A 56467-nucleotide genomic window follows, 5' to 3' on the forward strand; every position below is an offset into this window, starting at 1 on the left:
TAGAATAACAGGAACGAAATAACCCCATCCGACATTTCGTGCACAACTTTGTAGGTGCATTTTTTACCTTACAAAATTGTAATGTTCCTGTAAGGAGAATGAATGGATGGTATGATATCCCAATGTTATAGTAGCAAAGTACTTTAATTCATTATGTTAACTTTTTGATGTCTTTACTTATGTGCCTTACATAACTGTCATGTTTGTGTAAGAAACATCGATAGTGGCAAGAGTAGAGAGTGTATATAGTTGAAAATAGAGAATAGAAGAAATGAGGGATGTCGAGATGAAAACAGTGTTAGAAGCAAAAAATATCGAAAAAGTGTATGACACGGGTGGTAATAAATTTGCAGCGTTAAAAGGTATTAACTTACAAGTAAAAGAAGGTGAATTCGTTGGAATTATGGGACCTTCTGGTTCTGGTAAGACGACTTTACTAAATGTTCTTTCTACAATTGATAATGCGACGAACGGTGAAATTTTAATTGATGGAAAAGATATTGTGAAGATGAATGATGATAAGTTAGCGTTATTCCGCCGCGATCATTTAGGTTTCATTTTCCAAGATTATAATTTATTAGATACGTTAACAGTGAAAGAGAATATCGCTTTACCACTTGCGTTATCAAAGGTGAAAGCGAGTGAGATTGATCGCCGCGTTCTTGAAATCTCAAAGAAATTCGGTATTGATCATATTTTAAGTCAGTTCCCATATCAAGTGTCGGGTGGACAGAAGCAGCGCTGCGCAGCATCACGTGCAATTGTTACGAATCCAAGTATGATTTTCGGAGACGAGCCAACTGGAGCGCTTGATTCTAAATCTGCAACAGATTTACTTGAAAGTATGAAGTCATTAAATGAATATGATAACTCAACAATTTTAATGGTAACGCATGATGCATTTGCAGCAAGTTATTGTAAACGAGTTATTTTCATTAAAGATGGTGAACTATATAAAGAATTGCACCGCGGTGAATCAACGCGTAAACAGTTCTTCCAAAAAGTCGTGGACGTAATGTCTTCTATTTCTGGAGGTATGGCTGATGACCTTATCTAGCATTGCCCTCCGCAACATACAGCGGAACTTTAAAGACTACTTTGTATATTTCGCATCTATGATTTTTAGTATTGTTATTTATTTTACATTTAAAGCACTGCAATATAATTCACAAATGGAAAAAGCAGCAGAAGCTTCTAAAAAGATTAGTGGTGCATTTCAAGTTTCCAGTGTGATGCTTATCATTTTCGTAGCAGTGTTTATTATATATTCGAACGGATTCTTTACACGTAAACGTAAAAAAGAAGTTGGCTTATATTCGTTATTAGGTATTCGAAAAAGACAAATTGGTAAAATGCTCTTTTATGAAAATATGTTAATGGGATTAATGTCATTAGTAATTGGGATTGCGATCGGTAGTGTCCTTTCGAAATTATTCCTTGAGTTATTAGTAAATATGATGGGATTAAATTTAAACGTTCATTTTGAAGTACCAATGGCAGCAATTATTGATACAGCAATTATTTTCTTTGTGATTATTTTATATACATCACTCCAAGGATATCGTTTAATTTATCGCTTTAAGTTAATTGAACTTTTCCGCGCAGAACGTGAAGGAGAAGCAATGCCAAAAGGATCTGTCATTATGGCGTTAATTTCAGTTTTCTTAATCGGCTCAGGTTATTTCTTAGCGTTAATGTTTATGAAAGCAGTTATGTATGCAAACTTTATGGCAGTCGCACTTTATATATTACTTGCGACAGTATTAGGTACGTATTTACTATTTATGTTCTTTACAGTATTCGTATTGAAACGTGCAAGAAATAATAAATCATCGTTTTATAACGGTATGAATATGGTAACGACGTCACAGTTACTATATCGTATTAAAGGAAATGCAAAGTCACTTGCGACGATTTCTATTTTAAGTGCGGTAACATTAACAGCGGTTGGTACGTCAGTTACGATGTATTACAACACATTTACACAATCAAAAGCAGCTATGCCATACAGTTATTCTTACGAGAAAAAAGATGCAGAGCTTGATAAGAAAGTAAATGCGATTTTTGCAGAAGAGAAGAAAGATCATCCAATCAAAGATCAAGTTGAAATTGAGACAGTTCCTGTAAAAGGGAAGTTTGAAGGAGATAAAGTTGATTTCATTCTTAATATGAATTACACGATTTCAGAGAAATATCAATTTATGTCTCAATCTGAATTTAACAAGCTTGCTAAAAAAATTGATGCGGAAACAGTGAATGTAGCTACTGGCGAAGCATTTATATATGATAGTTCTTATATGGAAGGGTATGAGTTTAGCCCCGAATATAAAGGAAATAAAGCGGTATTCCAAATTGAAAATGAAACGAAGACGTTGAAGATCCAAGGTGCAAATAATAATGCAATTACAAACTTAGGTGAACTAGTTGTTGTCGTTTCAGATGAAATGTATGAACAAGCGAAACAAGCATTTGGAACACGTATTGTAAAAAATATTGATGTAAAAGATGAAAGAAACAGTAAAGTGTTAACGGAAAAATTAGCAAAAGTGATGCCAACTGGTGTATCAGAAATGGCACCACCATTTAGAGACTTCTATACTGGTTTCCATATGGGACTGGAAGCAACTGGACTAATGATGTTCATCGGACTATTCTTAGGTTTAGTCTTCCTATTAGCGACAGGCTCAATCATTTACTTTAAGCAGCTTACAGAAGCAAGTGCTGACCGTGATCGTTACATTGTCCTTCATAAAGTCGGGGTAACGAAACAAGAAATGAAAAAAGCTATTGCAAAACAAGTGAGCTTTATCTTTGCAATTCCACTAGTAATCGGAATTCTGCACAGCTTGTTTGCATTAAAAGGTTTAGGGAACATACTGCCATTTGAAATTATGATTCCGCTTTTAATTAGTATTGGAGTATATAGTGTTATTTATATTGGATATTACTTCATCACAGTTCGTTCTTATTATAAAATCGTGAGTGCGAAGTAATAAAGGGACAGCTATCGTAATAGGGATAGCTGTTTTTTTATTCTTCATAAAATCTTAAGAAACTTCCTCAATTTTTATTAAGAAACGATAGTTATACTTAGAAACAAGTTAAAAACTATTGAACGAATGGGGAGAAGGTTACATGCAACTCATAACATTCTTACATGAATTTATTAAACATCCGAAACATACTGGTGCAATTGCGCCAAGTTCAAAAATATTAGCAAAGAAGATGGTAGATGTAATTGATTTTAATAGAGCGAAATGCATTGTAGAGCTAGGGCCGGGTACAGGAGCTTTTACGAAAGAAATTATGAAGAGAAAGAAGAAGGAGACATTATTTCTTCTTATTGAAATTAATGAAGTATTTTTCAAAGAGTTAAAGAGAAAATTTAAAGATGAGCAGAATGTGATTGTTATACATGGCTCAGCGGAAAATATAAAGAAGTATAGGGAACAATTGAATATAGAATGTATTGATTACATCTTATCAGGATTGCCTTTCACTTCTTTACCAGAAGAGGTTTCAAAGCGCATTTTAAACAGCGTAATGGAAACGATACATGAGAATGGAGAATTTATTACATTTCAATATTCACTTGTGAAAAAAGGATTTATACAGCATTTCTTCCCTGAAATTACACTAGAAAAAGTGTGGTTCAATTTCCCGCCAGCTTACGTCTTTAGCTGTAAAAAAGAGCTAAGGAGAGCATATGCATAATGGAGCTAAATGAATTAATGTCATACATTGAGCAGTATGGTTATTGGGCTTTATTTTTCTGTTTATGGTTAGGTATTATCGGTATGCCGATTCCAGATGAAATGATTGTAATGAGCGGTGGATTAGTATCATCGATGGGTATATTGGATTTGATTCCCGCCTTTTTACTAACGTATTTAGGCGTTGTATCCGGCCTTTCTTTAGGGTATATACTCGGGAAAATTTTTGGCATAAAAATACTTAATAAATTGATGAAAAAGAAAAAGACGAAGTATCTTTTAAAATCGCAAGAGATGATAGCAAAATATGGTCATTATACATTAGTTATAAGTTATTTTATACCTGTTGTGAGGCATATCGTACCGTATTTAGTAGGAATGAATAACATGTCTTTTAAAACGTATGCGATTTATTCATATGTAACAGGATTTGTATGGACGTTAGTTTATTTCTTACTAGGTTCTATATTTGGAAAGCATATAGAAGTAATAGTAACACTTGCGACCGAGTACGGTATATATTTTGGTGGCATTGTTATTGTAGTTTGTAGTATTTCTTATATGTATATGCATAAGAAGAATGCCGTAGTGAGTGAAATAAAGCAACATTCATAGTTTGGTAAATGATGCTGGAGGAGATTTTGTGAGTAAAGGAACGATACTTATCGTGGACGATGAGAAGGAAATTAGAAAACTTATCACTATCTATTTAAAGAATGAAGGTTATGAAGTATTACAAGCTGGAGATGGTGAAGAAGGTTTAGAAATAGTAAAGAAAAGAGACGTGCATCTAATCGTCCTTGATATTATGATGCCGAAAATAGATGGTATTCATATGTGTATGAAAGTGAGAGAAATAGCGGAAATGCCTATTATTATGCTGTCGGCAAAAACGCAAGATATGGATAAGATTTTAGGATTAACAACTGGGGCAGATGATTACGTAGCTAAACCATTTAATCCACTGGAACTCATTGCTCGTATTAAATCACAACTTCGGAGATATATGAAAATGAGTGGGACAAGTGTACAAGATGAAAATGAAATAGAGATTGGAGATATGAAAGTTAATATAGTAACACGGCAGGTCATTATTGCAAATGAAGAGGTGAAATTGACACCGAGAGAGTTTGAGGTATTAGAATTGCTTGTACGAAATCAAGGAATGGTATTAAATGCAGCACAAATTTATGAAAGAGTATGGAAAGAGCAAGCTTTCCAATCTGATAATACTGTGATGGTACATATTCGGAAAATACGTGAAAAGATAGAGGCGATTCCAAGGAAGCCTCGGTACATTAAAACAGTATGGGGAGTTGGCTACAAGATTGAGAAAGATATTTGAACCGATAATATGGATGAATCAAGTTTTAAAAAAAATGACAGGTAAAATAGTGAGTTATTTGGAAAAGAGCATACGGATACAGCTAATGGCTACATTTACTTTTTGTACGTTACTCGGTGTATTAGTAGGATGGTCTTCATCTTCTTTTTTTGAGGATGCGAATAAAATTTCTATCATTGATTATGCATCAGGTATGGAAGCCATTGATGGACAGACACAAAGGCTTGTTGAAAGTATGACCGAGGAAGGTAAGGAAATTAATATACAAGAACTGCTTGATCAATTGAATGAACAAAATCAACTAAAGATTTTAATAATAGACGAGGATGGGAAAGTCGTTTATAAAACAAAGGGAGCGCCGGAAGAACAAATCAATCTTCATGAGACGATGCGTAATGTGATGGATTTTAAAATGGATCAAGTACGATATGTAGAGGCGCAAAATTTAATTCAAGATGGAACTGAACAAAAGCGTAAGGAGTTTACAACTTTTTATCCGGTTAATGTTAATACGAAAAATATGTATATTATTGCAAGTGGTATACCACAAGGAAATGTGAAGTATATAGTGAATGATAGCAGTCCATTTCCATCTTTACTAGGTTTTATCACTTTTATACTATCTTTCTTTTATATAACGAAAAGGAAAATGAATCAGATTGAAGCGATGGCAGAAGGAGTAAGGGAATTTTCGAAAGGTAATTTACAATATAAAATCAAACAGGCAGGTCAAGACGAAATAGGTTTATTAACTTCTAATATTAATCAAATGGCAGAAAAGCTCTTGGCTAATATAGAAAAGGAAAAACAAATAGAGAAGCAAAAAAGTGAATTGATTACAAATGTATCACATGATTTAAGAACACCACTTACTTCTATTATGGGGTATTTACGTTTACTAGGTGATGCGAAATATGAAAATAAAGAACAGCATGATGAGTATATAAAAATTGCCTTTTCAAAATCAGAGCAGTTGAAGATGTTAATAGAAGATTTGTTTGAGTATACAAAACTAACAGATGAAAATATGGCGTTAGATTCGCAAGAAGTGTGTATAAATGAACTACTTGATCAATTAATAGAAGAGCTAGTACCACAAGCGGAGGAGCATAATCTTTTTTTTGTAAAAGAATTTCAGGAAGATCGTATATATGCTGTGGTGGACTCAGAAAAAATGGTGCGTGTGTTTGAAAATCTTTTAATAAATGCAATTAAATACAGTATAGATAAAGCAGAAATTCGGGTTTTACTTCAAAGAGAAGAGCAGCATATCAAAATTTCTATAGCTAATCATAGTGAAGAATTTACAAAAAAAGAATTAGAGAATTTGTTTGAGCGTTTTTATAAAAAAGATCAATCGAGAAGTAGAGCTGTAGAAGGTTCAGGTTTGGGGCTTGCAATTGCAAAAAGCATTGTTGAATTGCACAAAGGAGAAATTCGAGCAAAACATGAAAATGGGGTTATTCAATTTATTATATTATTGCCAATTTAATTAGAAGAGCATTAGGAAATTTGGTTACATTTTAATAAGTAATAGTGCCACAATTGATTTAGAGGAAGTCTTTTAAGTGGAAGTATCTGAGAAGAGGAGAATAGAAAGTTTCATGAAAAAAATAAGCGCGTTTATCGCATTGATTATAGTTGGAGTTACATTACTTATAGTGAAGGGTGGATCTATTGTAGATCAACTCAATCCATTTATTAAAGAAGGTATTTATTATGCTGTTGTTGATAATGATGGTAAATATGGAGCCGAAAACAAAGGTTTTGCTAGATGGGAATATAAATTCAAAGGATATAATGAATCTGGTCAAGAGCAAAAGATTGCGATGACTGCTTCAAAACATTTAAGAATAGGAGCATATTTAAAGATTAGATCTAAAGGAAGTTATGGTATGGAATGGGAAGAAGTGCAAGGTGATGAAATACCAGCTAAAGTGAAAGAAAAAGTAACAATAAAACATATTTAGTTATAGAAATGATAAGTTGAACGATCAAAATTTGAATGCAATGGCAGTATATGATAATTTCTAAATTTTTTATAAAGAAAATAAAGTTTATCTGAACTTTATCTAAACTGCATTTATTCTGTATACAATCACTAGTATCCTATAGTGTGTGGATAAAAATTGATAAGGAGTAGCAGGATAATTATGCAGGTTTCTAAGAAGAAAATATTATTATTTCTTTCAATTATTCTTTTGGCTTTATTGGCGGTGTATGTATGTACAAATAATAAGCATGTCCAAAATATTGTTCATAATATAGAAGACATTTATAAAGTATATAAAGAGAATCAAGCATTGAAAGGGAAAATTGAACATCAAGAATCATTAAAGGGTAAAGTGCAAATGTTAAGTGAGGAGAAAGAAAATCTTACTAAACTTATCAATAAAACGAAAGAATTAAAGGAACAAGGAAAATACAATCTAATTCAAGCTACAGTAGTAAGGCGTGAAGCAGAAGATTGGTATGGAAAAATCTCTCTTGAGAGAGGGGCACAACATGGTGTAAAGGTTGGTATGGCTGTTATTACAGTGAACGGTTTTATTGGAAAGGTAGATAGTGTAGATCAATATACATCTGTTGTGAAATTAATTACGAGTGATGAACGAACGAATCGTTTAGCAATCACCCTTCAAAATAATTCATCCATTTTAGGATTTGTTACAGGGTATGATAAGAAAAAACAGGCCCTTCGAATTGATAATATCCCATCAGATAAAGTGAAAGAAATAAAAATAGGTGATAGCATTATTACCTCTGAATTGAGTCAGAAAATACCACCAGGTCTTGAAGTAGCAGAGGTACTAGAACAAGAACAAGATCAATATGGTCTTACTTATACTATTTATGCAAAACCAAAGGCGAATTTATATGATTTAGAATATGTTATTTTAATACAACCTAAATAATAGTTTTATATAGAGTCCATCAGAGGTGGATTAGAAACGAAGAGAATTAATGTAAAGTAAAGAGTGAGAGGGATAAGGAAAGGTAAAACGGTACTAAATTTAATAACATGTGGGTATATCTTTATCTCGGACAATTATAATGAAGAGGTAAACTGATGATAAGTGCAAAGTTATTAAGTATTACAGAGGGGCTTTTTTTGTCCATTTCTAATGTTAATGATTTATATAACTTTTTAAATAGACTAGAAAACCTATAAAATATCCTTCGAATTTATATTTATAAATATATTATTTAAGTGTGAGAATATTGATGTCATCTTCGTGAGAACAAAGTAAAGGTATATGAATCGGATTATGAAAATAATAATTTTAATATAATGATTTTAAGGTATTGTACATTACAAAAATGTAAGGATAATGTAAGAGGAATCAATATTGCTGTTTGTCGGGAAAAGATAAAATGATAGTTAGTGGCTATGAAAATAGCATGATCGTAGCACTAGCCACATGACAGGAGGCAATATGAAAACTTTAATATTTGAAGAGAACGTTGTACAAAGAGGGGATAGTAAAAAGGTGAATGTAGTATACCACGCTGTAGAGAATCGTGGGTGTAAAGTGTGTTATTAAAACTTTCTATTTCCAGTATGAAAAAAATGATAAAGGATTACATCGTTTTACTAATAGGTCTTGTAATCTCAATTTCTATTTTTTATATGTTTCAAACGCTTGCGTTAAATAAAGAGTTTACAATGAATAACAGTATTATTGGTTCAATTGTATTTGTATTTCAAATAGGCTCTGTTTTGGTAGCGTTTATTACATTCTTTTATATTTTTTATGCAAACTCTTTTCTACTTTCACTCCGGCAGAAAGAGCTTGGTATGTACCTTGTATTAGGGGGGAAAAAGAGTAAAATTAGTCAACTTTTATTTTTTGAGACGTTCATTATGGGAATGATTTCACTAGTGCTAGGTAGTGTATTCGGAGCCATTCTTTCTAATTTCGTTAGCAAATTTCTAACGAAACAATTGGAAATTTCAGCGGAAGGTTATCAAGCATTTTATGGTCCTGCATTCAAAATAACATTTATATTCTTTAGTGTGTTATTTCTACTTACATCCGTTGTGAATGTGATTCGTATAGCACTTAAAACAGAACTAGATTTAATTCGTACAGAGGAGCAAACGGAGCGCATACGAATGAAAGGACCAGCCACAATATTGTTACTTTTATGTAGTTTGCTAGGACTAGGTGTAGGGTATTATTTCGTACTCTTCGTAGGAATAAAGGGCGCTGGAGCCATTATGCTTCCACTATTCACGATTACAATCGGGACATATCTTATATTTATTTCGTTCTTACCTATGATTGTTAACAGGTTAAAGAAAACGCGCTATTTAAATGAGAAGAAATTAAATGCATTTACATTTGCACAATTGCAGTTTCGTGTAAGTAGTTTGGCGAAAATATTAGGCACGGTAACGATGCTAATTGGACTGGGTGTGGGGGCAATGGCTGGTGGCATGTCTTTACAGAAAAACGTAATCCTTACAGCAGAAAGAATGTCAGGTTATGATATTACAATTCATGATCCAGAAGCAGAGGATTATAAAGCTATGGAAAAAATGAAAATTGGTAACTACTCAGCCACCTTTCGGTGTCTTTTTTAAATTTTACTAGTTTCATATGCCTCCCATTTGTAAATACTGAGTATATCAAACAGGGGAGGTGAATCTTATGGTCGATCGAAAAATTATTTTAGATACATATAAAAAAGGACCTGAAGCTGTTATTTCTTTATTTGAAGAAACATTTTCTAAGTTAGAAAAACGTATACAAGAACTAGAAAATGCTTCAAAAAAAAACTCCAAAAATAGTCATAAGCCACCTTCTACAGATGGTTTGGGTAAGCCCGTTACAAAAAGTTTGCGCAAACCGTCTCATCGTCAAACGGGTGGCCAGTTGGGCCACAAGGGACATACTCTTGGTTTGACAGCGACTCCAGATCATACGATTACACATTCTCCTACATATTGTACTTGTTGTCATACTTCCTTGAACCACGAGCCTGTAAAAGGGTATCGCATTCGCCAAGTGTATGACTTACCACCTATTCAGATCGAAGTGACAGAACATAAAGTAGAACAGAAAGAATGCCCACATTGCCATTCTATCCAAGAAGCCCAATTTCCTTCGACAGTATCTCGTCCTGTTCAATATGGTCCAAATATAAAAAGACTGATTCCCTATTTAACGCATTATCAATGCATTTCTTTGAAGCGAACAAAAGAATTCTTTCAGGATTGTTTTGGACATTCTATAAGCGAAGGAACCCTGGTAAATCATACACAGGCTTTCGCTTCTCAATTGCAGCCATTCATAAAAGAAGTAAAGGAAAAGATTCTGCAGTCTCCTGTTGTCCATTTTGATGAAACTGGTATGCGTGTAGAAAACAAAACACAATGGTTACATACTGCCAGTACACCGGAGGTGACATTGCAACATATTCATCAAAAACGTGGAAAAGAAGCAATGGATGCTGGAGAAATCTTGCCATCTTTTTCTGGAATTGCGATGCATGATGGTTGGAAATCGTATGATGCGTATACAGATTGTCGTCACGTTTTATGTAATGCCCATCTCTTACGAGATTTACAAGGAATTATAGATAGTACTGGAGAACAATGGGCACAACAGATGCAGAAATTTCTAACGCAAGCGTTGACGATGAAAAAGCAATCCGAAGGTACCATGCCAAAAGCGACGCAAAAGAATCTGTTTATTATGTATCAATCCATATTGAAAGAACAACAGATTCTTTCCACGAAACAAAAGAAGAAAGGAAAGCAGACGCCTTCTCAAAATTTATGGAATCGCTTCGTCAAGTATTCTGACAGAATTCTAGCGTTTTTAGAACATCCAGCCATTCCATTTGATAACAATCAAGCAGAACGGGATATTCGGATGACGAAAGTAAAACAGAAAGTGTCTGGGACTTTCCGAAGTAAGAAAGGCGCAGAATCTTTTTGTCAGATACGAAGCTTTATGAGTACCATGAAAAAACAAAAACAATCGGTCTTACAAGCGATAAACCAAGTCATAGAAACTAGAACGGTTCCTTGGAATAACACGACTTCATAAGAGAATTTCTCTATTTGGCATAGATTCTTTCTCTGATTGGAGTATTTTCTTTTCATGTTTTCGAATCGGAAACATGTATTTGGCCTGTTTTTTTATTTGAAGAAGCTGAGTAGTTACGAAAATTGTAGATAAAAAACAATATAAATATAAAGTTAATAATGAGGCTGTTTACTATTTAAAAGAAGAATTATTGGAGAATCCTCCACTGTTGTTTGGAAAGAAAGAGACAACACATATTACTGAACAACTTCCATCTTCGAGCTATAGGATGTTTAAGGGGGAGGAAGTTGATCCATCTAGTTCTACGTTACCACTGAATTGGGATAAGAGTATGGATAGTGATTTTAGATCGAATATTTCTGTATATGATCGTAAACCTGTCTATATCGTCGATGAAAAACGTTATGAAGCAATTCAAGGGAATGAGCATACATTTTTTATTGCTAAAGTAGATAATATTTTAAGGTATAAAACAGAGTTAAAAGAGATGGATGATCGTCAAATCGAAAAAATAGCCGCTACTATTAATAAGCCTAAGGAAGATGTATATTTACCGACAAACTATAGTGATTATGAATCTATGCTTGCCTTTTCAAAAGGAACTTCCTTTATGGGATTCTTTTTAGGCCTTACTTTTTTAGCTATGATGGCAAGTTGTTTAATGTTTAAGATCCTTTCTGGAGCTACGAAAGATATAGGGCGTTATGAGATGCTTCGGAAAATTGGGGTACGTAAAGAATTACTTATAAAATCTATGTATAAAGAATTAGGCATTGTATTTCTATTTCCAGCTATATTGGGTCTTATACACGTTTTGGTAGGAATGAATGTATTTACATTTGTTAAATTTTTTGTGAATCCATATGTGAATATTGGACTTCCGATTTGTATATTTTTAATTATTTACGTTGTTTACTATTTGATCACTATTCAATTATATAAGGGGATTGTCCTCCCAAAGAAAAAATAGAATATAGAATTCAAGGGTCTCAAACTTATTATAGTTTGGGACTTTTGAATATTATTAAGGAGAAATCAAGGAATCCCTCTACTATTTTTAAGGAAATACATCTATACATAGAGATTAGTGTAATTAATTACACTAATTGAATTTTTAAGTGAAATATATCGTATCTGCATCTTATATTTATATAGCTTGTTTAGTCTATAAATACCCCCAAGCTGGTATTTAAAAAAGTATACAGGGAGAAAATGAAATGAGAAAGAAAATTTTACCAATTTGTGCGATGGCACTTTTATCAATAGGATATTCATCGTTAGCTAGCGCATCTACTGGAACAACGTCAAAGGGAGAGGTATCAGCACAAGCATTAGAAAAAAAGGAAGCAGAATTTCATGCTTGGCAAAAAGAGGCGTTAGAGAAGAAGAAAGCAGCAATGCAGGAGTAAAAAAAATCATTAGAACGAGCAGAAGCCGTGATTCAGGATCAATAAAAAGAAGTATTAGGGAAAAAGAAAGCAACGATTCAATCACAACAAAAGAATGATATAGAGAAAAAAGAAGTAGCGAAACAATGATGATACCAAGTGCATGTTTTGTGGTATTAGGATCTGTATTTGGATTTATTCGTCGTAAGATTAAAGTATAAAATTTGTATTAGCCTATAAAAAATGGATGAATTAAAAGTGAAACTTGTAAATTTTATTGGATTTCCTTTTATATTAATTTGGTTATTGAGCATATAGGTGAACAGTAATCATTTGGATAGGAACTATGGTTGGAATGAGTTTGAGATATTGAAAAAGCTTTGCGAGGATACGCAAAGCTTTTTGTATAGTTTATTTTCTTTCGATTCACATTGCAAATAAGGAGAAAGAGGATCCTCTATGTTTGAGTTTATAAAAGGTGAAGAGGAAAATTTATTATAACTTTTGTAATAAGCGTTCGCTGCTTTCCATATCTCCTTTACATAAAGGACATTGCGGCTCTTCTTCTAACGAAAAGTTTTTACGCATCCACCCACGGCAGTTTTCTTCTTGGCATTCCCATACAGCAATTGCTTCTGGTTCTTCTACAGGTTTATCATTTTTTCTCCAATACATGTGATCGCTCCCTTAAATTGAAAAGTTTTTCGGAAAAAACAAAAAAGGTTGTTAACGATTTTGTTAACAACCTTTTTATATTAGTTCATTATACTTTATTTTTTGAAAAAATGCGAAGTTTAGTAATTGTTAAAGTATAGCAAAATAAGGATTATAAATCACTGTTGAAAGCTTTGATAATAATTCAATTTGACACGGTGTATGCCCCGTCAACCTTCTCGATATTTTTCTAGCTCTTCTTCATGCTATTGTTTTGTTGACTTTGGAATTTCTATATCATCAATTAGGCGTCGCTGCTGTTGTGTCTTCCAGAATATGCTCGTTGTATGGAAGACTTTTTGTTTTGAAAACACTATGAAGTTTAATAAATTTATCCAGCATAAACGGGTAGTAGGGATCCCAGCTCAAAATTTGGTTGGAGCGAAGAAGTTAGGTGGAAATAAAGGTTTTGAATATACAGTTAAAGCTTATGATGAGAAGGGAGAAGAGAAAGAAGTAACAATTGATGGCGTAGATAAATTACAAAAAGGCTCGTACTGGCATGTCATTACAAGAGGGAAGTTTTTACATGATAAAGTAGAAATAGAGGTAGATAAAATTCCTGATGGTGCGAAGGCGAAGTTAGGATTATAAAGATAAAACCGATTCTCAATGTGGGAATCGGTTTTGTTATTTTATGGTAAAATATAGAAAGGGAGTGAGAGATATGCTACTCGTTGTTAGCCTTATATTAATTGGGGTTATGTGCAGTATGAGAATAGTATCCTTACATATGATAGAACGAGAAAAGATAGAAGAGAGAGATGTATATTGTCCAAAACGTAATGCGAAAATTTGAAGAGGAAATTCTGTTCCTTTTTGTTCGAAATGTAATTTAATATTTTAACTATAGGAAATCCGAAATCATTTTGTATGGTTTCGGATTTTTTATGCTGAAAATAGAAGAAATAAAGAGCGGAAAAAAGTTTGAACAAGGGATTGAGTATATGAATATTATTGAAGGATATCCCATTATTATGAAGTATTTCGTAGAGATGGATCGAGAAGTTTTGAGGGTTTTATTACCTGATGAAAGAGGGATTCTTCCTACGAGGCCAGAGTGTGATGAATGTTATAAGACTCAATTGGATGGTATTGAGGAGAGTTGATAAAAAAAGAGCTTGAAACTATTCAAGCTCTTTTTTATGACTATTTATGTCCTAAAATATGCTCAATCTCATGCAAACTTAATTTACTTGCCTTAGCAATCGTTTCAAGTGGTATACCAAGATCATACATATTTTTAATCATTTGAATTTTTCCCTGTTGGACTCCTTCTTTTCGACCTTTTTCAATGCCCTGTTGAATGCCCTGTTGAATGCCCTGTTGAATGCCTTTTTCAATGCCTTTTTCAAGCCCTTTTTTTATCCCTTGTTCCATCCCTCTTTTTATTCCTTCTGTCTCTGCGTGGGCGAATTTTGCTGCTTCATCCATTAAAACTTTCTCCCTTGCGTCATAGGCTTGTCGGAAAGAAGAATCTTGACTCATAGGTTCCCATTTATTTATCGCTTTTTGTAAAATAGGGTCTTGGTTCATAGCAATATCCTCCAATAGTTTAGTTAAGTGCTCATCCTCATTTGCTGAAAGCAATAAAAGCCAACGAACAAATGGATCTTTCCACGGATTTACTTTTTCTTCATACCATTGTTCAGTTAACTTTGGAATTTCTATAGTGTGGATTTCTATGTCGTCACTTAGGAGTTTTTTTTGTTGTGTATTCCATAATATGCTCGTTGTATGGAAGGCTGGGTGTTCCGAAAACATTACGAAGTTTAGTAAGTTTATGGTGATGGTTTTGTGAAGTGCACTGTAGGGCATCGCTTTTTGTAGTTGAGATGTGTATAGTCTTCCCCAATAATATAAACTGCGTTTAACCATATCGTGATTATTATTGAGTTGTATTTCTACATTGACTTTTGTTCCTGTGTTTAATGTCGCTGAAATGTCTAAAATAGATAACTTATCCTCTTCATATTCCCTGTGTAAATGTGGATCTTCTAGTTGTAGAGAAGCAATGGGCGACTCTAAAGAATCTTGTAACATAGCGTTTAAAAATGCAATTAGAATATCTTCACTACCATTCGTACCAAACAATTGTTTAAATGCAAAATCAATGCGTAAATTAACTAACTGTTGGTTGAACAAAGTTTGTCCTCTCCCTTATATGAAGGTGCTTCTTTCCTTCATTGTACATAAAAAGAACTAGAGTATGCAAACTAGTCATTCTACTATTTTTTAGTAATATTATTAGAAAATGAAAGGTAAGTATGTTTATGGTATACTCTAGTGAAATTGTAAATAAGGATGCTAATACGAACTGGGAAAATTGGGTGGAGTTTGGTTGTGACTGAAAAAGATAGGAGAAAGAATAATAAATGAAAAGAAGAAGAAAATCTGGAGAAAAAGTACAAATGAGTCATTTTACACTTCCTTTATGCTACGGAAGTGAAGCACCATATTATTATTACGAGGTAGCGCCCCATGAAAGAGAGGGACGCTTCCATTTAACATCAGAACTTTGCGTAATGGACGATGAACATTACTTTATTAGAGGTTGTTTAGAGATTCCTATCATTGATTACCACGAAAATTTCATATGGACTGTGTGGGTATCGCTTAGTAAAGAAAGTTATGATGAAGTATTAGAAAAGTGGGATGAGAGAGGCCGAGAAAATAGTGATCCTTATTTTGGGTGGTTATCTGTAGAAATACCAGTTTATCCAGAAACATTAAATTTAAAAACAAATGTACATATAAGAGAAGTTGGAATGGCACCGTATGTTGAATTAGAGCCAACCGACCATCCTTTAGCGATCGAACAAAGAAATGGAATTACTTTAGACAGAGTTAAAGAAATAGAGGAAATTATTCAACGACATAACTAGATTAGAAGAGAAAAAACGAGTGCTAGCACTCGTTTTTTTCTTTACACAACCGCAGGATTATAAATCATCGTAAAGTGTCCTGGTAATAATTCAATGTGACAAGGTGTATGAAGCGAACTTTCTCCATCTGTATCTACTTCTTTTTCTTCCTCTGTTTCGATATGAATGGATTTCGCTTTTACGTGGAAGATGTCATTTTCATTTGAGTCTTCAAATAATTTCTTTCCGATGTAATCTTTAAATGCTTGAATACCTGTTGATTTGACTACGAAAATATCAAGTGTTCCGTCATCACATTTTACGTTCGGAATAAAGGATGGAATACCGCCAAGATATTCACCATTTCCAACCATGACAAGGACAGCTTCGTCTTCATATACTTGTCCGTCATAAGTAATTTTTACCGGGAATGTTTCAGCATTTTTTACAGTTCGAATTGTACTTAAATAGTAACCGATTTTACCAAGCTTTGCTTTTTCTTCTGCATCGATATTGTTTGATACTTCAGATACGAGACCAATCCCCCAGAAGTTTAAGAAATGTTGTCCATTTGCTTTTGCAACGTCAACTGGTTTTATATGTTCTTTTGTAATAAGTTTTGCCGCTTCTGCAATGTTTTGCGGAACACCAAGTGTGCGAGAGAAGTCATTGCAAGTGTAGGTCTAGTTTCGAGAGGTGCTAAGCCATTTGTGCATTCAAATACTGTTCCATCACCACCAAAGACGATAATTAAATCTACTTTACTAGCAAACTCTTGGCAATATTTTGTTGCATCACCTTGTTTTTTCGTATGAAGGATATGTAGATCAGGAAAAGCTGCGGCAAGAGGTGGTACGATTTTTGTTAAATTTGTATGTAAGTCACCTTGACCAGCTTTCGGATTTATGATGAGGAGTACTTTTTCAAATTTTGTCTTTGTCATTTTTATTCTCTCCCTTTGTCTTTTACGAATCGTGATAGAAAATAAACTTCCATCAGTAATTGATGGAAGCTTATTTTATTATATTATTCCGTTACAACTGAAGCAATAAATGGTAAGTTACGATATTTTTCCGCACAGTCGATACCGTATCCAACGATGAATTCATCTGGAATTTGGAAGCCAACATATTCAGCTGTTAAGTCTACTTTACGGCGTTCTGGCTTATCAAGTAATGTACAGAACTTGAGTGCCTTTGGTTTATGCATAAAGAAGTGGTCTTTTAGGAAATGAAGTGTTAAACCAGAATCGATAATATCTTCTACAACAATTACGTTTTTTCCAGTAATGTTTACGTCAATATCTTTTAGTAGTTTCACTTTTCCTGTTGTTTCTGTTTGATTTCCGTAGCTAGATGCAGAAATAAAGTCAATTGTTACATCATTTTTGATGTGACGAATTAAATCAGCAGCAAATACGAATGAACCTTTTAATACTGCGATAACTACGATTTCTTCTCCTTCAAAGTCACGTTCGATTTGAAGTGCTAATTCTTTCACTTTTGCTTGTAATTGTTCTTCAGAAATTAAAGTGTCTTTTATTTCAATATTCATTGTAATCCTCCTACAGTGTAAAACTTGCGAACATTTCGACTGTAAAGGATAGAATAGAAAAAGTCAAAGGAGATAGTAATTTTTTACAAAGATAAAGACAAAATCATCTGATGATATGATATACTAAGTACATTAAGAAAACGCTTCCAAAAAGGGTGAATATGATGAAGAAGAAACAGTACACAAGTGTAACATTTATAAAAGCATTACTTTTAACAATTGTTCTTGGCCTGTTGGCTTACGTAATTGATGTACCTGCGATTCGTATTTCATTAATTGGAATGACTTTAGTGTTAGGAGCAATTTCGCACGGTATGATGTCGCAGCTAAAAGAAGCTGGACTTGATGATATGAGAAATCATATAGATAAAAAGTAAGAAACCTTCATTATATAGAGTGAAGGTTTTTTGTTTCTTACAAAAATGTAAGGTAGTTGTAAGGCAAATCGATAGTTGCATAATAGCATTTTGGATAAACTATGGGTGTAAGGTAAAAGGCAAGCATATTTTAGGTAAATTAAGTTTTAGGCACTCTATATGTGAAAAAGGAGTAGGAGGGCATGGAGAAACGTTGGACGACCTTTTCTTTTTTAGCGACTAGTAATACCGTAATGCTAGATGGAAAAATGGATTTTTTGCACTTGTTTGATCGTGAAGATGATCATTCTTCTTCTAAATTTACAATGAAATGGAATAAATGGAGCGAAAGTTGTAGGTTTGAAGAAGAGGCCCCTAACGAAGAGCAAAAGATTATTTTGATAAACCCTATTAAAGCGTGGGTTGTTCAACGTCGTAAGTGTAACGTCAAAAATCACTTCAAGAAAACTGAGCCGAGACAATTAGTTATCGCTCCGGCCCGTTCTACTTCCAAATCGCGCGAAAGTAACATGTAAATATTGAGACACACACCCGAAAAAAACATCGTATATATTGCGATGTTTTTTTCTTTTTCTACAATGAAATCTTTAAATGAATTATATTTCATCTGCATCTTATATTTATATCTCTTGCTTATTCTAGTAATACATCCGATGCGAGTTGATGTGAATAAAATATAAGGAGAGAATGAAGATGAAAAAGAGACTATTACCAATTTGTGCAATGGCACTTTTAACAGTAGGATATTCTTCAGTAGCGAGTGCTTCAACAGGAACATTGACAAAGGAAGAAGCAGCGCAAATGCAGCAAGATAAAGCTAAAAAAGAAGAAGCAATTAAGGAACAGCAAAAAAGTGAAATAGAGAAAAAGGAAGCGGCACAAGTACAAGAAAAAAATGATATGGCTAAAGAAGAGGAAGCAATAAAAGCTGAGAAAAAAAGTGAAGAAGAGAAAAAGAGAATAGCGCAAGAACAGTTAAAAAACGATATGGCCAAAAAAGAAGCAGCTATAGAAGTTGGGCAAAAGAATGAAGTAGCTAAAAAAGAAGTAGCCAAGCCAGTTGTACAAGGTGAAAAATTGCCAAACACGGCATCAAATAACGTGGTAATGATGGGATTAAGTGCAGCCCTTGTAGCACTAGGTACATTATTTGGTTTGAATCGTCGCAGTAAGTTTAAAGCGTAAATAAAATATTGTCCTATAAAGAATGGGATAATTTCATATATTAAAAATGGTAGGTTACTCCTACCATTTTTGGCATGGAGGGATGAAACATGAAGTTACTCAATTATATCGGTATCATATTGATGGCTATAGGGCTATTCATGGGATCCTATTACGCTGTGGAATGGTATAAAGGAAAGAGCTCTGCCGGGCAATTAACAGCAGAAGAAATAAAGAGCCTTAAAAATATACAAGATACTCAACTTTCTCATGAAACACCTGTAACCACTCAAGTGCCTTCTTCTCAAACAGAACATAAAGAAGGAGAAAAGGTAGCGATGTTAAACATACCGAAAATAAAGAAGAAGTTTTCTATATATTGGGGAGCGGATGATACGACTCTGAAAAAAGGAGTTGGTATGTTTGTTAGTGATTTAACGACAACTCCATCTGGAGGGGGACATACTGTACTGAGTGGACATCGAGATACTGTATTTACAGATTTAGGAGAGTTGAAAGAAAAGGATACCCTTGTTTTAGAGTATGATAATAAAACGTACACATATGAAATTCAAAAGACATGGATTACTCATGCGGATGATCGTACTGTTATTATAAAAAAAGAAGAACCGATATTAACACTGACAACTTGTTATCCATTTGATTATATAGGGGATGCACCAGATAGATATATTATCGAGGCGAAGTTAACTGGCAGTTATTCAAAATGAAATTATAGTTTCTGAAAGCAGGAGGGGGATATATAAGTTATGTCAAAAAACATTTTAATTGTTGAAGATGAAGATATATTACGTGAAATATTAAAAGATTATTTTTTAAGTGAACAATATGTAGTGTTTGAAGCGAGGGACGGGAAAGAGGCTTTAGTTGTATTTGAAGAAGAAGAAGTTGATTTAGTTATTTTAGATATTATGTTGCCAGAACTCGATGGATGGTCTGTTTGCCGAAGAATTAGGAAGACGTCCGAGGTGCCTATTATTATGCTGACGGCGCGCGTAGATGAAGATGATACGTTACTTGGTTTTGAACTTGGGGCAGATGACTATGTGACGAAGCCGTATAGTCCACCCATTCTATTAGCAAGAGCGAAACGATTATTAGAAAGTAGAAAGGCATCGAAGAAACCTTTAGAGAATGAAGATGATACGTTATCGATTCATGGCATCCAAGTTCATTTTCCGTCACGTACTGTTACTGTTGATGAGGCAGATGTTAGTTTAACGCATACGGAGTTTGAAATATTAGTGTATTTCATGAAAAACCAAGGAATTGTACTAACAAGGGAACAATTAATTTCAAGAATTTGGGGATATGAATTTGCTGGTGATGATCGAACGGTTAATAGTCATATTCGTAATTTAAGAAATAAATTAGGAGAGAAGGCAAAGTACATTACAACTGTAGTACGAACAGGTTATAAATTTGAGGGAAATGTATGAAGAAAGGAATTGTACTAAAATTATTTACTCTTACAACAGCATTATGTATGTTGATTTTAGCGACGATATTTATTGGACAAACGATATTTTTTAAACAATATTATGCGAATCGAAAAGTGGAAGATATTAAAGTGAATTTAAATTCCTTTGAGAAGAATTATCTAAACTACACAGGAAATGCAGAAGGAATTCAGAAACTTGAGCAAGACTTTTTTAGGGAAAATAATACGTGGATTACGACACTAGATCAGAATGGGAATTTAAAACATGTGGATGATTTTTATTTTGAGGTAACGATAGATCGTAGGCAACAAAAGAGCTTTGGACAACAACTATTCAAGATACCCTTATACAATCTCGTCAATATAGAGGAGATTGATAATAAATCATTAGAGCAGTTTTTAGGACAAGAGATTTATTTTTCTGGAGTGAGAAAAGAAGATAGTTTTATTCCATTCTCTTTTTCTTTATCTAAGCAGAATTTAAGTGGATCTAATAAACCGTTAGAAAAAGCATTTCAGGAGAAAATAAAATTAGATGAGGAGAAAAAGAGAGCGGCTGGGGAGCAACTTGCTAAGGAAAAGAAACCAGCCGTACAGGAAGAAGCTGCTCAGGAATTAGGCGTTTACATAGGAGGACGTGTTACAAAAGTACAGTTACCAGATGTAAACGGTCCTGTGAATCCAATTTATAAAAATAGCATATTTTTAGATAATATTAAGGGTTTTCAAACCGATTTATTATTAAAAGAAAGCAATAAAATACGATATACAACACAAACAATAGATTATGAAAAGAATGATATAAAATATAAATTATTAATTAAGCCAATAAAAGAAAAAGACGGATCAGTAGCATATATATATGCAATGGCTTCTTTACAGCCTGTAGATGAAGCTGTACAAATGGTGCAAGATTATTACATATACATCATTGCATTTGTAGTCGTTCTTATTTTTTTAGCTTCGTTTTATTATTCAAAGCAAATTGCCAAACCGTTATTAAAAATAAATGATACGACGAAGAAAATAGCGCATTTAGATTTTACAGAAAAAATACCGATTACTTCAAAAGATGAAATTGGTGATTTATCGAAAAATATTAATATACTTTCTAACAAATTAAATTCTCATATCGGACAGCTTGAACAAGATATTGAAAAGGAAAGAAAGTTAGAAAATACACGGAAAGAATTCATTTCTGGTGTTTCGCATGAATTGAAAACACCGCTGAGTATTATGAAAAGTTGTATTTCCATTTTAAAAGACGGGGTAGCTGAGCATAAAAAAGAGTATTATTTTCAGGCGATGGAGAGAGAAGTAGACAAAATGGATACTTTAATTTTGGATATGCTTGAGTTAGCTAAATTTGAATCTGGTACATATAAAATGAAAAAGTCTTCGTTTTATATTGATACAGTAATTGAAGATATATGTGAACATCTATCTGTGGAAATAGAGAAAAAAGAACTTCATGTTCATAAAAATATACGTTCATTTGAAGTGATTGCAAATCAAGGCCGAATTGAACAAGTCATTGTGAACTTCATTACGAATGCAATACGTTATACACCAAATAAAGAGGATATTATTATTTCGACAATAGATGATAAAGATCGTATAAAAGTGTGCATTGAAAATAAAGGTACTCACATTGAAGAAGAACAATTAGATAAAATTTGGGATCGCTTTTATCGCGTGGATGCAGCTCGGCAGCGTTCACAAGGTGGGACGGGACTTGGGCTTGCTATTTCTAAAAATATTTTAGAATTACACGATGCTGAATATGGAGTAAAGAATACAGGAGACGGTGTATTATTTTACTTTTACTTACCGAAAAAAGCGTAGATAATGCATGCTACGCTTTTTTTAATTTATTTTCATACTATCTTTACCTAATCTTTATTTTTAAACGATATAATCTGGTTAGAAAACGAGGTTATGTAAGGAGTCGATGAACCGTGCATAGCAATTGGCTAAGTATAATGGTATTTATTTTCTTTTGTGCATTTATTGTATTTTTAATTGATATTACGATATGAAAAAAGAGCGCTCATTAAGCGCCCTTTTTTTGTGTATTCATTTGATAAGCACTGATGCTTTTGAATAAACGTGGTGAAGTGATAAATAAAAATATAAGTAAAACGGTACATAGAATATAGGAACCAATCATTGTACTACCGTTAAATATTAAAGAATATAGAACTGCTGATTGTCCTTTTGGTGCATATTGTCCCCAGAAAATGATACCAGCGATAAAGTGACAGAAGTAACGAGCTAGACTACCGATAAAAGTAGCGACGATAATATATCCAATTACTTTCTTCCCTTGGTTTGGTTTTGATGAAGGTTTGTCTTTACGGCTACCTAAGTTTGATTGTTCTTCGTTATTTTCATTGGATGTTAAAAGCGCCTTTTGAATTGGACGATAGAATAAACCAGCAAACCCAATGAATGCGAAAGCAATGAAATATTCAATTAATACTTGAATTGGTGTTACGATAATGGCATCGCCTACGACAATTTGTAATAATCCCCAAATTAAGCCTCCTAAGAAAGCCATTTTGAAACCCCAGCGATAAGCGATAATAAAAATAGGAATCATTGCAAAAGATATAGAACCGCCTGTAGCTGATATTTTTATTGAAAGTGGTAAAATGTCGATGACCATGGCGAAGGCTGCAAGAATAGCAGATTCAATCATCGCTTGTAAATTGGTGTTACGCATGTTGTCTCCCCCTAAATCCAAGTTGTACAAAAAAGAATAGATATCATAGGAGGATACGAAATACGTAAATGAAAAGAGGTATGTATTTCGGACGTTTGCACAATCCCTGCGTTAGCATTAACTAACAGGTTCGAAGGGTCGGAACGAAGTGTTCCCTCTCAGCGGCATGGCTCCCCCAGTGATAACGAGATTCTTTATTTGTTATTGTTTATTGTAAGCGAAATGGATGAGAATGGCAAACGAATCTGTTATGACAATTATTGAAATAGAATTGTAGCGAAATGTTAATAAATATGAAGCAAAAGGGTATAGTACAAGAGAAATAGAGTGTGCTATAATTCTTCTGAAAATAATTATCATTCTCTTCGGAGGGGGAAGGTTATGAGCTTAGTAGATATTAAAATCGGTGAGAAAGTGCTAGTGAAAAGTGTTCAGTCTTTAGATTATTTACTAAAGAGAAGATTGGCTGCTTTCGGTCTTTCTGAAGGAAGCGAACTTCGTATGAAGCAAAAGGCGATGTTCAAAGGTCCTTGTACATTGGAGTGTCGTGGACAGTTAATTAGTATTCGTCATTGTGACGCGAAAATGATAAAGGTGGAATTAGCGTGAATAAGGTTGCTTTGCTAGGGAATCCAAATACAGGAAAGACATCATTATTTAATGCACTTACTGGTTCTTATGAATACGTAGGAAACTGGAGCGGTGTAACAGTAGAAAAAAAGGTTGGTAAATTAAAAGATAGACAAGGAACATTAATTGATTTACCAGGTGTTTATGATTTAAATCCAGTTTCACGTGATGAAGGTGTTGTAACAAACTTTCTATTAACAGAAGAATTTCAGCATATGTTAAATATTGTGGATTCTTCGCAGTTTGAACGAAATATGCATTTAACGTTGCAGTTGCTCGAATTTGGCAAGCCAGTTTCAATTGGTCTAAATATGGTTGATGTGGCGAAGCAAAGAGGAATTGTGATTGATGTAAAACGTTTATCCGAATTATTAGGCGTAACAGTCGTTCCTGTCGTTGCAAGAAGTGGAAAAGGTTGTGAAGAACTACTTGCGACCCTTAAAGAAAATGACAAAAACGAGAAAAAACCATTCATTATTTCATATGGTGTACAAATGGATGAAGGAATTGAAGAGGTAATTTCTCTTTTAGAGAAAGCGAATTACGAGCATCCGAGATGGTTAGCACTTCAATTTTTAAGCAATAACGAAGTAGTAGAAAAAGAAATAAAAGCATTACCAATTTATAAGGAACTTGTAGCCATTCGATCTCGCCTAGAGGGAAAACTTGATTGTACGTTGGAAGAGCACATTTACAAAACTCGTGAAGCGTATATTGAAAAGTTAAAAACAAATGTTATGAAGCATGAGAAAGAAGGGAAAATTCCTTTTTCGGAAAAAATTGATAGACTAATTACGCATAAAATTTTAGGACTTCCAATCTTTTTAGCAGTTATGTTTTTTATTTTTCAGGTTACGTTTACGTGGATTGGGACACCTTTATCGGATATGTTAGATGAGTTTTTTGGTGGCCAGCTTACGGATTGGGTGACGGTTGGACTTACAAGTATTGGAGCTTCTCATTTTATTCAAGCGCTCGTTACAGAAGGTATTATTGCCGGTGTTGGTGCTGTATTAGTATTCGTACCACAAATCTTTGCACTATTCTTTTTCATTTCATTATTAGAAGACTCAGGATATATGGCGCGAATTGCAGTTGTTATGGATCGAATTATGGAGTTCTTCGGTTTAAACGGAAAAGCGTTTATTCCGATGATTATCGGTTTTGGATGTAACGTTCCAGGTATTATGGCAGCGAGAACGATTGAACAAGAAAAAGAACGTTTACTTACAGTTCTTGTAACACCATTTATGTCTTGTTCGGCACGTTTGCCTGTATACGCATTATTTGCGGGCGTATTCTTCCCTCATAGTCAGGCAACTGTTGTATTTTCTTTATATGTTGCAGGTATTGTTCTTGCATTACTAGTTACAAAAATTATGTCTCTTACAATTTTAAAAGCGGAAAAGTCTATTTTCGTAATTGAACTACCTCCTTACCGCGTGCCACAAGCGAAAACGTTATGGCTAAGCACGTGGGAGAAAGGGAAAGGATTTGTTCGTAAAGCAGGTACATTCATCTTTGGTGGTTCTGTTGTCATTTGGTTATTAAACTATGCAGGTCCATCAGGATTTGGTGTTGATATGGGAGACAGTTACTTAGCGATGATTGGTGGGTTTATCGCACCGTTATTTGCACCGCTCGGCTTCGGAACGTGGCAAGCTGCAGCATCCCTTTTAACAGGATTTTTAGCAAAAGAAGTTGTCGTTTCTACAATGGCAATTATTTATGCAGTTAAAGAAGATGTGCTTGGAAACGTAATGGGAGCACAGTATACAGCATTATCAGCTTATGCATTTATGTTCTTTATTTTATTATATGTTCCATGTTTAGCGACGGTGGCTGTTATTAAACGTGAAACAGGATCAGCCAAATGGACGATTTTCTCAGTCGTTTATCCACTCGTTGTTGCTTATGTATTAACGCTTATTATATACCAAGTTGGATCTTTACTAGGATTCTAAAAGGAGATGTATAATGATGGTCAATATTATAATTGGAGCTATCATTTTTGGTTATGCAGCATACACGTTAGTTAATTTTGTAAAGAGAAGTAAAAAAGGAAAATGCGCAGCATGTTCTTTAAATAAGTCATGTCAGTCGAAAACTTGTAGTCCGGATATGGAACAAATTGCTCATAATAAATAGAAAAAAGCTTTGCGAATTGCAAAGCTTTTTTGTTTTACTTTTTAATTTTTACAAGTTGAGAAGCTTCGACGCCTTTGTAACCAGGGAACTCTTTACTTGGGTCTTTATCAAATTTTAATACACCTACAGATTTTTCATCACCTTTTACATTGTTGTAAGTTGCGTCATCGACAATCGCATACATATCTGTATATGCACGGCCACTTCCGATAATTGTGTTGCCTTCATATTTTAATTTTGCCCCATCAAGTGTAGCATTTTCTACTTTTTCTTTTGCAAATAATAAACCTTGTTCTGTTGTTACAGCTGGTAATTTATCAAGTGGTTTCGTGTTGTCTTTTTCATCAACTTTGCTAAGTAACTCTTTTTTCACTAGTTCTTCACCAGTTTTCTTATCCATTACAAGAACTTTTTTACCATCTAATGTTGTCATTTTCATTTTATAGAAGTCTTTTTCTTTCACTTCTTTTTTGTTTTTATCTGTAATTTGCTGAACTTGTTCTTCTGAGCCGTACAGTACAAAACCGTTCGCTTTCTCTCCTAATAAAGAACAACCTGATAATGCACCAAATGAAATTGCTGCTGCTAATCCGATTCCTACTAATTTTTTCATGATGATTTCTCCTTTTATATGTTTTATAGTAAATACAATTTTTGTATTATTGCTTACATGTGAAGAAGCTTGTTTGTTGCTTCTGGTATTAGTGTATAAGAAATATCAGAATGCAACTATCGAGTTAGCTTACAGTAACATTACACTTATGTAATTTAGTGAAATCGCACAAAAGTAAGTTAATTTCAAAGAGGGATAATGAGAATATATTATAAATACAATATTGTATATAGAATGTCATATTATAATGGATGTATTTTGGAAATAACATGTAAGGACATATTAGTTTTGTTATAATAAACAAATAGGCTGTAAAATGAATATTCTTTACTGTAAAGGGAGATTTTTCAGTTTTCCAAGTAGTGAATTTGAAATATGAGGTTTATCATAGGAGGAATTTAGATGTCTGTATTTAAACGATTAAGAGATTTAACAATGTCAAATGTGTATTCATTAATTGAAAAAGCGGAAGATCCAGTTAAGATGACTGATCAATATTTACGCGATATGCAAGCCGATGTACAAGAAGCTGAGAAAAGTGTAGCAGCTCAAATCGCACTTGAGAAGAAATTCAAAATATTATTTGAAGAGCAAGAAGCACTTGTGAAAAAACGTGAAGAGCAAGCTCATATGGCTGTTCAAGCTAATAACTTAGATCTTGCGCGCCGTGCATTAGAAGAAAAACAAAATGCAGAGCAAAAAATGAATGAATATAAAGCAAGCTACGAGCAAAATAAAGCTGCTGCTGATAACCTGCGCCTTAAGCTAGAAGAAATGCGCAAGCAATTAACAGAGCTGAAAAATAAACGTGAAACACTTGTAGCACGTGTAAATGCAGCGAAAGCACAGAAAAATATTAATCAGGCAATGTCTGGATTTGATTCAAATTCAGCAAAAGCTGGTTTAAGCCGTATGGAAGAGAAAGCTCTTCAATTAGAGGCTGAAGCGGAAGCAAGCGGTGAAGTTTATAAGAAAGAAAAGTCATTAGATGATGAATTCGCAAGCTTAAACAAAAATTCTGCTGTTGACGATGAATTGGCTCGTATTATGAAGCAGTATGAGAAATAATATAGAATAAAGACAAATGAACCGACATGTCTAAACAAATTCATGTCGGTTTTCTATTATATTTTTGAGGAGGTTTTGCAATGACATGGATGAATGTAGTTGCCATGCTTGTATGGACTGGAGCGAGTGCAGTACTTTTATTTGCAATTATGTGGGTTGATTCAATTTTTACAAAATACAATGATTTAAAAGAAATCAAAAATGGAAATACAGCTGTAACAACTCGTTTTATTATGAAATTATTTGCACAAGGGTACATTTTATCTCAATCAATCACGAAAGCAAATGACTTATGGCAGGCGCTTCTTGCTTCAGCAGTTTCTTTCGTTATTTTATTAGTTGTAGAAATGTTTATCGAATTTGTGTTAAAGAAAATGTCTGGCTTAGATTTAGAAGAAGGTACGAAAGAAGGTAGCGTTGCACATGCGATGTTAGCTGGATCATTACATATTGTTGGTGCACTAATTTTAGGTGCTTGTTTATAAAGAGAAAAGGAGGGGTAGATCATGAGTTTATTTAAACGAATTAAAAATATAATGAAAAGCCCAGAGCCACCGAAGCCGGAAAAGAGTCTTTTAACGTTAGCTCCTGGCGATATGATTGAAGTTTCATTAGTTATGTACGAATTGACTGGGAAAACGAGTATGCATTCTCGTAAAGAAATTGTTTTAACACTGCAAGATGGAAAAGATATTCGTTATTTAAAAATTGAAGATCGTGAAAATACGTATTACAAATTATATACTCCAATTGATGGTCGCTTAGATTCAATTGATGAAATTCCGACGACAATTGAAATGGATGATACTGAGTACCATATGGAAGAACAATATAACGGACGTGTTGTTGTGATGGGGAAAACACCATTCTCAGCTTCAGAGGAACAGTACGTATGGGAATTCCAATCAGATAATCGAAAATTATTGCGTATTGAATGGCAAAATGGTCGCACAATGATGTATGAGGGAGAAGCAATCATTCCTGCTGATGTACAAATTATAAGAGCAACGTAAGGGGGCGTAATCATGTCAAACCGATTGTTTACCATGATTAAATCGTTTGTGATCCCTATACTTGCTATCGTTATATTACTTGTTGTTGCTGGTTATGCCTTATCAGGTTGTCAAGGCGGGCAGACAAAGTCGATTCAAGACCGTTATCCACTTGAGTCTGTCGCAAAGGAAGGTAAACAAGAATCTTACGTGTATAGGGCCGCCAATCGGTCAGTTCCTGAAGTAGCGAAGGAACTCATTAACGAAAGAGAACCGAAGCAAGCATCTAAAGAAGACGAAAATCAAATGTTCCTCGTTTATTCTGACAAGATTTATAACTTGCAAAAGGATAAAGAGAAACCATCGGATACGTTAATTGAAATAAGTAATAAAGAATTTGTCCGTCAAAATTATCAACCGTCCTTCTTGCAAGGATATATTATGGGTAGCATATTAAACGATATATTTGGTTCACGAAAATCATCATACGGTGATTATCGAGGATATAACGACAGACAAAATCATAAACCAGTCATTCCAGAGAGACCACCTACGAAAGAAGAAAAGAAAACCCCACCTCCAATTACGAAGGAAGGGAAAGGGTCTATTATTAAGCGAGGCGATAATGTAGATTCGAAACCATCAGTAGGTGATAAGGGAAGTATTACTGAAAAAGGAAGTAATACGACGCCCCCACCCTCTACTGGAAGCAAGGGTAAAATTACAAAAACACCAGGCGGTTCAAGCGGATCAGATGTGAAGCCGAAATCATCTATTAAAACTCCGCCAAGGAATACATCTCCCCCGAAAACGAGGGTCGGTGGTTCAGGAAAGATTACGAAGAGAAGATAGTGTAGAGACCGAAAAGTGTAAATTACTTTTTGGTCTTTTTTTGTTATGGGAATTAATTCCTTATAACTGGTACAATTGAAGTATAAGGAGGGGATAGTATGACTACGTATAAAAGATTTAGTGTAATTATGTTCCTTGTATTATTCCTCAGCTTGTTTATTAGCACGACAATGAAATTTCATTTTGTAGTAGGTATTCTATGGATACTGTGTACATGCACTTTATTTTTGTATATCCCGCTGCGTTTTCAACATGAAGTGACGGCTTTTCAAAAGTATGTAGCGTGGATTAAACGTGGGAGTCGGTGGGGCGAGTAAAAATATATCTACGTACTGAAAAAAACTGACAACTATAGCAATTTAATAATAAGAAGAGGGTGTGCCAAATTGTTGGCCCACCCTCTTTTTCATAATGATTAATGAATATCACGTTTCTTGAAATTACCGCCTTTTACTTCTGCTACGTCATAAACTGTAATAAAGGCGTGTGGATCGATTTCATTAATAAGTTCTTTCATTTTACTTTCTTCTAAACGGTTAATTACACAAGAAATTTCTTTGAATTTCTCTCTTGAATAACCACCGTATACTTCGTTATATGTTGCACTTCGGCCTAAACGATCGCGAATTGTTTCTACCATTAATTCAGGCTCTTTTGTGATAATTTTAAATGCTTTTGAACCACTTAAACCAACTTCAACGATATGAATCACTTTCGAAGCGATAAAGTAAGCAATTGCCGAAAGGATAGCTCCTTGAAGGCCGAATACCGTTGATACGAAAATAAATACGAACATGTTTAAGAATAAAATAAGGTCACTCGTTCCAAATGGTAACTTACGAGAAAGCAATACAGCTAGCATATCGATTCCATCTAATGCCCCACCGTTACGTAATGCTAGTCCCATACCAAAACCGATAATAATACCACCAACAACTGTAACTAATAATGTATCGCCTTCGATAATAGCTGGTATTCCGTGCATGACAACGGTACCTATTGCTAATGAAGCGATTCCAATAATAGAATAAATTGCAAAGCTTTTACCGATTTGCTTATATCCTAACCAAACGAAAGGAATGTTAATAACTGCGATTAGAGCTCCTAATGGCAATCCAAATAATCTTGAACTAACGATACTTAAACCAGTCACACCACCGTCTGATACGTTATTTGGAATTAATACTGCTTCTAATCCGTACGCTGTGATAAATGCCCCAATAATAATCATCAAAGCTTTCGAAGCAATTTTTAGCTTATTGGGCTTGTTTTTGATAATTTTCTCCATATAATTTCCTCGTTTCAAACTAGTTTCTTGTTTGTTACATAATTCACACCTAAATTTTATTTTAACATTTAATTTGAAAAAATTCTCCTTTAATGGATGTATGCAGGGAATATTATGACCATATTATTATTTTAAATACAACTGTAGAAGATTAGAGAGTGGTCATAATTTTAATATGAAAAAGTAGAATGAATAGTATGGATATATACATTTGGGGCACTAACCTTAGGGAGGGGATTATGTGGGATACTGTACGAAATGTGGAAATGAAACGAACGAGGGCAACAAGTTTTGCGGGCAGTGCGGGGAGAGTCTTAGCTATAAAACGGTAGGGGGAAGTTTTCCGAATAGCAGTTCTAATAGTAGTATAGAAATTTTTTCTTTAGTCGGTTTCATCACTGGATTAATATCTTGGTTTATAAACTTATGGGGGCTTATTGGTAGTGTAGCTATCGTATTTTCTATATTGGGTTTAAACAAAAAAGTGACGGGTACGAGTAAAACATTTGCTATTGTTGGAGTGATTACTGGAATAATTAATGTGTTGTATGCTGTTACGTTATTTATTTAAATTTGATGAACAAAAAGGTATAAAAAAGTCCCCTGTGCATAAAGCATTCAGAGGAATTTTTATTTGATAGCTATTAAGAAACAATAAAACTAATTACTGTTAGGAATAAAGCGAAGCCTAAAATAGTTCCACATATTTTCATATGGCGCTTACGTCCCATAACAACAATTGCGACATATTCACGAATCATTGCGTTAGGCCAGTAATAAAATGCAGTTTTTGATCCGATTCCTTGGCTATTAAGGCCAGCTTGTCTTGCATATATACCAGCGCGGAAAAGATGGAAATTATTCGTTGTAAAAATACTTCTATACTTACCTTTTGTTTTTAAAGAATCCATAATTTCTTTAGAGAACAACATATTTTGATATGTGTTTACAGAGCGATTTTCTTGCACTGTATGTTCAAGAGGAATTCCTTTTTCAACAGCATAATTTTGCATCGCTTCCGCTTCTGGAAGGCCTTCATCTGGACCTTGACCACCAGAGAAAATAATTGTTGGTGGTGTATTCACAGCTGCTTGTTTCCAATAAAAGTCGATAGCTTTATTAATACGACTTGCAAGTAAAGGTGGTACTTTATCATTAATTAAGCCGCTACCGAGAACGATGATGAAATCTTGATTACGTCTTGGTCTGTTGAATTGATATAAAAAATATGCGCTTAAGAAGTTAGATAAATGCACAAAGAAATACATAGTTATAAGAGAGATAGCAGCAAAGATAAATTGAAAATGCTCTGAGAATAAATTTGCTGGATTTATGATAGGGAGCATTATAAAGAATAAAATCCCTAAAGCAGCAATTAAAGTTAAAGAGTTTGTGAAGCGTCTTCCTTCACGTTGCATTAAAATTTTTGCATTAAGAAAGAGTCCGAACATTAAAGCGACTATAGCAAAAGGAATCATTACAAGTAGTGCTAACATGGGGATGATAACGATAAAATGTAAATCGTTATTACCAGACTCAAATGAGGCTATAGCGCAAAATAATAGAAATGAACAGATAAAGGCATTAAATAAAAAGCCGTTTATTATTTTCCGCGGATCTTTTAAATACGAGATAAGAAAAATAATAAACAATATAAGAGGAATAATTCCAAAATACAGCATAAATATAGTACACCTCAACTTGTATAAGAATTTGACATACCTTTTATATTACATGATTATATAAGTAAAAATGAAAGAAAAAGGATTTTGAATTTTCTCAATAAAATATATGGATACATATGTTACAATATATTCAAAGCGATATATTAAAAGTAAAATGGTTGAAGAGGCACTCAGTAGAGTGCTTTTTCTTTTTGTATGTAATTGTGCATATTATATTTTTTTTCAAATGAAGAGGATTACAATATAAGTTGTAGACAGACTTTATAAAGCAGAATTTAATACAAACATTTCCCTCTACTTTTTGTATCTAACAATCGTATAACAATAAATAATTCTGTTTTATAGTGTCTGTTTTTGAAAGGTGGCTTCTTTGAAGGCACTTTTTTTTTATTAGTATAGATAGTTTTCACTGTTAGCATAGTGTAAACTATCTATACTAAACATTAGCAATCTTCCGTATAAATATTATCAATTTACTATATATTCCAGTGGTGTTAACCTACATATGAAAGGCTTTCTTTTTCAAAATATTACCCCTAATAAAATTTTGAAGAAGTCAACTGTCTCCAAACTTGTCTTTATGCTTAAGGAAAAAGCACTCAATTTGAGTGCTTTTTCTTATTAAAACATGCTATTTTTCTAGGCGATTTTCATAAAATAAAAGTAAAGAAATGAAAGTGGGTGACAAAATGCCAGCAGTTGTGGAAGGTGTTATTATTGAAAACTGCAATGGAACAATTAATGTAGGTGATAAATATAACGTACAGCCGATTGAAAAGACGAAAGCTTACAATGGATCGGGATCATCAAATACAGGAATGAAAGTACAAACGTTTAGCGGAATTAGTACAGCTGATGTATGGGATAATGATGTGAATGATCAGGGGATACAGTTTACTTTATAGCACAATATGTAAAATTGCATAAAATGATGAAGTTGCCCTATGATACAATCTAGCTGTGAGCTGTTAATGATTCTTCTGTATTATAGTTGTTAGATTAGAAATATAACATCTTATTAAAAATCATACGTATAAAAAAGACACTTCAACCGAAGTGTCTTTTTTTATTTTAGTGATACCCTTTAGCAGAGTCTTTATGAATTTTATTTTTAAAGATACTGTAGCTCCAAAGCTGATATCCAATAACGATTGGTACCATGACCATTGCAACGAAGAACATAATCTTTAAGTTTAATTGACTACCAGCTGCGTTGTATAACGTTGTACTGTATGCATCGTTAATACGAGATGGTAACATTCTTGGGAACATACCTGCAAAGCCAGTTGTCATAAACATTGCGATTGTTAGGCAAACGAATGTGAATGCAAGGCCAATTTTATGTTTGTACACCATAATAAGTGCGAGTACACTCATTAACATTGCAAGTACTGGAAGAATGAATAGTACCGGATATTCCGTAAAGTTTTGGAACAAGTTTGTCCGATTAGCAGTTGCTACATAGAAGATAGCTAAAATAATAGCTGCTGCCATTGAAAACGGTCTCGCGATTTTATAAGCACGGTCGGATACTTCACCAGTCGTTTTAATCACGACCCAAAGGGCACCGGATACGACAAATATAGCAGTGAAGAACAATCCTCCTAAAATACCGTAATGGTTTAATAAGCTAAGTAAATTTCCTTCATAACCATTTTTTCCGATTTGTAGTCCGTAATAAAGATTAGCGAACGTAACACCGAATAGGAAAGCAATTAAAAAACTCCCAATTGCAAATGCCCATTTACAAGTTTTTTGCCAAATCGGTGAATCATCTTTATGCATGAATTCCAGCCCAGCGGCACGAGCAAATAGTGCAAGTAATACTAAGAATAACGGTGTATAGAGATAACTAAACATATTTGCATATGTGACTGGGAAGGCAGCAAATGTTGCGCCACCAGCTGTAATTAACCATACTTCATTACCGCCCCAGAATGGGCCAATTGCTTCTTGTAATTGATTTCGTTCTTGTCGATCTTTCGTAACGAAAGGGAAAATCATTCCGTTACCAAGTGCATACCCATCAAGAATGAAGTAAACTGTCCAAATCACGCCCCATAAACCAAACCAGATGATTGCAAGCATATCATGAGACATGAGCCACACCTCCCTCAGTAGCAGGTTCTTCTAATGCTGCAGGTCCTTTTTTCGCGAACTTCAGCATTAAGTATACGTCTGCAATTAAAAGTAAAGTGTAGAACAAAATTAAACTAATTAATGAGAACCAAATTTGTGGAACTGATATAGGCGATACAGATTCTGCTGTACGCATTAGTTTATATACTGTCCATGGTTGACGACCTACTTCAGCGACAATCCATCCTGCGTTAATCGCGATATAAGGAAGTAAGACAGACCATATTGTAATTTTTAAATAACGTTTTGAGTTTTCTAGTTTTCCTTTTCGGTTTAAATAGAAGCCGTACCAAGTTAATGCCATAAAGAACATACCAAGTGCAACCATTAAGCGGAAGCTATAATACACGAGGTTAACATTTGGACGTTCATCTTTCGGAATATCTTTTAAACCAACAATTTCGCCATCAAATGAGTTTGTATAGAAGAAGCTTCCGAGTTTTGGAATCGTAAGGAATTCAAAGTTCTTCTCATTTTTTACATCAGGAATTTGAACAATTGAGAAGCCTTGTCCTTTTCCAGTTTCCCAAACTGCTTCCATCGCAGCTCCTTTTGCTGGTTGATATTTAGCTGCTGATACACCAGATTGATGTCCCATAAACGGTGTAATTGTTGCGGCGAATAAACCTAGCATTAAACCAAACTTAAATGATTTTTTGAAGAATTCCACTTCGTTTTTACGTAATAAGTGATAGGCACTAATTGCCATAACGAAGAAAGCACCTACGATATAACAACCAATGACAGTATGGAAGAACATATTCCAAGCATATGGATTTGTAACGAGTGCCCAGAAGTCATTTAATTCAGCGCGGCCGTTACGTACTACGTAGCCAACAGGGTTTTGCATAAAGCCGTTTGCTGTAATAATCCAAAGTGCGGAAATATTTGTTCCAAGTGCAACCATCCACATACAGAAGGCACGGAACTTTGGTGAAATTTTGTCTTTACCGAATAACCATATTCCCATGAAAGTAGATTCTAAGAAGAAGGCAACAAGTGCTTCAATTGCGAGAGGTGATCCGAAAATATCTCCCATATATTTGGAGTACTCAGACCAGTTTGTTCCAAATTGGAATTCCATCGTAATCCCGGTTATAATCCCCATTACGAAGTTAATTGTAAATAATTTACCCCAGAAATTTGCCATTTTACGGTATGTTGGATTCAATGTGCGGGCGTATTGAGTTTCCATACATGCTACTAAAATGACAAGTCCGATTGTCAAAGGTACAAATAAAAAGTGATAAAAAATAGTAATTGCAAATTGAAAACGACTCAGTAACAGAACGTCGGACATAATGAATATTCACTCCTTTTTTACATTATCTACAATCAGTTTATAGTGAAAATACGTTTGAAATAGAGGTGACTTGTTACAAAGGTGTGTGTATATTTTGAAAGAATTATGTCGATTATCTGAAAATATCCTTTTTTTACTATAAAGCGATATCCTTTTTGAGTTTTTCATATTTTGGTACACTATATAAGTAATGTAAATGAGAGAAAAGAGGGTTTTTTACTATGAAGTCATTAGAAGAGATTTTACAATACAATGAAAAATTTGTTGAAGAGAAAAGATACGAAGAGTATGAAACGGGAAAATTCCCGAATAAAAAAATGGTAATTATCTCTTGTATGGATACTCGTCTTGTTGAATTATTACCAAAAGCAATGAATATGCGTAACGGTGATGTGAAAATTATTAAAGTAGCAGGAGCTGTTATCTCACATCCATTCGGAAGTATTATGCGTAGTATTTTAGTTGCTGTATATGAACTTGGTGCTGATGAAGTTTGTGTAGTTGGTCACCACGATTGCGGTATGGCAAAAATTCAGGCAAGCAGTACAATTGAGAAGATGAAAGAGCGCGGTATAACAAATGAGAAATTAGATACACTCCGTTATTCTGGAATCGATTTAGAAAGATTCCTACAAGGGTTCTCTAGTGTAGAAGAAAGTGTAGAACATAGTGTATCAATACTTCGCAACCATCCATTACTTCCAGAAGAAGTACCTGTTCACGGTCTTGTTATAGATCCTGATACAGGAAAATTAGATTTAGTTGTGAATGGTTACGACAATTAAGAATTTACTTTGTCATCCTTTTTATCTGGGACAGGATCAAATCCTCCCGGGTGGAAAGGGTGACATTTTAATATACGCTTACAAGTAAGCCAAAAACCTTTGAGTGCACCATGTTTTTGAAACGCCTCTAATCCGTAATGAGAACAAGTTGGATAAAAGCGGCATGTTGGTGGTGTCATCGGAGAAATGAACTTTTGATAAAAGCGTATAATCCCAATAAAAATCTGTTTCATAATGGTCTCCTTTTCAGCATACTCTTAAAGTATTATAGCACGACTGTACATAATACTTTACTAATGTGCATTTCCGTTATATCATATTGGATATAACGGAATTAAATTAAAAGCGGGAGAGATGTTGTATGCCATCAGTAGAAAGCTTTGAATTAGATCATACGATTGTAAAGGCACCTTATGTAAGACATTGCGGAGTTCACAATGTAGGTAGTGACGGTATTGTAAATAAATTTGATATTCGTTTCTGCCAACCGAATAAACAAGCAATGAAACCAGATGTTATTCATACGTTAGAGCATTTATTAGCATTTAATTTACGTAAATATATTGATCGTTATCCGCATTTTGATATTATCGATATTTCACCGATGGGCTGCCAAACAGGATATTATCTTGTAGTGAGCGGAACACCGACAGTTCGAGAAATCATTGATTTATTAGAACTAACATTAAAAGATGCGGTTCAAATTACAGAAATTCCGGCTGCAAATGAAACGCAATGTGGTCAAGCGAAGCTTCATGACTTAGAAGGAGCACAACGCTTAATGAACTTCTGGCTAAGCCAAGATAAAGATGAACTTGAGAAAGTGTTTGGATAAAGAAAAACTGCCTGTTAAAGGGCAGTTTTTTTATTTGTAAAACAGGAGTTTTTTGTGTGAATGGAGTATTGACTTTAACGTATACGTCAAAGTTTATAGTGAAGATAAATAAGGCGTGAGGAGGAAACGATGGATAAGTATAGCATTGGTGAAATTTCAAAAGAAACGAATGTAACGACGAGAACACTTAGATATTATGAGGAAATTGGATTATTAAAACCGTCGTACGTTGCTGAGTCAGGATATCGTTACTATTCAAAAGATGATGTAATTACATTGCAACAAATAACAACGTTTAAAAAGCTTGGTTTTAAGCTTTCGGAAATAAAAAAAGTGTTAAAAGAGGAAAAGGGGAATTCAGAAGAAAGATGGAAAAGTGCAATTCAAAATGAAATTCAAACAATACAAGCGGAAGTAAAAAGATTAAAGGACTTAGAAAAACTATTATATACAGCATTTCATTCCATTGAATTAACAGGAGAGCTTAAAACAGAAGATTTAATGTTATTCATAAAATCAGTACAGGGAATTGAGCAGAGAGAAAATTTCCGACAAAAATATTTTACGGAGGAAGAACAGAAGGTTATAGAGGATTTACCAACACTTGAAGAAAACGATGAAAGAACAAAAGAATGGTTACAAGTATTAAGAGAAATTCGTCAGCGTATAAATGAACCAGTAGATTCACCGGAAATTCAAATGTTAGCGGAAAGGGTAGTGGCTTTTTCAATGCACGTATTTCATGAAGATGAACAATTAATAAATAAGTATTGGGATTTAATTAAACCTGAAGAGGGAGAGATTGCAAGAGTATACGGACTTGATTTAGAAACGATGAATTATATAGAAAAGATGATAGATTGTTATTTAAAAAAGGAGGAGGGTAAATGACTGGCGCGGGAAAAGAGAAGCTATATGGAATTAAGCATGCGCGGATGGAGAGGCAATATTTTTATAAGCATCTGGGGATTTTCATTTTTGCACAGATTCTATTTATTTTTATAGTAGGGCTTGTACCAGCTCAAGAGTTGCCAAGCGGTTCCTATTTCCTTCATATGAAAGAGTGGATTTTAAATAAACAAATTGGATTTTATAAAAATGAAACGATTAATACGATTACAAGTGTCTGGACATCAGTGCTTATTATTCATTTTATATGGGCGATGTCTTACATTCTTTTTCCGAAAAAGAAGCGTAATTCTTCGAAACAAGAAACAAGAGAAGAGATAAAAGAAGAAGTGAAAAAGAAAAAGGAGATTAGCATAAATAGGGCGTGGATGTATTTAGTATTTGGGGGCTTAATTGAAATATATTGGGCGACAGGATTAAAAACAAATTCAATGAGTATTTTGACACTCATTGCAATTTTAGTGAGCTTTCAACTACTAATTGAAGCAACTAAAAAAATTCCAATTGGTACGGCATATGCAGTATTTACTGGAATTGGTACAGTTGGAACGATATTGGTAGATATTTTATATTTCAAAGAACCATTTTCGCTCATCAAAATTTTCCTCGTTTGCTTATTGGCACTATTTATTATCGGATTGAAATTTAGTGGGAATAAGGAAGAGGTGAAATAAAGTGGCATGGATCTATTTAATTATAGCTGGGCTCTTTGAAATTGTCGGTGTAATTGGGATAAAGAAAGTAGCAAAAAATAATAGTTGGACGAATAATATTATTTTAATAGGTGGTTTTATTATTAGTTTTCAATTTTTAACGATGGCGCTTCAAGAAATTCAGTTATCGATCGCATATGCAGTTTGGACTGGAATCGGAACGCTCGGGGCAGCAGTTGTCGGTATTTTATTTTTTCAAGAACCTAAAAACGCTTTTCGGATTATTTGTATTGTTGGGATTATGGGGACGATTATTGGATTGAAAGTAGTGAGTTAAAGAAGAGCACACAAGCTCTTCTTTTTTATGGAAGTATGTCAGAAATCCCAACGAAGAAAGTGATTATCCCAACTATAAAACAAAAGATAGCTTTCGATTTTTGCTTTTGTTGTATTTCAGCAACTCCCGAAAGAATAAATGTGATGCTTACAAGGATAAATACATAAGAGAAAAGAATAGAAATTCGTGTAAAAAGACTAAAAAAAGCAAGAATAAAAGCAATAGCAGATAGTAAGATTCGAAGGTTTGTTAGCATAGTATCCTCCAATTTATTAACTGTTTAAAAAATCCAAATTAGTGAGAGGTAATGGTCAGTAGGTGATTGGAAATTACATGTTATCTTTAGTGAAAGTAGTTCGATATTACAATGAAGAGCATAAGACTAGAAACGAAAAAATGCGAGATACCCATTGATTTTCTTCCGGATTTCAGTTCATTAATTCCTAGAAGAATAAAGAAACAACTGAGAGCAAATTGCATGTATGGGAGAAGTGTGAAGTTGTCGGTAGCAAGAGAATAAGTGCAAAGAGAGAGTGTGAGAAGCATGAAAAAATAGCGTAATCCAGTTAGCATTGTATACCTCCTTTAAAGGGACTATTTATCGAAATATTTCTGAGAAGCCAAGAAATAAAGCACCAGCTCCTGCTAACAGAGCAAGTATACTACCACCTTTTTGCTGCTTTAAGATTTCCTCTATACTAATAACGAAAGCCATCATCCCTAAAAAGATGAACATATAAGGCATAATTTCTCTATTACTAGTAAAGAAACTATAGATTGCTATACATAAAGCAATAAGTGATAAAGTAATCCGTACTCCTTTTAGCATGCATGTACCTCCTTTTATTTTATATAGCTAATAATGAGAACAATCCAAATGAAAGCACCGGAAATAATACAAATAAGCCCAGTTGCTGCCTCCTTTTTCTTTATTTGTTCAAATGCGATGAGAAACATTAAAGCCCCTAATAGAAATTGTGAAAGAGGTAGAAAATTATTTTGACCTGTATATAATCCAATTGCCGACATAACGAACACAGTGAGTGCGATTGTGATGCGGAGTATACGAAGCATATTAGGAATTCTCCTTATTCTTTTTTGTATAAGGATTATCTTCTAGTTTATCGACGTAATGTTTATAAGCATAGCCTTTATTAATTGTCATGATGGAGAGTACGAGGATGATTAGGACGATGATAATACCGATAATTAATATTTTGAACATAAAACCCCTCCTTTTCTTTATTTTACATAATTTTGTAATTGATGAAAACAATAGAAAATAAAAGGATGAAAGAAGGGTGTTACATGGAAACGAAAAAAACATATTATATATCAATAGGAAATGGTCAAATTTCACAAGTGAAGACGGCGGATACGTATAATTTTGAAATTTATGCAAATGATGAGGAAATTACGGAATTAAGAGAGCACTTCGATCAAGCATATGTAGAAGATTTAGGTTCATTTGTACGCTCCCACGTTCCATTTGTTGAGTATCATCACGATTCAAATAATGACCGATATGATGAACAACTACAAAAAGCATATAAAATGATTTACGATTTAGGAAATCATGAGACGAAAGAATTAGTCGCGCAAATGGGAATAATCAATGGATTGTAATTGGATAATATTATGCAGAAAAGCGAGAATATGCTACAATTTGTGGTAGGAAAAACTTGTAACCATCAATAGGGGAGTAATGGCATGTACAAATTTAAAGATTATTACCACAACACTGTACAATTATCGTTTGAACGTTATCCATTTTCTCCTGAGCCAAAGCATGTTTGGGTTGTATGCCGGTACGGGGATCAATGGTTATTAACACATCATTTACGTCGTGGTCTTGAATTTCCAGGTGGTAAAGTAGAACTAGGGGAAACACCGGAAGAAGCGGCAGTTCGAGAGGTTCATGAAGAAACTGGCGGCATAGTTTCTGATTTAACTTACTTAGGACAATATAAAGTATCTGGAAAAGACAAAATAATCATTAAAAACATTTATTTTGCAACAATTAGTGCGGTAGAAGAACATACGCATTACGAAGAAACGAAAGGGTCTGTTTTATTAAAAGACATTCCTGACAACATTAAAACGAACAGAAAATTTAGCTTTATAATGCGCGATGACGTATTAGCGCGTACGATGAAACATATAGAAGAAATCGGCTGTTTTACGAAGTAAAGTAGCCGGTTTCTTTTTTTGTATGTAATAATAAATGTAAATATATCTTTATGTTATTTTTGGGTATATTATACAATTTTGCGAAGATATACTTACATTTTAGGAGGGGGAAGATGGATAAAAGAAAAGAAACGACTGTTACTGTTTCGATGGTTAAATTAAACTTTTCTTTATTTTTTATAATAATTGCTTTGTCGTTTGGAATAGGTTATTTACATATATTTCTTTCAGGTGGGGTCCAAGTTGAAGTTACATTATTAACGATGTTTCTGTTTATTATTGCAATGATTGTTCTCGTCTGTATTCATGAAGCGATACATTTAATAGGATTTCGCTATATCGGAGGTATTCCGTGGAGTGAACTAAAATGGGGCGTTAATTGGAAATTAGGTGTTGCATATGCTCATTCTAAACAGGCGGTTACAGTAAAGAAAATGAAGAAAGTGTTAATGCTTCCGTTTTTACCAACTGGAATTTTGCCAATTGTATTGGGATTAGCTATGAATCTGGAGCCACTCTCATTTTTAGGAATTCTACTAACAGCAGGTTGTATCGGTGACATTGCCTTATATCAAAAAGTTTCAAAGTTTCCAGATGATGCGCTAGTAAAAGATCATCCGAGTAAACCACAGTTTACAGTATATGAATAAAGAAAGAGGAGGCGTTTTTGAGCAACGGTCTCCTCTTATTATGGTCACTTTTTGTTGGTAAATCGCTGATATAATTTATTTGCTATTATTGTATTTTTATCTCTACCTCTAAAAATGAAAGAACCTCTAATAAATCATCTACGATACGTGAATGCTTAAAATCACCCCAAAACGAATCTTTTTTCCAAACACCAAGAATCCCTACTTGTTCAGAACCAAGCACATCGTTTTCTGGATGATCTCCAACATAAAGACATTCTTCTGCCTTAACATCTAGTCTTTGCAAAGCACGTTCGAAAATTTCAGGGTGAGGTTTTTTAATTCCTTCAGTTTCTGAAACGAGAATGGTGTTTGTATACGTATGTATATGTAGTGCTCGAAGGTTGCTCATCTGAAATTCAGTAAAACCATTTGTGATAATACCAATTTTAATGTTTCGCTGTTTTAACTGTTGAAGTAGTTCATGCGTGTTTTTGAAAGAAATACAATGATGTTGGAAGTTTGTAATATAGTCGTGTAGCAGTTGCTCTTGCGTTAAAGTAGTAATGTTGTATTCGGAAAGGAGAGTAGCATACACTTTACCCTTCCACGTATAGCCATTATTATCAAGTTCAAGAAATCGAGAACAATACTCGGATTTTTCTATGCCCATCAAATGTGAGGCGAAGCGATTATATTGGTCACAAATAAATTGTTCTAAAGATTGGCGCCGATCTAATAGTGTGCCATCTAAGTCGAATAAGATTGCACGAATCATGGGAAACCTCCTTGCAGTTTTTATAATTAATTATCGCATATTCACAAAAAAATGATTATGATATTTTGTAGAATGGAATAATGGGGGATTGTATGAAGAAACTGTATGGCAAGTTAATGTGTTGTATGATAGCAAGCAGTTTAGTTGCAGGATGCGATAGTGCTATTGAGGTTACGAAAGAAAAAGAAATTTGTAAAACAGAAGAAGAGTGCACGCAAATAGGAGATAAAACATTACAAAAAGTATATAAAAAGATAGAGGGACTTTCAGAACTTGAAAAAGTAGAGGATTATGACATAGAAGAGTATGAAAGTATGAATATGAAAGAGGCGGAACAGAAAAAAGAAGAGGATGACAATTATTTCTTTTTAGCTTCTTATTATATCGATGATGATGAAATTGTAGATCCTTATTTTGAGAAATTGGATCGTAAGAGATTGAATAAAGCTTTTGCAGATGACGAAGTAGCAAAAGATGATTTGTTAAGCCAGCGGCAAGATAGAGAGTATCATGAAACTTTATGGGACATGTATCGCACTCTCATTCCAGTGAAATATCGTGAGAATATAACAGGGTTTGATCTAATAACGGATGGTTATGATGGCGTTGTTGCTCATGTCATGCCAAGTATGGATGACCCGAGAGATTGGTTGCTTAGTTTAGACGTGCTCGATTCTGGGGTGAATATAGATGAAGTGATGAAAACATTAATTCATGAAACGGCTCACGTATTAACGATTGGGCATAAACAAGTACCAGTGGATAGGAAATATTTAGAGGCGTTTGATGAAGAGAAAGACATTTCATCATATCGAAATAAATGTAAAACGGTGTTCTTGAAAAATGGATGTGCGAGAAAAACTTCGTATATTAACCAATTTTATAATGAATTTTGGAAACCAATTGAACAAGAGTGGACAGAAAAGAAAGTAGAAGAAAGTGAAGAGGCACAAATTAAATTTTATAAAGAAAAGCATGATGAGTTTGTATCGCTGTATGGAACAACAAATGTAACGGAAGATATCGCAGATACATTTACAGCGTTCATTTTACAAGATTCAAAAAAAGTGAAAGAAGGAACAGAGTTAAAATATAAGAAAATTGCTTTCTTCCATCAGTTCCCTGAGCTTGTAAAAATGAGAGCGGAAGTGCTGTCAGGATTATATGATGTTTCGAAAACGATAGAACAACAAGGTGGAGACTAATGTGAGTTATGCGTTCGATATAGTTTCGTTAAAGTAAAGCGTGAAGAATTTTTAATTCTTTACGTTTTTTCATGTTGATAAAATTGAAAATTCTGTATTTTTATCGAAAAGAAGAAGGAACTGGCGGTATAAAATAGAATTAGTATAAAAATGTCACAATTTAGACACAATTATAATGCGCGTGTTGTAGGGACTATAAGTTTACTCTCGAGGAGGTAATGAAACGTATGAAAACGATTCTTGCTGTTGCTGGTCTCATTTGGGTAATGTCTCACGGTTTTCCGATTTTTGAAGGGGAGCAAATTCGTAGTGCTTTGAATGAAAAGTTTAATGATTATCATGTGATAGATCGAAAAGATAATGTCGTTACAGTACGTGTGAAAGAATGTTTCCATACAGTTACGGTTGCGGATGGAAACATTACAAATGAAACGAAAATGTGTGATAAAAGGTAAAAGAAAGAAGCTGACTATAGCGCACTGTTTTGAGTCAGCTTCTTTTTCTTTTTCCAATTAGAATTTTTTCAAATGCCTCGACAAATACATACATAAGAGTTGCGAGAACACATGTGAGTAGTACGCTAAGTAAGACGAGTGTGAAGTTAAAGACTTGGAATCCGTAGCTAATTAAGTAGCCAAGTCCTTGTTTGGAAACGAGAAGTTCTCCGAAAATAACACCGACCCAGGATAAACCAACGTTTACTTTTAACGTTGAGATAATTGCTGGAAAGGATGCAGGGAGAACGACTTGCTTATAACATTGCCATTTATTTGCGCCAAATGTGTCCATCACTTTTATATAGTTAGAATCGACTTCTTGAAACGCACTGTAAATAACGAGAATGGTAATGATGATGGAAATGATTACTCCCATTGCGATAGAAGATGAAATGTTTGGACCGAAAATAACGATGATGATTGGACCGAGTGCAACTTTTGGCATTGCATTTAGGACGACGAGATAAGGATCAAGTACGCGGGCTAGAAGTGGCATCCACCAAAGAAACGTTGCAATAATAGCACCAAATACTGTTCCGAGAATGAAGCCTACTCCCGTTTCCAGCAATGTCGTCCATATGTGGACCCAAAGTGAACCGTCGATCCATTTCGTTAAGAAGAGATCCCAAATACTTGAAGGAGAGCTAAAGAGTAAAGGATCAATCCATTCTCTTTTGCTAGATATTTCCCATAGTGCAAAGAAAAGAATAAGTAGTAAAAGTTGTAGAGAGCGAGCAATCCAAGCACGCCTACGTTCTTTCTTTCGAAATTGTTCATGTAGTTGTTTTATATTATCCAAGTCGTTCCAGCTCCTTCCATATATCTTGAAAGAGGGCTGGGAAATCGTAGTGATGGCGTGCTTCTAACGGTGATAAAGAACGGATACTTTCCGGGACGATAAAGGTTTTTGCGATTTTTCCAGGATTCGCTTGCAGTAAATAAATACGATCACTCATCGCGATCGCTTCTTCAATATCGTGAGTAACAAGTAGTGATGTTTTCTTATATTTATTTAGCAAGTTGAAAACGAGTTCTTCTAGTTTTAATTTCGTTTGATAATCGAGTGCGGAGAATGGTTCATCTAGTAATAAAATTTTTGGATCAGTCGCTAATGTTCGAACGAGAGCGGCACGTTGACGCATACCGCCGGATAGTTCACGAGGATATTGTCCTTCTACCCCATGTAGACCGACTTGTTTTAAAAGATTTAAAGTATGTTCTTTCATCTGTTCATCATAAATCTTTCGAATATGAAGTCCAAGCATAATATTTTCTTCAATCGTTTTCCAAGGGAATAAGTAATCTTGTTGCAACATATATCCCATAGATGAAGTTTTCGTTGTAATCGGTTCACCATCTAAAAAGACGATACCGTCAATTGGATCAAGTAGCCCAGCAATGATTGAGAGGAGTGTTGTTTTACCACAACCACTGGGACCGAGTATAGAAATAAATTCGCCTTCTTCCACTTGTAAGCTCATATCTTCGAGAATAAGTTTGGCATTCTCTTTTGCAAAAAAGCAGTGAGAAACGTTACGTATTTGTAAAAAACTCATACACTTCGCCTCTATTTCTTAATAACGCTTTCGGCAATTTTTGTATTGACGAGCGCTTCATGTGGAACTTCTTTTTGTAATTCGCCAGCGTCTTTCATAATAGTTTGGAGCTGTTTCCATTCTTCCGCATCTAGTAGTGGATTTGTCGCATAAGAATGCTGTTTTTTATACCGTTCAATTACTTGTATTGTTATGTCTTTTGAAGTGTCTTTAAATAGCGGAGAAACAGCATCAGCAATCTCTTCTGGGCTATGTGTATCAACCCATTGCTGTGCTTTATAGAGCGCACGTGTGAACTTTTCAGCAGCAGCTTTATCTTTCTTTAAGAAACTTTCTTTTGCCATGAACGTTGTATAAGGAACAGTACCAGATTCATTTCCGAATGAAGCGACGATATAACCTTTACCTTCTTTCTCAAGTATACTTGCAGTCGGTTCAAAGAGCTGCACAAACTCTCCAGTACCAGATGCGAAGGCATTTGCAATATTAGCAAACTCAATATTTTGAATTAAGTTTGTATCTTTATGAGGATCAATGCCATTTTTCTTTAAAACGTATTCCCCAACCATTTGCGGCATGCCGCCTTTACGCTGTCCTAAAAATGTAACACCTTTTACGTCATTCCAATTAAAAGAGTCTAGTTTTTTACGTGAAACTAAAAATGTCCCATCTGTTTGTGTAAGCTGTGCAAAGTTAATGATAGGGTCTTTCGCTCCTTGTTGATGAACGTAAATAGACGTTTCAGAACCGACGAGAGCAATATCAATTCCGCCAGATAATAGGGCGGTCATCGTTTTATCGCCACCGGCTGTTGTTTGTAGGTCAATATCTAGTCCTTCATCTTTAAAAAATCCTTTTTCAATCCCGACATATAACGGGGCGTAGAAGAGAGAATGGGTAACTTCGCCGACACGAATGTTTTGAGTTTGTTCTTTCGTACCTTCTTTTTTATTACTACAAGCAGCAAAAGTAAAAACAGCTAGTAACATGATGCAAAAAATCGCGATTAATTTTTTCACTATATAACACCTCCTAGAAGTCACTCTACAAGCATGATATGTAGGTAAGTGCCTATATGTGAGTGTAGATAGCAGGAATTTTTTGGATGGTAAAGAAGTACAAATATAAGGGGTGATAAAATGGAGTACGAATACGATGATAGCGTACATTTACATCTTGATTATTTTGGGACAGAATGTGACATGGGATCGATTGCTTATAAGAGGAAGAATGAAGACGTATGGGATGTGTATTTTAATTTTGGAGTATACGGTATTCAGAAAGACGATGTAGAGTTAGGGAGGTTTATGGACGAATATGCTGGTCATTACGTTTTTTCTGTACATGCTCGCGATCTTAGTTGGGAATTTGGAAGTGCCCAGTTTGAAGAGTGGGTTTTGAAAAATCGGATAGTAGAAAAAACGCTACAAAAATAGGAGGAATTTTGTGATTGGATTTCTCATCTTATTATTTATTTTTGTGGCCGGATTTTTTATCATGCAAATGCTTATTTACCGATTTGCCAAGAAAAACATTCATAAATATACGAAAATAAAATGGTTTCATATGTGGCTACATATGAATATGAAAAAAGGTCCGAGATTAGATTTTTTTGATTTTGTAGTTATAGTACTCGTATGTATCGTATGGAAAATATGGCTGCTTCCTTTTATATAATACACATGCTAATCATTTTCTCTTTTATCATAAAATAACGAAAAGAACCTGTCTTGTGGCAGGTTCTTTTCGTTATATTAATAGTTGTTAAAAACGTGCAACGCCTTTTTATTAATTCTTTCGTATTTTCATGTGAAATCTTGGATAGCATTAAGGATTTCTAAAAAATAGTTATTATATCATAAAGTGGAATGCTGAAATTAAGCTTTTCAAGAATGAGTAATTTGTATGCCACAATTTAACTATTGATTAAGGAAGTATTAAGGAAATATATTTATAGTAGAAGCAAGTTTGCAGACGAAATATAGGATATATGTTATTTTAATAAAAATAGTTTTTTTGATGCGGGGTGAAATTAATACATAGAAAAGAGGGAATGAATTGAAGTATGGTTCTACACTTTTTCATCTTCCGAAAAGAAGTATATTAATTTCTAGCATTATAAGTAGTATGGTGACTTTATTAGTAATAACTATGCTGTTTATGATTTTAAAGGTTTTTAATTTAGACATGATGAAAGATCATTTAAATCAAAAGCTTGTTTTAAGTGTTATGATGATTTTCATATGGGGCATAACATTTTATATTACGCATTTCAATAAAAAAGAGATGTCTATACCTAGGGTATCCCTGCGAGTGCATTTTATATTATTTTTGCTAGCTCATGCAGTAGCATTATTTTATATTGTAATGCAAGTTAATATGAGTTTCATAGAGACAATGAATTGGATTTACATTTATAATATGCAGTTTATATTAAGTTTTGTAGTAATTTATGCAATATATATTCTTGTATATAATTTAATAGGTAAGGTTTTTCTAAGTATGGTTTTATCTAGCTGTACGTTAGTCATTTTAGGTATTGTGAATTATTTGAAGCTTATTTTCAGAGGGGATCCGTTATATCCTTCTGATTTCACACAAATTACGCATATGCAATCTGTTATACCGATGGTGATGGACTATTTTAGCTGGAGTTATATTTTAATCATTATTGTAAGTATCGTAGCTTGTATTGTAGCAGGGATATATATGAGAAGGTATATTCAAAATGTAAAGATTCATCTAGGAATAAGAGCCTTATTAGTAGTAGGATCTATTTTTGTTCTATATGCGTACGGTAATTTTGCGAATACATTTATGAATAAAGTATTTAAAAAATCAGGTGTAGATTTTGTTTTGTGGAATCAAAATGAGAACTATGCTTCAAATGGTTTTGTACTGGGGTTTATTAGCAATTTAGATACAACAGTTATGGAAAAACCAAAAAATTATTCTAAAGAAAATATGCTTCAAATAGCAAACGATATAAAAAAACAATATAGTGGAAATATAGGGAACGAAAAGAAAAAAGAGAAACCGAATATTATTTTTGTAATGAGTGAATCGTTTTGGGATCCGACGAAAGTAACCAACCTTTCTTTTAGTGAAGATCCTGTACCAAATTTACATCATTATATAGAAAACTTTCCTGGTGGACAAACTATTTCTCCTACATTTGGGGGAAATACGGCGAACGTTGAATTTGAGGCATTAACGAGTTATTCAATGAGTTTGTTAAAGCCAGGTTCTATACCATATCAGCAGGTTATTACAAATAAGAAAGAAATTCCATCAATCCCGACGGCTTTGAAAAAAGAAGGCTATTACACAAGTGCAATTCATTCATTTGGACGCACATTCTTTAAACGTGATGATGTATATAAGGTGTTAGGATTTGATAAGTTTAATGCAGAGGACACGATGGAAAATGTGGATATTGATGGAGATTATATTAGTGATTTAGCGATGAGTGAAGAGATAATTGCTGAGTTAGAGAAACAAAAACAACCTACATTTATTCATGCAGTTACGATGCAAAATCATTTTCCATTTACAGAGGGCCGATTTGGTGAAAATCTAATAGAAATTAGCGGGCTAGAAAATGAAGAATCAAAGGGAGAATTAGAGACGTATACAGAAGGGTTAAGACGTTCAGATGAGGCTCTTCAATATTTAATAGAGCAACTAGATAATTTAGATAGACCTACATTATTAGTATTCTTTGGAGATCACCTTCCATCATTAGGAACAAATAAATCTTTTTATAAAGAAAATGGGTATATAACGAATGAAAAAACACCGAGTGAACGTTTAGCAATGGCGCAAACGCCGCTATTAATGTATGCAAACTTTGATATGCCAAATGATAATTTAGGTTTAGTAAGCCCAATTCATTTTTCTAATCTTATTTTTGATTATGCAGGGTTAAATAAATCCTCATTTTATCAATTTTTATCGGGACTTTACAAGGAAATACCAGTGCTTAGAGATGAATTAAAAGTTGATAAAAATGGGGAAGTAATCAATGATTTAACAAAGAAACAAAAAGAAATGTTAGAGCAATATAAAATGCTTCAATATGATTTACTCGTTGGAAATCAATATAGCAAAGAAATCCTCTTTTAATAAAAGAAACAAAAAGAACTTGTATAACGATACAAGTTCTTTTTTCATAGTATTTAACGGGGTAACCAGACAAGCTGGGTTTAGGGAGTATTACTTGTACATTTAGTATATATGAAAATGTAATCGTTTTATTTGTATATTTGTGAGAAATGTGTGAATTTTATGTTTTGTAAAAAATCGATTATGTTAACTTTCAATCTTGTATTGCAGTTGTTATGCATGTAAAAATTTTATCAGTTCTTTATTTAATTCATCCGCTTGATCGATTGGTGAACCATGGCCACTATTTGTAAGAGCATGTAACTGAGAATTTTTAATTCGTTGTTGCGTAAGCTCAGCACTTTTGTAAGGAATTAGTTGGTCGTGAACGCCGTGGAAGATTTTTGTTGGGACGTTAATTTTATTTAAATCTTTCGTTACATCTTCATTTGCAGCTGCTTGTAAAATTTTGATAAGGGCATAAGAAGCGGACTGCATACCGAGATAAGAAAACCATTCAAGGGTTGCAGCTCCTAAGTTTCTATTGAAAAAGGATAAAGATACATCATTTAAAAATTTTGGTAAATTAGCATACATTTGATTAATGAGAGCATCTGCTTGTTCTTTCGGTACACCGTAAGGGGACTCTTGATTTTTAACGAAAGAGGGGGAGACAGCGTCAATTAATGCGAGCTTAGAAATGCGGCGCCCATTATAGCGAGACATATAGCGAATAGAAAGAGCACCACCAACTGAGAAACCGACTAATGTAGCGTTCTCTACTTGGAGTGCTTCTAGAACAATTGCGATATCATCGGCTAATCGATCATACGTGTAACCAGTCCATGGCTTATCAGATTGCCCATTCCCTCGTATATCCATGGCGATACAGCGAAAGCCATGCTCTGGTAAAACATTGAGTTGATATTGATACATTTGATGATTTAAAGGCCATCCGTGAACGAAGAAAACAGTCTTACTACCTGGACCAGGATTAACGTCTTGCACAAAAATATGCACATCTTTCTCGACAGTAACAAACATAAATGTCCCCCTATTTTATGAATATGCTCTATCCCAAAAGCGTTGTTTTGTCATAGCTTTAATAAATTCATTTGCTAGTCGCGTAGGGTCTTGTTCTATTAAAACACCAGGCTTTCCTTCTATATTTAAAGATTGAATAATAGAAGAGCCGTTTTGGAAGGAGCCAATCGGCTTAAAGTGATTATATGATTCTACGACAAAGGAACTTGCTTTGTTAAGAAAATGATCATCCATCTTTCCGCCGATAAGAAGTAATCCATCATAAAGGAGTGGTGAGCCTGTTAAGAAAGTATCATTTACTTCCCAATGTCCATTTGACGTTCCCTGCACTATGCCTAATCGTTCGGAAACGATCACTGGTTGAAGACCTACTTGTTTGAACTGATTTATTATATATTGTGCGCTTGGCCCATCATATCCATTTGCAACAATGACACCTACTCGTAATGTATTAGGACTAAAGGTCGTATTTGCCATACTGAGTGCTGGAGATGATTTTGTAACGTTGGATTCTTGCACATTTGGGACTTTTGCTCCGAGAGCTTCTGCAACTAAAGTAGCCAATTCTGTACTAATATGTCCAATCATATCAACGACTTGTTGGCGGACAGATTTACTTTTGACTTTTCCTAATTCAAAGGAGAAAGCTTGTATAATATGGATTTTTTCGACGTGACTCATACTATTCCAAAATAAACGAGCTTGAGAGAAGTGGTCTTTGAAGCTAGCAGCAGTTTCCCTTGTTTTATGACCAGATACAGTAGAAGGATATGTAACGAACCCCCCCCTTTGTCCCAGGTACAGTATAAGGAGAATTATTTGGTAACTACTCAGCCACCTTTCGGTGTCTTTTTTAAATTTTACTAGTTTCATATGCCTCCCATTTGTAAATACTGAGTATATCAAACAGGGGAGGTGAATCTTATGGTCGATCGAAAAATTATTTTAGATACATATAAAAAAGGACCTGAAGCTGTTATTTCTTTATTTGAAGAAACATTTTCTAAGTTAGAAAAACGTATACAAGAACTAGAAAATGCTTCAAAAAAAAACTCCAAAAATAGTCATAAGCCACCTTCTACAGATGGTTTGGGTAAGCCCGTTACAAAAAGTTTGCGCAAACCGTCTCATCGTCAAACGGGTGGCCAGTTGGGCCACAAGGGACATACTCTTGGTTTGACAGCGACTCCAGATCATACGATTACACATTCTCCTACATATTGTACTTGTTGTCATACTTCCTTGAACCACGAGCCTGTAAAAGGGTATCGCATTCGCCAAGTGTATGACTTACCACCTATTCAGATCGAAGTGACAGAACATAAAGTAGAACAGAAAGAATGCCCACATTGCCATTCTATCCAAGAAGCCCAATTTCCTTCGACAGTATCTCGTCCTGTTCAATATGGTCCAAATATAAAAAGACTGATTCCCTATTTAACGCATTATCAATGCATTTCTTTGAAGCGAACAAAAGAATTCTTTCAGGATTGTTTTGGACATTCTATAAGCGAAGGAACCCTGGTAAATCATACACAGGCTTTCGCTTCTCAATTGCAGCCATTCATAAAAGAAGTAAAGGAAAAGATTCTGCAGTCTCCTGTTGTCCATTTTGATGAAACTGGTATGCGTGTAGAAAACAAAACACAATGGTTACATACTGCCAGTACACCGGAGGTGACATTGCAACATATTCATCAAAAACGTGGAAAAGAAGCAATGGATGCTGGAGAAATCTTGCCATCTTTTTCTGGAATTGCGATGCATGATGGTTGGAAATCGTATGATGCGTATACAGATTGTCGTCACGTTTTATGTAATGCCCATCTCTTACGAGATTTACAAGGAATTATAGATAGTACTGGAGAACAATGGGCACAACAGATGCAGAAATTTCTAACGCAAGCGTTGACGATGAAAAAGCAATCCGAAGGTACCATGCCAAAAGCGACGCAAAAGAATCTGTTTATTATGTATCAATCCATATTGAAAGAACAACAGATTCTTTCCACGAAACAAAAGAAGAAAGGAAAGCAGACGCCTTCTCAAAATTTATGGAATCGCTTCGTCAAGTATTCTGACAGAATTCTAGCGTTTTTAGAACATCCAGCCATTCCATTTGATAACAATCAAGCAGAACGGGATATTCGGATGACGAAAGTAAAACAGAAAGTGTCTGGGACTTTCCGAAGTAAGAAAGGCGCAGAATCTTTTTGTCAGATACGAAGCTTTATGAGTACCATGAAAAAACAAAAACAATCGGTCTTACAAGCGATAAACCAAGTCATAGAAACTAGAACGGTTCCTTGGAATAACACGACTTCATAAGAGAATTTCTCTATTTGGCATAGATTCTTTCTCTGATTGGAGTATTTTCTTTTCATGTTTTCGAATCGGAAACATGTATTTGGCCTGTTTTTTTATTTGAAGAAGCTGAGTAGTTACATTATTTGCTAAGGAATTGTTATGGTAGGCAACGTTTCCTTTGTCAATTATATATTTAGATGCACCATCTCTTTGATTGTTATGAAATGGGCATATTGGACGGTTAATCGGTAGTTCTTGATAATTTGTACCAACGCGTGCTAATTGTGTGTCTGTATAAGAAAAGAGTCTACCTTGTAAGAGAGGGTCATTGGTAAAGTCAATACCACGAATGATACTTCCAGGGTGTAGTGCCACTTGTTCAGTTTCAGCGAATACATTATCTACATTGCGATTTAAGGTCATTTTCCCAATGATTTTAACGGGAAAATCTTCTTCAGGCCAAATTTTCGTTGCATCTAATATATCGAAGCCGTATTTAAATTCGTCCTCTTCTTCTAAAATTTGAATGCCAAGTTCGTACTCAGGATAGTTTCCAGCATTAATATTTTCCCACAAATCACGGCGATGGTAATCTGGATCAGCACCACCTAGTTTTTGTGCTTCATCCCAAATTAACGAATGAACGCCGAGCTTTGGCTTCCAGTGGAATTTCACGAATCGTGACTTTCCATTTTTATTAACGAAACGAAATGTATGAACGCCAAATCCTTGCATCATTCGAAAGCTTCTTGGAATTGTACGATCGGACATAATCCACATCATCATTGCAGCTGATTCTTGATTATTGGCGATGAAGTCCCAAAAAGTATCATGTGCTGTTTGTCCCTGTGGAATTTCATTATGCGGCTCTGGTTTAAGGGCGTGAATAAGATCAGGGAATTTAATGCCATCTTGAATAAAGAAAATGGGAATATTGTTTCCTACTAAATCAAAATTTCCTTCTTCTGTATAAAATTTAACGGCGAATCCTCTTACATCTCGATTCGTTTCATTTGCTCCTTTTGATCCAGCTACTTCAGAGAAACGAATGAAAAGCGGTGTTTTTTTTGAAGGGTCTTGTAGAAAATGGGCCATTGTTAGCTCTTCTAAAGATTCATATAACTCAAAAATGCCATGTGCTCCGTATCCTCGTGCGTGAACGACTCGTTCTGGAATTCGTTCACGGTCAAAGTGAGAAAGTTTTTCTCGCATAAGGAAATCTTCTAGAAGGGTAGGGCCACGATCTCCAGCTGTTAAAGAGTTTTCATCATTTGAAATTTTAACACCTGTATTTGTTGTCATCTCCTTTCCTTCATTTTCACGCGTGAAAGATTGGAGTTGTTCTATCTTTTTATTTTTTTTGCCGTCCATAAAAACACCTCCCATAATATACGTATTATTGTTTATGGTTTTTATGCTTGTATATAGCATGAAGATGTTGCATCGTTGGGATGATTTTCCTCAAATTTGCGATTTATCTTTGTTTGTCTATGAAAATCATTTATTATAATAAATGGTATTCTTCGAGATATTATTTTGAAGGGGTGTTGAAGTGAAAGAAAGTTTTCTATCATATAAAGAAGAAGAAAGGAATGCAAAAATCCTTTTATGGGTGTTATATGTTATTGTTATTGTATATCAAATTTTCTATGCAATTGTATTAGACAATAAATCAATAATGGATAAGGGATACAACATAGTATGGCAAGTTATTTGCGGAGTAGCAATACTGTGCGTGAATATATATTTAATGAAAAAAGAGAAGGCAAACCTTGTTAAATATGCATGGATATTTGCATACATAGGGATAGAAATCGCTAATGTATTTTCGTATATTTTTTATAATAAGGCGGCGTTTGATGCGACAAATATAATAGAAATTATTCTCATTTTCTTTGTACCCATATTTTTAAATAAAAAATTTTATGTAATCTTACTTTCTTCTATTGTAGGAAAATATTTAATTTATTTATTTGTATTAGAGGAAATAAAAGCATTTATGTTCCTTATTATGTGTACACTTATGTTAATAGCTGCATATATCATTTTAAACCGATTTTTACAATATCTTTCAGCTGTAAAGGAAAGTATTGCGATTGCTAGTGAATCACAAAAATTAGCAGTAATCGGAAAAATGGCAGCGACGGTTGGACATGAAATTAAAAATCCACTCGCTTCATTAAAAGGATTTACGCAATTACAAAGAGAGAAGCATGAAGAGGATCCTGTTTATAAACGTATGATCTTTGAAATAGAAAATATGAATAATATGATAAGTGAGTTGATGGAAGTTGCTACATGCAAGCCTTCTATTTATAAGAAACATGATCTAGGAAAAATTGTATTACAAGCAACAACAACTCTTCGCGAAAAAATGAATGAATTAAATGTGCAGCTTATTTCTAATGTGGGAGAACAAACAATAGAAGTTGAATGTGATGAACGAAGAATAAGAGGAGTCTTTCTATATACGATAAAAAATGCTTTAGAAGCAATGGAGCAAGGTGGCATATTACATTTACGGTTAGAAAATAAAGGGAAAGAGTATGTGATGA

General features: G+C 34.2%; 62 protein-coding genes, 6 pseudogenes and 1 riboswitch (1 of these 69 only partly in view). Of the genes and pseudogenes, 46 read left to right on the top strand and 22 right to left on the bottom strand.

The features are described from left to right. Nucleotides 1-286: 286 nt before the first annotated feature. The 12 genes and pseudogenes from MHI28_RS22750 (at nucleotide 287) to MHI28_RS22805 (ending at nucleotide 12526) form a co-directional block, all read left to right on the top strand. Nucleotides 287-1057: an ABC transporter ATP-binding protein gene (locus MHI28_RS22750; protein ID WP_000859656.1), complete on the top strand. Its 771-nt coding sequence runs from the start codon at nucleotides 287-289 to the stop codon at nucleotides 1055-1057. Next, nucleotides 1044-2993, top strand: a complete 1950-nt coding sequence (locus MHI28_RS22755) for an ABC transporter permease (RefSeq protein ID WP_000176146.1) — start codon at nucleotides 1044-1046, stop codon at nucleotides 2991-2993. Before MHI28_RS22750 ends, MHI28_RS22755 begins: the two co-directional genes overlap by 14 nt. 142 nt (nucleotides 2994-3135) lie before the next feature. Further along, a complete protein-coding gene (locus tag MHI28_RS22760) occupies nucleotides 3136-3714 on the top strand; it encodes a class I SAM-dependent methyltransferase (RefSeq protein ID WP_001176071.1) in 579 nt (192 codons plus the stop codon). Then, a complete protein-coding gene (locus tag MHI28_RS22765) occupies nucleotides 3714-4328 on the top strand; it encodes a DedA family protein (protein ID WP_000422376.1) in 615 nt (204 codons plus the stop codon). The genes MHI28_RS22760 and MHI28_RS22765 overlap by 1 nt, the downstream gene beginning before the upstream one ends. A gap of 28 nt (nucleotides 4329-4356) precedes the next feature. Next, nucleotides 4357-5058 carry a response regulator transcription factor gene (locus MHI28_RS22770; RefSeq protein ID WP_000033682.1) on the top strand — a complete coding sequence of 234 codons (702 nt, stop codon included), beginning with the start codon at nucleotides 4357-4359 and terminating at the stop codon, nucleotides 5056-5058. Further along, complete coding sequence (locus tag MHI28_RS22775) at nucleotides 5042-6550, top strand: sensor histidine kinase (RefSeq protein ID WP_001225802.1); 1509 nt, start codon at nucleotides 5042-5044, stop codon at nucleotides 6548-6550. The genes MHI28_RS22770 and MHI28_RS22775 overlap by 17 nt, the downstream gene beginning before the upstream one ends. Before the next feature lie 112 nt (nucleotides 6551-6662). Further along, nucleotides 6663-7028: a YxeA family protein gene (locus MHI28_RS22780; RefSeq protein WP_000723891.1), complete on the top strand. Its 366-nt coding sequence runs from the start codon at nucleotides 6663-6665 to the stop codon at nucleotides 7026-7028. Nucleotides 7029-7211: 183 nt separating this feature from the next. Continuing rightward, nucleotides 7212-7973 (top strand): rod shape-determining protein MreC, encoded by a 762-nt coding sequence (gene mreC, locus MHI28_RS22785; RefSeq protein WP_001198148.1) that lies wholly within the window; start codon nucleotides 7212-7214, stop codon nucleotides 7971-7973. Between the two features lie 620 nt (nucleotides 7974-8593). Further along, nucleotides 8594-9610 (top strand): annotated as a pseudogene (locus tag MHI28_RS22790) (FtsX-like permease family protein); the annotation flags it as partial. Nucleotides 9611-9713: 103 nt separating this feature from the next. Then, the gene (gene tnpC / locus MHI28_RS22795) at nucleotides 9714-11117 is read left to right on the top strand and encodes an IS66 family transposase (RefSeq protein WP_100910632.1); all 1404 of its coding nucleotides are present in this window, start codon (nucleotides 9714-9716) and stop codon (nucleotides 11115-11117) included. Nucleotides 11118-11235: 118 nt separating this feature from the next. After that, nucleotides 11236-12087 (top strand): annotated as a pseudogene (locus MHI28_RS22800) (ABC transporter permease); the annotation flags it as partial. Between the two features lie 247 nt (nucleotides 12088-12334). Then, complete coding sequence (locus MHI28_RS22805; protein ID WP_002162460.1) at nucleotides 12335-12526, top strand: hypothetical protein; 192 nt, start codon at nucleotides 12335-12337, stop codon at nucleotides 12524-12526. A gap of 474 nt (nucleotides 12527-13000) precedes the next feature. Here MHI28_RS22805 and MHI28_RS22810 read toward each other — a convergent pair whose 3' ends face one another. Next, the gene (locus MHI28_RS22810) at nucleotides 13001-13180 is read right to left on the bottom strand and encodes a cold-inducible protein YdjO-related protein (RefSeq protein ID WP_000289928.1); all 180 of its coding nucleotides are present in this window, start codon (nucleotides 13178-13180) and stop codon (nucleotides 13001-13003) included. 423 nt (nucleotides 13181-13603) lie between these two features. Between MHI28_RS22810 and MHI28_RS22820 the strand changes: the two are divergent. Both MHI28_RS22820 and MHI28_RS22825 read left to right on the top strand, forming a co-directional pair. Next, nucleotides 13604-13813: pseudogene (locus MHI28_RS22820) on the top strand (DUF1093 domain-containing protein); the annotation flags it as partial. 296 nt (nucleotides 13814-14109) lie between these two features. Then, nucleotides 14110-14328, top strand: a complete 219-nt coding sequence (locus MHI28_RS22825) for a hypothetical protein (protein WP_002081958.1) — start codon at nucleotides 14110-14112, stop codon at nucleotides 14326-14328. A 40-nt stretch (nucleotides 14329-14368) separates the two neighbouring features. Here MHI28_RS22825 and MHI28_RS22830 read toward each other — a convergent pair whose 3' ends face one another. Then, nucleotides 14369-15364 carry an Rpn family recombination-promoting nuclease/putative transposase gene (locus MHI28_RS22830; protein ID WP_340828303.1) on the bottom strand — a complete coding sequence of 332 codons (996 nt, stop codon included), beginning with the start codon at nucleotides 15362-15364 and terminating at the stop codon, nucleotides 14369-14371. A gap of 230 nt (nucleotides 15365-15594) precedes the next feature. Between MHI28_RS22830 and MHI28_RS22835 the strand changes: the two genes are divergently transcribed. Further along, complete coding sequence (locus MHI28_RS22835) at nucleotides 15595-16104, top strand: DUF2199 domain-containing protein (protein WP_000830226.1); 510 nt, start codon at nucleotides 15595-15597, stop codon at nucleotides 16102-16104. A 41-nt stretch (nucleotides 16105-16145) separates the two neighbouring features. On the opposite strand, the pseudogene MHI28_RS22840 reads toward MHI28_RS22835, so the two are convergent. Both MHI28_RS22840 and hpt read right to left on the bottom strand, forming a co-directional pair. Continuing rightward, nucleotides 16146-17026: pseudogene (locus MHI28_RS22840) on the bottom strand (diacylglycerol/lipid kinase family protein). Between the two features lie 83 nt (nucleotides 17027-17109). Beyond that, nucleotides 17110-17637, bottom strand: a complete 528-nt coding sequence (gene hpt / locus MHI28_RS22845; protein WP_001019295.1) for a hypoxanthine phosphoribosyltransferase — start codon at nucleotides 17635-17637, stop codon at nucleotides 17110-17112. A 161-nt stretch (nucleotides 17638-17798) separates the two neighbouring features. On the opposite strand from hpt, the gene MHI28_RS22850 reads away from it, so the two are divergent. The 6 genes from MHI28_RS22850 (at nucleotide 17799) to MHI28_RS22875 (ending at nucleotide 22485) form a co-directional block, all read left to right on the top strand. Continuing rightward, nucleotides 17799-18014 (top strand): hypothetical protein, encoded by a 216-nt coding sequence (locus MHI28_RS22850; RefSeq protein WP_002081963.1) that lies wholly within the window; start codon nucleotides 17799-17801, stop codon nucleotides 18012-18014. Between the two features lie 182 nt (nucleotides 18015-18196). Next, a complete protein-coding gene (locus tag MHI28_RS22855) occupies nucleotides 18197-18529 on the top strand; it encodes a hypothetical protein (RefSeq protein ID WP_000415611.1) in 333 nt (110 codons plus the stop codon). Between the two features lie 178 nt (nucleotides 18530-18707). Further along, nucleotides 18708-19199 carry an LPXTG cell wall anchor domain-containing protein gene (locus MHI28_RS22860; RefSeq protein WP_000746713.1) on the top strand — a complete coding sequence of 164 codons (492 nt, stop codon included), beginning with the start codon at nucleotides 18708-18710 and terminating at the stop codon, nucleotides 19197-19199. Nucleotides 19200-19288: 89 nt separating this feature from the next. After that, complete coding sequence (locus MHI28_RS22865) at nucleotides 19289-19909, top strand: class D sortase (RefSeq protein ID WP_000771574.1); 621 nt, start codon at nucleotides 19289-19291, stop codon at nucleotides 19907-19909. Between the two features lie 39 nt (nucleotides 19910-19948). Beyond that, on the top strand, nucleotides 19949-20638 hold the full coding sequence (locus MHI28_RS22870) for a response regulator transcription factor (protein ID WP_000041850.1): 690 nt from the start codon (nucleotides 19949-19951) through the stop codon (nucleotides 20636-20638). After that, a complete protein-coding gene (locus MHI28_RS22875; RefSeq protein WP_000715418.1) occupies nucleotides 20635-22485 on the top strand; it encodes a sensor histidine kinase in 1851 nt (616 codons plus the stop codon). The genes MHI28_RS22870 and MHI28_RS22875 overlap by 4 nt, the downstream gene beginning before the upstream one ends. 208 nt (nucleotides 22486-22693) lie before the next feature. On the opposite strand, the gene thiT is transcribed toward MHI28_RS22875, so the two are convergent. Next, a complete protein-coding gene (thiT, locus tag MHI28_RS22880; RefSeq protein WP_001246589.1) occupies nucleotides 22694-23365 on the bottom strand; it encodes an energy-coupled thiamine transporter ThiT in 672 nt (223 codons plus the stop codon). An 85-nt stretch (nucleotides 23366-23450) separates the two neighbouring features. After that, a riboswitch (TPP riboswitch) is annotated at nucleotides 23451-23552 on the bottom strand. Nucleotides 23553-23746: 194 nt separating this feature from the next. Between thiT and MHI28_RS22885 the strand changes: the two genes are divergently transcribed. Genes MHI28_RS22885 through MHI28_RS22895 form a run of 3 tightly spaced genes read left to right on the top strand, consistent with a single transcriptional unit; the run spans nucleotide 23747 to nucleotide 26143 of the window. Beyond that, on the top strand, nucleotides 23747-23974 hold the full coding sequence (locus MHI28_RS22885) for a FeoA family protein (RefSeq protein WP_000060521.1): 228 nt from the start codon (nucleotides 23747-23749) through the stop codon (nucleotides 23972-23974). Beyond that, nucleotides 23971-25959: a ferrous iron transport protein B gene (feoB, locus tag MHI28_RS22890; RefSeq protein WP_001044863.1), complete on the top strand. Its 1989-nt coding sequence runs from the start codon at nucleotides 23971-23973 to the stop codon at nucleotides 25957-25959. The genes MHI28_RS22885 and feoB overlap by 4 nt, the downstream gene beginning before the upstream one ends. Nucleotides 25960-25972: 13 nt before the next feature. After that, a complete protein-coding gene (locus MHI28_RS22895; RefSeq protein ID WP_000989592.1) occupies nucleotides 25973-26143 on the top strand; it encodes a FeoB-associated Cys-rich membrane protein in 171 nt (56 codons plus the stop codon). A gap of 34 nt (nucleotides 26144-26177) precedes the next feature. Here the strand turns inward: MHI28_RS22895 and MHI28_RS22900 are convergent, their stop codons facing one another. Next, on the bottom strand, nucleotides 26178-26756 hold the full coding sequence (locus MHI28_RS22900; protein ID WP_000737466.1) for a lipoprotein BA_5634 family protein: 579 nt from the start codon (nucleotides 26754-26756) through the stop codon (nucleotides 26178-26180). Nucleotides 26757-27158: 402 nt separating this feature from the next. Here MHI28_RS22900 and MHI28_RS22905 point away from each other — a divergent pair, with 402 nt between their 5' ends. The 5 genes from MHI28_RS22905 to MHI28_RS22925 all read left to right on the top strand — a co-directional run bounded on the left by MHI28_RS22905 (nucleotide 27159) and on the right by MHI28_RS22925 (nucleotide 29985). Next, entirely contained in the window at nucleotides 27159-27824 is a 666-nt protein-coding gene (locus MHI28_RS22905; RefSeq protein ID WP_000110281.1) for a PspA/IM30 family protein, read from the top strand. Between the two features lie 80 nt (nucleotides 27825-27904). Continuing rightward, the gene (locus MHI28_RS22910) at nucleotides 27905-28309 is read left to right on the top strand and encodes a DUF350 domain-containing protein (RefSeq protein ID WP_000220087.1); all 405 of its coding nucleotides are present in this window, start codon (nucleotides 27905-27907) and stop codon (nucleotides 28307-28309) included. 21 nt (nucleotides 28310-28330) lie between these two features. After that, nucleotides 28331-28837: a DUF4178 domain-containing protein gene (locus MHI28_RS22915; protein ID WP_000051750.1), complete on the top strand. Its 507-nt coding sequence runs from the start codon at nucleotides 28331-28333 to the stop codon at nucleotides 28835-28837. A gap of 12 nt (nucleotides 28838-28849) precedes the next feature. Further along, nucleotides 28850-29668, top strand: a complete 819-nt coding sequence (locus MHI28_RS22920) for a DUF4247 domain-containing protein (RefSeq protein ID WP_000071190.1) — start codon at nucleotides 28850-28852, stop codon at nucleotides 29666-29668. A 98-nt stretch (nucleotides 29669-29766) separates the two neighbouring features. Beyond that, nucleotides 29767-29985 (top strand): hypothetical protein, encoded by a 219-nt coding sequence (locus tag MHI28_RS22925; RefSeq protein ID WP_000214757.1) that lies wholly within the window; start codon nucleotides 29767-29769, stop codon nucleotides 29983-29985. 98 nt (nucleotides 29986-30083) lie between these two features. On the opposite strand, the gene MHI28_RS22930 is transcribed toward MHI28_RS22925, so the two are convergent. Continuing rightward, nucleotides 30084-30956 (bottom strand): YitT family protein, encoded by an 873-nt coding sequence (locus MHI28_RS22930; RefSeq protein WP_000411240.1) that lies wholly within the window; start codon nucleotides 30954-30956, stop codon nucleotides 30084-30086. Nucleotides 30957-31197: 241 nt separating this feature from the next. Here MHI28_RS22930 and MHI28_RS22935 point away from each other — a divergent pair, with 241 nt between their 5' ends. Next, complete coding sequence (locus MHI28_RS22935; protein WP_000540176.1) at nucleotides 31198-31527, top strand: zinc ribbon domain-containing protein; 330 nt, start codon at nucleotides 31198-31200, stop codon at nucleotides 31525-31527. Between the two features lie 73 nt (nucleotides 31528-31600). Here the strand turns inward: MHI28_RS22935 and MHI28_RS22940 are convergent, their stop codons facing one another. After that, the gene (locus MHI28_RS22940; RefSeq protein WP_142287199.1) at nucleotides 31601-32635 is read right to left on the bottom strand and encodes a YdcF family protein; all 1035 of its coding nucleotides are present in this window, start codon (nucleotides 32633-32635) and stop codon (nucleotides 31601-31603) included. Nucleotides 32636-33312: 677 nt separating this feature from the next. Here MHI28_RS22940 and MHI28_RS22945 point away from each other — a divergent pair. Continuing rightward, nucleotides 33313-33546: a spore germination protein gene (locus MHI28_RS22945; protein WP_002005871.1), complete on the top strand. Its 234-nt coding sequence runs from the start codon at nucleotides 33313-33315 to the stop codon at nucleotides 33544-33546. 166 nt (nucleotides 33547-33712) lie between these two features. Here the strand turns inward: MHI28_RS22945 and cydB are convergent, their stop codons facing one another. After that, nucleotides 33713-34741 (bottom strand): cytochrome d ubiquinol oxidase subunit II, encoded by a 1029-nt coding sequence (cydB, locus tag MHI28_RS22950; protein WP_000017667.1) that lies wholly within the window; start codon nucleotides 34739-34741, stop codon nucleotides 33713-33715. Then, a complete protein-coding gene (gene cydA, locus MHI28_RS22955) occupies nucleotides 34731-36080 on the bottom strand; it encodes a cytochrome ubiquinol oxidase subunit I (protein WP_001286166.1) in 1350 nt (449 codons plus the stop codon). The genes cydB and cydA overlap by 11 nt, the downstream gene beginning before the upstream one ends. A gap of 224 nt (nucleotides 36081-36304) precedes the next feature. On the opposite strand from cydA, the gene MHI28_RS22960 reads away from it, so the two are divergent. Next, a complete protein-coding gene (locus MHI28_RS22960; RefSeq protein ID WP_000838173.1) occupies nucleotides 36305-36868 on the top strand; it encodes a beta-class carbonic anhydrase in 564 nt (187 codons plus the stop codon). On the opposite strand, the gene yidD is transcribed toward MHI28_RS22960, so the two are convergent. Continuing rightward, nucleotides 36865-37101, bottom strand: a complete 237-nt coding sequence (yidD, locus tag MHI28_RS22965) for a membrane protein insertion efficiency factor YidD (RefSeq protein ID WP_000809334.1) — start codon at nucleotides 37099-37101, stop codon at nucleotides 36865-36867. The two genes, MHI28_RS22960 and yidD, sit on opposite strands and share 4 nt — an antisense overlap. A 128-nt stretch (nucleotides 37102-37229) precedes the next feature. Here yidD and luxS point away from each other — a divergent pair, with 128 nt between their 5' ends. The 4 genes from luxS (at nucleotide 37230) to MHI28_RS22985 (ending at nucleotide 39602) form a co-directional block, all read left to right on the top strand. Beyond that, nucleotides 37230-37703 carry an S-ribosylhomocysteine lyase LuxS gene (gene luxS / locus MHI28_RS22970; protein WP_001141371.1) on the top strand — a complete coding sequence of 158 codons (474 nt, stop codon included), beginning with the start codon at nucleotides 37230-37232 and terminating at the stop codon, nucleotides 37701-37703. Between the two features lie 129 nt (nucleotides 37704-37832). Further along, nucleotides 37833-38594: a MerR family transcriptional regulator gene (locus tag MHI28_RS22975; protein WP_000362242.1), complete on the top strand. Its 762-nt coding sequence runs from the start codon at nucleotides 37833-37835 to the stop codon at nucleotides 38592-38594. Then, a complete protein-coding gene (locus tag MHI28_RS22980) occupies nucleotides 38591-39286 on the top strand; it encodes a DMT family transporter (RefSeq protein WP_000145220.1) in 696 nt (231 codons plus the stop codon). The genes MHI28_RS22975 and MHI28_RS22980 overlap by 4 nt, the downstream gene beginning before the upstream one ends. A gap of 1 nt (nucleotide 39287) precedes the next feature. Beyond that, the gene (locus MHI28_RS22985; protein WP_000312334.1) at nucleotides 39288-39602 is read left to right on the top strand and encodes a DMT family transporter; all 315 of its coding nucleotides are present in this window, start codon (nucleotides 39288-39290) and stop codon (nucleotides 39600-39602) included. 25 nt (nucleotides 39603-39627) lie between these two features. Here MHI28_RS22985 and MHI28_RS22990 read toward each other — a convergent pair whose 3' ends face one another. From MHI28_RS22990 to ytzI, 4 genes are all read right to left on the bottom strand, one after another. Beyond that, a complete protein-coding gene (locus MHI28_RS22990; RefSeq protein WP_000957187.1) occupies nucleotides 39628-39858 on the bottom strand; it encodes a DUF3953 domain-containing protein in 231 nt (76 codons plus the stop codon). A gap of 342 nt (nucleotides 39859-40200) precedes the next feature. Beyond that, entirely contained in the window at nucleotides 40201-40431 is a 231-nt protein-coding gene (locus tag MHI28_RS22995) for a DUF3953 domain-containing protein (RefSeq protein ID WP_000912056.1), read from the bottom strand. Between the two features lie 14 nt (nucleotides 40432-40445). Further along, complete coding sequence (locus tag MHI28_RS23000; RefSeq protein ID WP_000944462.1) at nucleotides 40446-40676, bottom strand: DUF3953 domain-containing protein; 231 nt, start codon at nucleotides 40674-40676, stop codon at nucleotides 40446-40448. A gap of 1 nt (nucleotide 40677) precedes the next feature. Beyond that, on the bottom strand, nucleotides 40678-40827 hold the full coding sequence (gene ytzI / locus MHI28_RS23005) for a YtzI protein (protein ID WP_000472793.1): 150 nt from the start codon (nucleotides 40825-40827) through the stop codon (nucleotides 40678-40680). Nucleotides 40828-40910: 83 nt separating this feature from the next. Here ytzI and MHI28_RS23010 point away from each other — a divergent pair, with 83 nt between their 5' ends. The 3 genes from MHI28_RS23010 to MHI28_RS23020 all read left to right on the top strand — a co-directional run bounded on the left by MHI28_RS23010 (nucleotide 40911) and on the right by MHI28_RS23020 (nucleotide 42442). After that, nucleotides 40911-41228, top strand: coding sequence for a hypothetical protein (locus tag MHI28_RS23010; protein ID WP_000448411.1), 318 nt, complete (start codon nucleotides 40911-40913; stop codon nucleotides 41226-41228). Between the two features lie 84 nt (nucleotides 41229-41312). After that, nucleotides 41313-41792, top strand: coding sequence for an antimutator 8-oxo-(dGTP/GTP)ase (gene mutTA, locus MHI28_RS23015; RefSeq protein WP_000276385.1), 480 nt, complete (start codon nucleotides 41313-41315; stop codon nucleotides 41790-41792). Between the two features lie 113 nt (nucleotides 41793-41905). Then, the gene (locus tag MHI28_RS23020) at nucleotides 41906-42442 is read left to right on the top strand and encodes a DUF3267 domain-containing protein (RefSeq protein WP_000361284.1); all 537 of its coding nucleotides are present in this window, start codon (nucleotides 41906-41908) and stop codon (nucleotides 42440-42442) included. A gap of 85 nt (nucleotides 42443-42527) precedes the next feature. Here MHI28_RS23020 and MHI28_RS23025 read toward each other — a convergent pair whose 3' ends face one another. Beyond that, nucleotides 42528-43199 (bottom strand): HAD family hydrolase, encoded by a 672-nt coding sequence (locus MHI28_RS23025; protein ID WP_000617247.1) that lies wholly within the window; start codon nucleotides 43197-43199, stop codon nucleotides 42528-42530. A gap of 92 nt (nucleotides 43200-43291) precedes the next feature. Here MHI28_RS23025 and MHI28_RS23030 point away from each other — a divergent pair, with 92 nt between their 5' ends. After that, entirely contained in the window at nucleotides 43292-44404 is a 1113-nt protein-coding gene (locus MHI28_RS23030; protein WP_000737814.1) for a hypothetical protein, read from the top strand. 227 nt (nucleotides 44405-44631) lie between these two features. Next, nucleotides 44632-44859: a hypothetical protein gene (locus tag MHI28_RS23035; RefSeq protein WP_000849113.1), complete on the top strand. Its 228-nt coding sequence runs from the start codon at nucleotides 44632-44634 to the stop codon at nucleotides 44857-44859. A gap of 34 nt (nucleotides 44860-44893) precedes the next feature. Here the strand turns inward: MHI28_RS23035 and MHI28_RS23040 are convergent, their stop codons facing one another. The 3 genes from MHI28_RS23040 to MHI28_RS23050 are packed head-to-tail and all read right to left on the bottom strand — an operon-like array spanning nucleotide 44894 to nucleotide 47476. Next, nucleotides 44894-45700, bottom strand: coding sequence for an ABC transporter permease (locus tag MHI28_RS23040; protein ID WP_000368775.1), 807 nt, complete (start codon nucleotides 45698-45700; stop codon nucleotides 44894-44896). Beyond that, nucleotides 45693-46457: an ABC transporter ATP-binding protein gene (locus tag MHI28_RS23045; RefSeq protein WP_000009025.1), complete on the bottom strand. Its 765-nt coding sequence runs from the start codon at nucleotides 46455-46457 to the stop codon at nucleotides 45693-45695. Before MHI28_RS23045 ends, MHI28_RS23040 begins: the two co-directional genes overlap by 8 nt. An 11-nt stretch (nucleotides 46458-46468) precedes the next feature. Then, nucleotides 46469-47476 (bottom strand): ABC transporter substrate-binding protein, encoded by a 1008-nt coding sequence (locus tag MHI28_RS23050; protein ID WP_000733138.1) that lies wholly within the window; start codon nucleotides 47474-47476, stop codon nucleotides 46469-46471. A gap of 120 nt (nucleotides 47477-47596) precedes the next feature. On the opposite strand from MHI28_RS23050, the gene MHI28_RS23055 reads away from it, so the two are divergent. From MHI28_RS23055 to MHI28_RS23065, 3 genes are all read left to right on the top strand, one after another. Then, nucleotides 47597-47893: a DUF3986 family protein gene (locus MHI28_RS23055; RefSeq protein WP_000455582.1), complete on the top strand. Its 297-nt coding sequence runs from the start codon at nucleotides 47597-47599 to the stop codon at nucleotides 47891-47893. Nucleotides 47894-47903: 10 nt separating this feature from the next. Continuing rightward, nucleotides 47904-48134 carry a hypothetical protein gene (locus tag MHI28_RS23060; RefSeq protein WP_000578981.1) on the top strand — a complete coding sequence of 77 codons (231 nt, stop codon included), beginning with the start codon at nucleotides 47904-47906 and terminating at the stop codon, nucleotides 48132-48134. Nucleotides 48135-48515: 381 nt separating this feature from the next. After that, on the top strand, nucleotides 48516-50582 hold the full coding sequence (locus tag MHI28_RS23065) for an LTA synthase family protein (protein WP_000873641.1): 2067 nt from the start codon (nucleotides 48516-48518) through the stop codon (nucleotides 50580-50582). Nucleotides 50583-50795: 213 nt separating this feature from the next. Here the strand turns inward: MHI28_RS23065 and MHI28_RS23070 are convergent, their stop codons facing one another. Continuing rightward, nucleotides 50796-51605 (bottom strand): alpha/beta fold hydrolase, encoded by an 810-nt coding sequence (locus MHI28_RS23070; protein WP_000498278.1) that lies wholly within the window; start codon nucleotides 51603-51605, stop codon nucleotides 50796-50798. A 15-nt stretch (nucleotides 51606-51620) separates the two neighbouring features. After that, nucleotides 51621-52431 (bottom strand): annotated as a pseudogene (locus MHI28_RS23075) (catalase-related domain-containing protein); the annotation flags it as partial. A 98-nt stretch (nucleotides 52432-52529) separates the two neighbouring features. On the opposite strand from MHI28_RS23075, the gene tnpC (MHI28_RS23080) reads away from it, so the two are divergent. Then, nucleotides 52530-53933 carry an IS66 family transposase gene (gene tnpC, locus MHI28_RS23080; protein WP_100910632.1) on the top strand — a complete coding sequence of 468 codons (1404 nt, stop codon included), beginning with the start codon at nucleotides 52530-52532 and terminating at the stop codon, nucleotides 53931-53933. A 117-nt stretch (nucleotides 53934-54050) separates the two neighbouring features. On the opposite strand, the pseudogene MHI28_RS23085 reads toward tnpC (MHI28_RS23080), so the two are convergent. Beyond that, nucleotides 54051-55283, bottom strand: a pseudogene (locus MHI28_RS23085) (catalase); the annotation flags it as partial. A gap of 181 nt (nucleotides 55284-55464) precedes the next feature. Between MHI28_RS23085 and MHI28_RS23090 the strand changes: the two are divergent. After that, a protein-coding gene (locus tag MHI28_RS23090; RefSeq protein ID WP_000664884.1) for an ATP-binding protein crosses the window boundary here: on the top strand, nucleotides 55465-56467 show its 5' portion. 251 nt of this gene lie beyond the right edge of the window; the window shows 1003 of its 1254 coding nt (coding positions 1-1003); its start codon is at nucleotides 55465-55467; its stop codon lies off the right edge, out of view.

It is taken from the genome of Bacillus sp. FSL K6-0268 (genome assembly GCF_038005425.1).
Lineage (GTDB): Bacteria > Bacillota > Bacilli > Bacillales > Bacillaceae_G > Bacillus_A > Bacillus_A thuringiensis_S.

What these genes read in the sequence shown, in the direction of transcription:
- MHI28_RS22990 (WP_000957187.1), bottom strand. Translation starts at nt 39,858, where the DNA reads ATGCTAACAAACCTTCGAATCTTACTATCTGCTATTGCTTTTATTCTT.
- MHI28_RS22850 (WP_002081963.1), top strand. Translation starts at nt 17,799, where the DNA reads ATGATGAAGAAGAAACAGTACACAAGTGTAACATTTATAAAAGCATTA.
- MHI28_RS22980 (WP_000145220.1), top strand. Translation starts at nt 38,591, where the DNA reads ATGACTGGCGCGGGAAAAGAGAAGCTATATGGAATTAAGCATGCGCGG.
- MHI28_RS22910 (WP_000220087.1), top strand. Translation starts at nt 27,905, where the DNA reads ATGACATGGATGAATGTAGTTGCCATGCTTGTATGGACTGGAGCGAGT.
- MHI28_RS22750 (WP_000859656.1), top strand. Translation starts at nt 287, where the DNA reads ATGAAAACAGTGTTAGAAGCAAAAAATATCGAAAAAGTGTATGACACG.
- MHI28_RS22945 (WP_002005871.1), top strand. Translation starts at nt 33,313, where the DNA reads ATGAAAGTGGGTGACAAAATGCCAGCAGTTGTGGAAGGTGTTATTATT.
- cydA (WP_001286166.1), bottom strand. Translation starts at nt 36,080, where the DNA reads ATGTCCGACGTTCTGTTACTGAGTCGTTTTCAATTTGCAATTACTATT.
- MHI28_RS22805 (WP_002162460.1), top strand. Translation starts at nt 12,335, where the DNA reads ATGAGAAAGAAAATTTTACCAATTTGTGCGATGGCACTTTTATCAATA.
- MHI28_RS23030 (WP_000737814.1), top strand. Translation starts at nt 43,292, where the DNA reads ATGAAGAAACTGTATGGCAAGTTAATGTGTTGTATGATAGCAAGCAGT.
- MHI28_RS22875 (WP_000715418.1), top strand. Translation starts at nt 20,635, where the DNA reads ATGAAGAAAGGAATTGTACTAAAATTATTTACTCTTACAACAGCATTA.
- mreC (WP_001198148.1), top strand. Translation starts at nt 7,212, where the DNA reads ATGCAGGTTTCTAAGAAGAAAATATTATTATTTCTTTCAATTATTCTT.
- MHI28_RS22755 (WP_000176146.1), top strand. Translation starts at nt 1,044, where the DNA reads ATGACCTTATCTAGCATTGCCCTCCGCAACATACAGCGGAACTTTAAA.
- MHI28_RS22920 (WP_000071190.1), top strand. Translation starts at nt 28,850, where the DNA reads ATGTCAAACCGATTGTTTACCATGATTAAATCGTTTGTGATCCCTATA.
- tnpC (WP_100910632.1), top strand. Translation starts at nt 9,714, where the DNA reads ATGGTCGATCGAAAAATTATTTTAGATACATATAAAAAAGGACCTGAA.
- yidD (WP_000809334.1), bottom strand. Translation starts at nt 37,101, where the DNA reads ATGAAACAGATTTTTATTGGGATTATACGCTTTTATCAAAAGTTCATT.
- MHI28_RS23020 (WP_000361284.1), top strand. Translation starts at nt 41,906, where the DNA reads ATGGATAAAAGAAAAGAAACGACTGTTACTGTTTCGATGGTTAAATTA.
- MHI28_RS22760 (WP_001176071.1), top strand. Translation starts at nt 3,136, where the DNA reads ATGCAACTCATAACATTCTTACATGAATTTATTAAACATCCGAAACAT.
- MHI28_RS22765 (WP_000422376.1), top strand. Translation starts at nt 3,714, where the DNA reads ATGGAGCTAAATGAATTAATGTCATACATTGAGCAGTATGGTTATTGG.
- tnpC (WP_100910632.1), top strand. Translation starts at nt 52,530, where the DNA reads ATGGTCGATCGAAAAATTATTTTAGATACATATAAAAAAGGACCTGAA.
- ytzI (WP_000472793.1), bottom strand. Translation starts at nt 40,827, where the DNA reads ATGTTCAAAATATTAATTATCGGTATTATCATCGTCCTAATCATCCTC.
- MHI28_RS22885 (WP_000060521.1), top strand. Translation starts at nt 23,747, where the DNA reads ATGAGCTTAGTAGATATTAAAATCGGTGAGAAAGTGCTAGTGAAAAGT.
- MHI28_RS22905 (WP_000110281.1), top strand. Translation starts at nt 27,159, where the DNA reads ATGTCTGTATTTAAACGATTAAGAGATTTAACAATGTCAAATGTGTAT.
- MHI28_RS22780 (WP_000723891.1), top strand. Translation starts at nt 6,663, where the DNA reads ATGAAAAAAATAAGCGCGTTTATCGCATTGATTATAGTTGGAGTTACA.
- MHI28_RS22835 (WP_000830226.1), top strand. Translation starts at nt 15,595, where the DNA reads ATGAAAAGAAGAAGAAAATCTGGAGAAAAAGTACAAATGAGTCATTTT.
- MHI28_RS22860 (WP_000746713.1), top strand. Translation starts at nt 18,708, where the DNA reads ATGAAAAAGAGACTATTACCAATTTGTGCAATGGCACTTTTAACAGTA.
- MHI28_RS22995 (WP_000912056.1), bottom strand. Translation starts at nt 40,431, where the DNA reads ATGCTAAAAGGAGTACGGATTACTTTATCACTTATTGCTTTATGTATA.
- MHI28_RS22895 (WP_000989592.1), top strand. Translation starts at nt 25,973, where the DNA reads ATGATGGTCAATATTATAATTGGAGCTATCATTTTTGGTTATGCAGCA.
- MHI28_RS22900 (WP_000737466.1), bottom strand. Translation starts at nt 26,756, where the DNA reads ATGAAAAAATTAGTAGGAATCGGATTAGCAGCAGCAATTTCATTTGGT.
- MHI28_RS23025 (WP_000617247.1), bottom strand. Translation starts at nt 43,199, where the DNA reads ATGATTCGTGCAATCTTATTCGACTTAGATGGCACACTATTAGATCGG.
- MHI28_RS22810 (WP_000289928.1), bottom strand. Translation starts at nt 13,180, where the DNA reads ATGTATTGGAGAAAAAATGATAAACCTGTAGAAGAACCAGAAGCAATT.
- MHI28_RS22870 (WP_000041850.1), top strand. Translation starts at nt 19,949, where the DNA reads ATGTCAAAAAACATTTTAATTGTTGAAGATGAAGATATATTACGTGAA.
- hpt (WP_001019295.1), bottom strand. Translation starts at nt 17,637, where the DNA reads ATGAATATTGAAATAAAAGACACTTTAATTTCTGAAGAACAATTACAA.
- cydB (WP_000017667.1), bottom strand. Translation starts at nt 34,741, where the DNA reads ATGTCTCATGATATGCTTGCAATCATCTGGTTTGGTTTATGGGGCGTG.
- MHI28_RS22925 (WP_000214757.1), top strand. Translation starts at nt 29,767, where the DNA reads ATGACTACGTATAAAAGATTTAGTGTAATTATGTTCCTTGTATTATTC.
- thiT (WP_001246589.1), bottom strand. Translation starts at nt 23,365, where the DNA reads ATGCGTAACACCAATTTACAAGCGATGATTGAATCTGCTATTCTTGCA.
- MHI28_RS22930 (WP_000411240.1), bottom strand. Translation starts at nt 30,956, where the DNA reads ATGGAGAAAATTATCAAAAACAAGCCCAATAAGCTAAAAATTGCTTCG.
- mutTA (WP_000276385.1), top strand. Translation starts at nt 41,313, where the DNA reads ATGTACAAATTTAAAGATTATTACCACAACACTGTACAATTATCGTTT.
- MHI28_RS23055 (WP_000455582.1), top strand. Translation starts at nt 47,597, where the DNA reads ATGGAGTACGAATACGATGATAGCGTACATTTACATCTTGATTATTTT.
- MHI28_RS22915 (WP_000051750.1), top strand. Translation starts at nt 28,331, where the DNA reads ATGAGTTTATTTAAACGAATTAAAAATATAATGAAAAGCCCAGAGCCA.
- MHI28_RS22855 (WP_000415611.1), top strand. Translation starts at nt 18,197, where the DNA reads ATGGAGAAACGTTGGACGACCTTTTCTTTTTTAGCGACTAGTAATACC.
- MHI28_RS23070 (WP_000498278.1), bottom strand. Translation starts at nt 51,605, where the DNA reads ATGTTTGTTACTGTCGAGAAAGATGTGCATATTTTTGTGCAAGACGTT.
- luxS (WP_001141371.1), top strand. Translation starts at nt 37,230, where the DNA reads ATGCCATCAGTAGAAAGCTTTGAATTAGATCATACGATTGTAAAGGCA.
- MHI28_RS23045 (WP_000009025.1), bottom strand. Translation starts at nt 46,457, where the DNA reads ATGAGTTTTTTACAAATACGTAACGTTTCTCACTGCTTTTTTGCAAAA.
- MHI28_RS23000 (WP_000944462.1), bottom strand. Translation starts at nt 40,676, where the DNA reads ATGCTTCGTATACTCCGCATCACAATCGCACTCACTGTGTTCGTTATG.
- MHI28_RS22825 (WP_002081958.1), top strand. Translation starts at nt 14,110, where the DNA reads ATGCTGAAAATAGAAGAAATAAAGAGCGGAAAAAAGTTTGAACAAGGG.
- MHI28_RS22865 (WP_000771574.1), top strand. Translation starts at nt 19,289, where the DNA reads ATGAAGTTACTCAATTATATCGGTATCATATTGATGGCTATAGGGCTA.
- MHI28_RS22975 (WP_000362242.1), top strand. Translation starts at nt 37,833, where the DNA reads ATGGATAAGTATAGCATTGGTGAAATTTCAAAAGAAACGAATGTAACG.
- MHI28_RS23010 (WP_000448411.1), top strand. Translation starts at nt 40,911, where the DNA reads ATGGAAACGAAAAAAACATATTATATATCAATAGGAAATGGTCAAATT.
- MHI28_RS23035 (WP_000849113.1), top strand. Translation starts at nt 44,632, where the DNA reads ATGAAAACGATTCTTGCTGTTGCTGGTCTCATTTGGGTAATGTCTCAC.
- MHI28_RS22960 (WP_000838173.1), top strand. Translation starts at nt 36,305, where the DNA reads ATGAAGTCATTAGAAGAGATTTTACAATACAATGAAAAATTTGTTGAA.